Origin of the sequence: Paenibacillus sp. FSL W8-0187 (genome assembly GCF_037969755.1) — a bacterium.
Lineage (GTDB): Bacteria > Bacillota > Bacilli > Paenibacillales > Paenibacillaceae > Paenibacillus_AQ.
In genome coordinates, this window is record NZ_CP150206.1 from 4142315 (window position 1) to 4199985 (window position 57671).

The 57671-nt window shown below is 48.4% G+C and carries 50 protein-coding genes (2 of these 50 running past the window's edge); 2 read left to right on the plus strand and 48 right to left on the minus strand.

Going from position 1 to position 57671, the window contains the following annotated elements:
- The 13 genes from MKY48_RS18480 to MKY48_RS18540 all read right to left on the minus strand — a co-directional run.
- Nucleotides 1-574, minus strand: the beginning of a protein-coding gene (locus MKY48_RS18480) for a DUF4179 domain-containing protein (protein WP_339265307.1). It extends 824 nt beyond the left edge of the window; 574 of the gene's 1398 nt are visible here — the first part of the coding sequence; its start codon is at nt 572-574; the stop codon falls past the left edge of the window.
- The gene (locus MKY48_RS18485; RefSeq protein WP_339265308.1) at nt 534-1067 is read right to left on the minus strand and encodes an RNA polymerase sigma factor; all 534 of its coding nucleotides are present in this window, start codon (nt 1065-1067) and stop codon (nt 534-536) included. Before MKY48_RS18485 ends, MKY48_RS18480 begins: the two co-directional genes overlap by 41 nt.
- 229 nt (nt 1068-1296) lie before the next feature.
- Nucleotides 1297-2754 carry a S8 family serine peptidase gene (locus MKY48_RS18490; RefSeq protein WP_339265310.1) on the minus strand — a complete coding sequence of 486 codons (1458 nt, stop codon included), beginning with the start codon at nt 2752-2754 and terminating at the stop codon, nt 1297-1299.
- A 160-nt stretch (nt 2755-2914) separates the two neighbouring features.
- Nucleotides 2915-5833: a hypothetical protein gene (locus MKY48_RS18495; protein ID WP_339265311.1), complete on the minus strand. Its 2919-nt coding sequence runs from the start codon at nt 5831-5833 to the stop codon at nt 2915-2917.
- A gap of 108 nt (nt 5834-5941) precedes the next feature.
- Entirely contained in the window at nt 5942-7282 is a 1341-nt protein-coding gene (locus tag MKY48_RS18500) for an extracellular solute-binding protein (protein WP_339265313.1), read from the minus strand.
- A 44-nt stretch (nt 7283-7326) separates the two neighbouring features.
- The gene (locus MKY48_RS18505; RefSeq protein WP_339265315.1) at nt 7327-8481 is read right to left on the minus strand and encodes a biotin/lipoyl-binding protein; all 1155 of its coding nucleotides are present in this window, start codon (nt 8479-8481) and stop codon (nt 7327-7329) included.
- A gap of 36 nt (nt 8482-8517) precedes the next feature.
- Nucleotides 8518-9396 carry a carbohydrate ABC transporter permease gene (locus MKY48_RS18510; protein WP_339265317.1) on the minus strand — a complete coding sequence of 293 codons (879 nt, stop codon included), beginning with the start codon at nt 9394-9396 and terminating at the stop codon, nt 8518-8520.
- A gap of 17 nt (nt 9397-9413) precedes the next feature.
- Nucleotides 9414-10280, minus strand: coding sequence for a sugar ABC transporter permease (locus MKY48_RS18515; RefSeq protein ID WP_339290276.1), 867 nt, complete (start codon nt 10278-10280; stop codon nt 9414-9416).
- A gap of 175 nt (nt 10281-10455) precedes the next feature.
- Nucleotides 10456-11160, minus strand: coding sequence for a DUF421 domain-containing protein (locus MKY48_RS18520; protein WP_339290278.1), 705 nt, complete (start codon nt 11158-11160; stop codon nt 10456-10458).
- Between the two features lie 88 nt (nt 11161-11248).
- Nucleotides 11249-11725 (minus strand): YqeG family HAD IIIA-type phosphatase, encoded by a 477-nt coding sequence (locus tag MKY48_RS18525; RefSeq protein WP_339265322.1) that lies wholly within the window; start codon nt 11723-11725, stop codon nt 11249-11251.
- A gap of 197 nt (nt 11726-11922) precedes the next feature.
- Nucleotides 11923-12879, minus strand: a complete 957-nt coding sequence (locus MKY48_RS18530; RefSeq protein WP_339265324.1) for a hypothetical protein — start codon at nt 12877-12879, stop codon at nt 11923-11925.
- A gap of 303 nt (nt 12880-13182) precedes the next feature.
- Nucleotides 13183-14544 (minus strand): HAMP domain-containing sensor histidine kinase, encoded by a 1362-nt coding sequence (locus tag MKY48_RS18535; RefSeq protein WP_339265326.1) that lies wholly within the window; start codon nt 14542-14544, stop codon nt 13183-13185.
- Nucleotides 14541-15218, minus strand: coding sequence for a response regulator transcription factor (locus tag MKY48_RS18540; RefSeq protein ID WP_339265327.1), 678 nt, complete (start codon nt 15216-15218; stop codon nt 14541-14543). The genes MKY48_RS18535 and MKY48_RS18540 overlap by 4 nt, the downstream gene beginning before the upstream one ends.
- A 258-nt stretch (nt 15219-15476) precedes the next feature.
- Here MKY48_RS18540 and MKY48_RS18545 point away from each other — a divergent pair, with 258 nt between their 5' ends.
- Nucleotides 15477-15869: a hypothetical protein gene (locus tag MKY48_RS18545; protein WP_339265328.1), complete on the plus strand. Its 393-nt coding sequence runs from the start codon at nt 15477-15479 to the stop codon at nt 15867-15869.
- 243 nt (nt 15870-16112) lie between these two features.
- Here MKY48_RS18545 and ptsP read toward each other — a convergent pair whose 3' ends face one another.
- From ptsP to MKY48_RS18650, 21 genes are all read right to left on the minus strand, one after another.
- On the minus strand, nt 16113-17876 hold the full coding sequence (gene ptsP / locus MKY48_RS18550; RefSeq protein ID WP_339290279.1) for a phosphoenolpyruvate--protein phosphotransferase: 1764 nt from the start codon (nt 17874-17876) through the stop codon (nt 16113-16115).
- A complete protein-coding gene (locus tag MKY48_RS18555; protein WP_339265331.1) occupies nt 17876-18145 on the minus strand; it encodes an HPr family phosphocarrier protein in 270 nt (89 codons plus the stop codon). The genes ptsP and MKY48_RS18555 overlap by 1 nt, the downstream gene beginning before the upstream one ends.
- A gap of 58 nt (nt 18146-18203) precedes the next feature.
- Nucleotides 18204-18938 carry an SIS domain-containing protein gene (locus MKY48_RS18560; RefSeq protein WP_076321606.1) on the minus strand — a complete coding sequence of 245 codons (735 nt, stop codon included), beginning with the start codon at nt 18936-18938 and terminating at the stop codon, nt 18204-18206.
- A gap of 36 nt (nt 18939-18974) precedes the next feature.
- Nucleotides 18975-19733, minus strand: coding sequence for a creatininase family protein (locus MKY48_RS18565; RefSeq protein ID WP_076321607.1), 759 nt, complete (start codon nt 19731-19733; stop codon nt 18975-18977).
- A 14-nt stretch (nt 19734-19747) separates the two neighbouring features.
- On the minus strand, nt 19748-20740 hold the full coding sequence (locus MKY48_RS18570) for a phosphotriesterase (RefSeq protein ID WP_076321608.1): 993 nt from the start codon (nt 20738-20740) through the stop codon (nt 19748-19750).
- 74 nt (nt 20741-20814) lie between these two features.
- Nucleotides 20815-22110 (minus strand): PTS ascorbate transporter subunit IIC, encoded by a 1296-nt coding sequence (locus MKY48_RS18575; protein WP_076321609.1) that lies wholly within the window; start codon nt 22108-22110, stop codon nt 20815-20817.
- A 23-nt stretch (nt 22111-22133) separates the two neighbouring features.
- Entirely contained in the window at nt 22134-22397 is a 264-nt protein-coding gene (locus MKY48_RS18580) for a PTS sugar transporter subunit IIB (RefSeq protein WP_076321610.1), read from the minus strand.
- Nucleotides 22394-22837, minus strand: a complete 444-nt coding sequence (locus tag MKY48_RS18585; protein ID WP_339290283.1) for a PTS sugar transporter subunit IIA — start codon at nt 22835-22837, stop codon at nt 22394-22396. Before MKY48_RS18585 ends, MKY48_RS18580 begins: the two co-directional genes overlap by 4 nt.
- Before the next feature lie 35 nt (nt 22838-22872).
- Nucleotides 22873-24960 carry a BglG family transcription antiterminator gene (locus tag MKY48_RS18590; RefSeq protein ID WP_339290285.1) on the minus strand — a complete coding sequence of 696 codons (2088 nt, stop codon included), beginning with the start codon at nt 24958-24960 and terminating at the stop codon, nt 22873-22875.
- A gap of 380 nt (nt 24961-25340) precedes the next feature.
- The gene (locus MKY48_RS18595; RefSeq protein WP_339290286.1) at nt 25341-29282 is read right to left on the minus strand and encodes a polysaccharide lyase family 8 super-sandwich domain-containing protein; all 3942 of its coding nucleotides are present in this window, start codon (nt 29280-29282) and stop codon (nt 25341-25343) included.
- Between the two features lie 321 nt (nt 29283-29603).
- Entirely contained in the window at nt 29604-30575 is a 972-nt protein-coding gene (locus tag MKY48_RS18600; RefSeq protein ID WP_339290287.1) for a metallophosphoesterase family protein, read from the minus strand.
- Nucleotides 30550-31797, minus strand: a complete 1248-nt coding sequence (locus tag MKY48_RS18605) for an MFS transporter (protein WP_339290289.1) — start codon at nt 31795-31797, stop codon at nt 30550-30552. Before MKY48_RS18605 ends, MKY48_RS18600 begins: the two co-directional genes overlap by 26 nt.
- Complete coding sequence (locus MKY48_RS18610) at nt 31794-32612, minus strand: MBL fold metallo-hydrolase (protein ID WP_339290291.1); 819 nt, start codon at nt 32610-32612, stop codon at nt 31794-31796. Before MKY48_RS18610 ends, MKY48_RS18605 begins: the two co-directional genes overlap by 4 nt.
- 265 nt (nt 32613-32877) lie before the next feature.
- The gene (locus tag MKY48_RS18615) at nt 32878-33645 is read right to left on the minus strand and encodes a DeoR/GlpR family DNA-binding transcription regulator (RefSeq protein WP_339265348.1); all 768 of its coding nucleotides are present in this window, start codon (nt 33643-33645) and stop codon (nt 32878-32880) included.
- 481 nt (nt 33646-34126) lie between these two features.
- Entirely contained in the window at nt 34127-35335 is a 1209-nt protein-coding gene (locus tag MKY48_RS18620) for an MFS transporter (protein ID WP_339290293.1), read from the minus strand.
- Between the two features lie 78 nt (nt 35336-35413).
- Nucleotides 35414-35998 carry a helix-turn-helix domain-containing protein gene (locus MKY48_RS18625; RefSeq protein ID WP_339290295.1) on the minus strand — a complete coding sequence of 195 codons (585 nt, stop codon included), beginning with the start codon at nt 35996-35998 and terminating at the stop codon, nt 35414-35416.
- Between the two features lie 187 nt (nt 35999-36185).
- On the minus strand, nt 36186-36494 hold the full coding sequence (locus MKY48_RS18630; protein WP_256720450.1) for a hypothetical protein: 309 nt from the start codon (nt 36492-36494) through the stop codon (nt 36186-36188).
- Between the two features lie 234 nt (nt 36495-36728).
- Nucleotides 36729-37313, minus strand: coding sequence for a histidine phosphatase family protein (locus MKY48_RS18635; protein ID WP_339290298.1), 585 nt, complete (start codon nt 37311-37313; stop codon nt 36729-36731).
- 245 nt (nt 37314-37558) lie between these two features.
- Nucleotides 37559-38386 (minus strand): phosphotransferase, encoded by an 828-nt coding sequence (locus tag MKY48_RS18640; RefSeq protein ID WP_339290300.1) that lies wholly within the window; start codon nt 38384-38386, stop codon nt 37559-37561.
- A gap of 108 nt (nt 38387-38494) precedes the next feature.
- The gene (locus MKY48_RS18645) at nt 38495-38896 is read right to left on the minus strand and encodes a hypothetical protein (protein WP_339290302.1); all 402 of its coding nucleotides are present in this window, start codon (nt 38894-38896) and stop codon (nt 38495-38497) included.
- Nucleotides 38897-39067: 171 nt separating this feature from the next.
- Complete coding sequence (locus MKY48_RS18650) at nt 39068-40273, minus strand: MFS transporter (RefSeq protein WP_339290304.1); 1206 nt, start codon at nt 40271-40273, stop codon at nt 39068-39070.
- A gap of 125 nt (nt 40274-40398) precedes the next feature.
- Here MKY48_RS18650 and MKY48_RS18655 point away from each other — a divergent pair, with 125 nt between their 5' ends.
- Nucleotides 40399-41013: a TetR/AcrR family transcriptional regulator gene (locus MKY48_RS18655; RefSeq protein ID WP_339265362.1), complete on the plus strand. Its 615-nt coding sequence runs from the start codon at nt 40399-40401 to the stop codon at nt 41011-41013.
- 110 nt (nt 41014-41123) lie between these two features.
- On the opposite strand, the gene MKY48_RS18660 is transcribed toward MKY48_RS18655, so the two are convergent.
- The 14 genes from MKY48_RS18660 to MKY48_RS18725 all read right to left on the minus strand — a co-directional run.
- Complete coding sequence (locus MKY48_RS18660) at nt 41124-42215, minus strand: hypothetical protein (RefSeq protein WP_339265364.1); 1092 nt, start codon at nt 42213-42215, stop codon at nt 41124-41126.
- 138 nt (nt 42216-42353) lie between these two features.
- On the minus strand, nt 42354-43157 hold the full coding sequence (locus MKY48_RS18665; protein WP_339273561.1) for an ABC-2 family transporter protein: 804 nt from the start codon (nt 43155-43157) through the stop codon (nt 42354-42356).
- 12 nt (nt 43158-43169) lie between these two features.
- On the minus strand, nt 43170-43979 hold the full coding sequence (locus MKY48_RS18670; protein WP_339265366.1) for an ABC-2 family transporter protein: 810 nt from the start codon (nt 43977-43979) through the stop codon (nt 43170-43172).
- Nucleotides 43976-44959 (minus strand): ABC transporter ATP-binding protein, encoded by a 984-nt coding sequence (locus tag MKY48_RS18675; protein WP_076321627.1) that lies wholly within the window; start codon nt 44957-44959, stop codon nt 43976-43978. The genes MKY48_RS18670 and MKY48_RS18675 overlap by 4 nt, the downstream gene beginning before the upstream one ends.
- A gap of 60 nt (nt 44960-45019) precedes the next feature.
- Nucleotides 45020-46195: a radical SAM protein gene (locus tag MKY48_RS18680; RefSeq protein WP_339290308.1), complete on the minus strand. Its 1176-nt coding sequence runs from the start codon at nt 46193-46195 to the stop codon at nt 45020-45022.
- Nucleotides 46167-47273 carry a hypothetical protein gene (locus MKY48_RS18685; protein WP_339290310.1) on the minus strand — a complete coding sequence of 369 codons (1107 nt, stop codon included), beginning with the start codon at nt 47271-47273 and terminating at the stop codon, nt 46167-46169. Before MKY48_RS18685 ends, MKY48_RS18680 begins: the two co-directional genes overlap by 29 nt.
- Nucleotides 47274-47295: 22 nt before the next feature.
- Nucleotides 47296-48810: a hypothetical protein gene (locus MKY48_RS18690; RefSeq protein WP_339290312.1), complete on the minus strand. Its 1515-nt coding sequence runs from the start codon at nt 48808-48810 to the stop codon at nt 47296-47298.
- Nucleotides 48797-49072, minus strand: coding sequence for an acyl carrier protein (locus MKY48_RS18695; RefSeq protein WP_339290314.1), 276 nt, complete (start codon nt 49070-49072; stop codon nt 48797-48799). The genes MKY48_RS18690 and MKY48_RS18695 overlap by 14 nt, the downstream gene beginning before the upstream one ends.
- A 553-nt stretch (nt 49073-49625) precedes the next feature.
- Nucleotides 49626-50885 carry an MFS transporter gene (locus MKY48_RS18700; protein WP_339290316.1) on the minus strand — a complete coding sequence of 420 codons (1260 nt, stop codon included), beginning with the start codon at nt 50883-50885 and terminating at the stop codon, nt 49626-49628.
- Between the two features lie 199 nt (nt 50886-51084).
- Nucleotides 51085-51495: a DUF6157 family protein gene (locus MKY48_RS18705; protein ID WP_339265375.1), complete on the minus strand. Its 411-nt coding sequence runs from the start codon at nt 51493-51495 to the stop codon at nt 51085-51087.
- 986 nt (nt 51496-52481) lie between these two features.
- Complete coding sequence (locus tag MKY48_RS18710) at nt 52482-54248, minus strand: sugar-binding domain-containing protein (RefSeq protein ID WP_339265377.1); 1767 nt, start codon at nt 54246-54248, stop codon at nt 52482-52484.
- 37 nt (nt 54249-54285) lie between these two features.
- Complete coding sequence (locus MKY48_RS18715) at nt 54286-56760, minus strand: family 43 glycosylhydrolase (protein ID WP_339265379.1); 2475 nt, start codon at nt 56758-56760, stop codon at nt 54286-54288.
- Between the two features lie 5 nt (nt 56761-56765).
- Nucleotides 56766-57602: a carbohydrate ABC transporter permease gene (locus MKY48_RS18720; RefSeq protein ID WP_215159481.1), complete on the minus strand. Its 837-nt coding sequence runs from the start codon at nt 57600-57602 to the stop codon at nt 56766-56768.
- Nucleotides 57603-57613: 11 nt separating this feature from the next.
- A protein-coding gene (locus tag MKY48_RS18725; protein WP_076321643.1) for a sugar ABC transporter permease crosses the window boundary here: on the minus strand, nt 57614-57671 show its final stretch. The gene runs 836 nt beyond the window's last position; 58 of the gene's 894 nt are visible here — the last part of the coding sequence; the start codon falls outside the window, past its right edge; the stop codon is at nt 57614-57616.

Here is a 57671-nt window from a genome sequence, read left to right on the forward strand (position 1 = left end):
GCAAGCTGATTTGTCCTACTCCTGTTTTGCTATCAATGGCTTGAGGACCACTCGCACCTACGGAGTCTGCGTAGGGCTTGCCGTCAATTTTGAATTTGATTCCGTTTGTGGGACCACCCATATCGAAAAAGCCATCCTCAACCTGTTGTATATAACCAATGGAGAGACGATCACCGTCATACATCACCTCTTGAATTTGCAGCGTGATCCCGTTATCGTTCACACTTTGCTCGAGTTGCGCAGTCATTCCTTTTTCAGAAGCTGTCTTCAAGCCGATATCGCGAACGTACTGAAACACAGAACCTACGAACGGAATTTCTTGTAGTACAGACGCCATAACTGGGAAGACAAAGCCGCTGCCGAGAATCACCGCGCAGGCCGTAAGAGTTCCGACTGCGGTTAGCAACAAGCGGCGGACAATCCGCTGTGAGCGGTTTTTATGAAGCATGCCGGTTGTACGTTCTGAACGATCCTCGCTGGCAACACTATGCCGGACTCTCTCCATCAAACGGTCAACATCTGTCTCCATTGATTCATAGGATCGTTTCGCATTCTGAATCTGTTGTTCGATCATGAACTCCTGCCTCCTTTAGCGATCGGTTAAGTTTTGCTCTTCCTCGTGCCAGTCTTGATTTCACGGTTCCTGTCGGGACGCCGGTAATGTCTGCGATTTGTTGGACGCTCAGCTCTTCTAAATAGTGAAGGACGATAGGGATACGCATAACCACTGGCAGTTGTAAAATCACTTCATACATCTCGTCGCGTGTTGCCGAACGCAGAACAGTATCCTCCGTACTAAGCGACGACCTTTCCGGAAGAAGGTTAGTTACGATTTCACGGAAACTTCGTCGCTTTGCCATTTTGCACTCGTTGATAACGATCTTCGCCAGCCATGGAAAAGGATCTCGCAGCTGATCAAACGTTCCCATCGCATAATACGCTTTGATGAATCCGTCCTGGACACGGTCATCAGCTTCAGCCTTGCTGTGAGTCAAGGTATACGCAAGTCTGTACAGACGGTTCGTATACTTCTCCATCCAGTCTCTTAATCTTTCTTCCTGCTCCACGAATCTCACGCTCCTTTCACAGGTAATATGCAGATCAATCGCTTCTGGTTCCCACAGTCCACAAAAAAGACAGAAATAGCGCTAGTCTAATCTTTAAGCTCAAGCTATAAGGCACTACAATGTAGCTAAGTCTATTACAAAAATGCTACCTCGGAATAACCCATGTACTCTATTCAAAACTGGCAACCCAGCTAACAGGCAAAGATCTTGTGAAACAATTGCTTCCCGCTTATCCATTTCTATCATTAAGCCATTGTATTAGCGGAGAGGCTTTTGAGAGAATAGAATCTGGATCATGCGTTGTTTCAAGTTGCGGAAAGAAGTCAGGAAACATGGCAAGATATTCGCTTACACACCATCGAACTGTCCAATTGATATCCGTTGATAATGGAATCCATTGGGAACCTTCATTTTTCCTTGCGTCTTGTAATAATGCATAGGCGTACCAACCACGAACGCCGCCTTCCGATTCCTGAGCTAATCGATCCCAGAAATCCTGTCGCTCCGCTTCGTTTATGGGCTTTTCCAAAGCCGAAACAGCGATTTTTTTTACGATGGGTGAATGATCGTATGTATATTGCCATAAAAGATCCCGTGAGCAAAGATGCTTTTCCACGAGCGTAGATAGAGCAACCGCCCTTTTCGTATCATCTTGTGAATGTAGTTCTTTAAGGGTGTGCCTGATCTGCAGGGATGGTAAAGTTTCTTGAGGTTGATTCGTTATCAAACCCAATTCAATCGCTGTTTTTGCTTTGGTGACGTTAATCCTAGGAGCTAGATTATCATAGCCATCTATACGATCGCCGTATGCAGTCAACGCAGAGCGTAGAGTTGTTGCATCTAAACCTTGGAAAACAGACATTAGGTATGCTGCGACTCCGGTTACGAGTGTTGCTGCGCCTGATGTTCCCCAATAATAGGAAACGATATCTGCTTTTTTATTGAATTCACAAAAAGGAACGGTTAAGTATACTCTTGGTGCTAGAACATCGGGTCTGAAGTGCCCCTCGGCATTTCGTCCATACGGTTCATCGGGAAATGGTAAATGGTTATGGTGCTCAGCGAGGCCACGGTCATTGTATCCCCCTACTGCTAGATAATCGCGAGGTGGCAAAATATTAGCTGTACGCGTATTCCCATTTGAACATACCACGAGAACCCCGCTTCTAACTGCTGAAGCTAGTGCCTGAACCGTGCTGTTTTTTCTTGTGCTTTTCAGATATACCTGATGATCTAGCGCATGCCATCCTGTACTTAATATGATTCGTATATTCCATTCTTTCTGTTTATTCATAATCCACTCGATGCCCGCTTTTAATCGTTCTCCTTCCCCGGTCCTGAACGCCCCGTGATTAAGTACGATATAATGAGCCGCCGGTGCAATTCCTATATGCGTTTTTCCTTGTACAACAAAAGATTTATGGGATAGTGCCAGTAGTGTCATTAATCCATGCTCACCACTAGCGTCATCATGGTCTACGGGCTTTTCTAAAGCTATATTTTGGCATGTAATGGAGAAGTCGTCATGAACGGTGACGTATTTTAATCGATCGCCTAAATGCTGAATTGCAGGATGAGGGGTAATTTTATCAATAATAACAATACCGATGTTTTTCCCGGATTCCGTAAAATCTGGAGCTTCTGGAAAGCCTAGGCGTGCCCATGTAGGATCGGGTAATTTACTCATGTATTTGTGCTCCTTATAAAATAGTATACGTATCTTTAACATAATGCTTGTTCAATCTGTTGGTTCTCTTAAAGGAATTAACAAAAAACAACCCCGAACATCATATATCTTCAGGGTTGTTGTCTTTAATAGCATGTTTGCATGTCGCTCGCTGATACGACTAATCGCTTTCTGTTTTTTTAGCCTGATCCTCTTCATAAGTATATGGATAGCTTTGACTTCCTAGCATTATTCTCCGCCCTTGGAACTCATCATACAAATTGATTCGAACCGCCCCTCCACTTACGATTTTGCTGAAGTTGCTATTCAAGTTAATGGAGTATGATTTGTTGTTGCCGATGGTCAAATCGGTACCGAGTGTTAATATCTTCTCTGTCGACTGTCCGGTTGGGTCAATCAGCTCCATAATGAGTTTATGGTCATAAGAACCGATCTCGTAATCCCCATTCCTGGAGAGATTATAATGAATAACGGTGTTGAGCATATCTTTCCCTGCGCTAAGCGTACCTTCTCCTCTCGTAATGGTGAGATGGTACGGAAACAATTCTACATTTTGCAGATTCGTTGCTGGTTGTGTAACTCTAGGGCTAAGCGCTAAACCCACCGTATTGATAGATCCCGTTGATTCTTCCCCTAATTCTGTCATCTTTCCGTTTGCTACACCTTCCCCGACATACAATACAAGCTCCGAAGTAACTACATTCTGCGGAAGCTTGCTCCAAACGGTCACCAGATTCTTCCCATTCGGACTTGTCTTATCGGATGATTGACTGATTTTCGCCTCAAAAAACTCGTTTTCCGGTGTTTTATAATAGGCAACAAGCTGTGCCTGTTTGGATTGACGTGTTTCCTGACTCACCATCTCCAATTCCGTATAAATTAAATTGGAACTGCTGTCTTGGTAAACGGTCGTCAATCGTTCACGGACTTCCGCTTTCTTGCCTGGCGTATGGATAAAATAAGATTCGCCGGCAGCGACCTGTTTCATAACATTGTTGAGCGAATTGGTATTCAGCGACAGAAATTTGTGAACGTCCTCTCCTGAAGTTTCCTGCAGATCGACTCTGAATTGATTGAATTGATAGGAATACGGTACATTGGCAAGTACATACAACTCCATGGTTTCATCCGGGGCCAGAGTTGTTTGATCGTTCGGTACTACAATTTGGGCCGTACTGCTTAGATCGCGCATTCCTGCCTTAACTGCAGCTTTGAACTCGGGCAGCGATACGGTCGACGATTTGGTATTACGAATACTGATTTGGGCTACAATTTGATCCACATCTCCCTGTGGCACCCGCTGATATGAGCTCAGCTTGACGCCGAATGTTCCATGAGCATTCTCGATGATATTTTCTACACCCAGATGACTTTTACCTTCCTGAGCATAAGGGATTTTATAGTGGGCTGCCGGGAAGCTGATCCTCCCCTCCACAGCAGGCTCTGTCAATTGCAGCTGCAGTTTATTCTGTTTCATATGCAATGGCACATCTGCACTGAGATCGATGAGCTTCTCCTCCAGCGGCTTCAGAGCAATCTTGTCAAACGCCTTCGCATTCACGGGGATGCTGTAACCTTCATCCGTGAGGATGGACAGCTCATAAGCTGGCAGCTTCAATGATTTTTCACTGAGATTTTTCACGCGGAATTGAAGGTTCCATTTGCCGGTATCGTTCTCTGCAAATACCGAAGCATGTTTCAGCTGCGTCTCCATCGTTTGATGGTTTATCGATATGTTTCGGATGGCATAATCCGCCGCAGGCACATCAGCGGTAATGGTCGGAAGTTTAAAGGTTTTTACCGGAAGCGTCATTTTCAAAGCTTCGTCTTCCTGTGTGAATTGCATCGTCATATGGTCTGTTTTCAGTTGGGACGGAACCTCTGCCAGATAATAAATCGTGCGTTTTTGTCCTGGCTGGATCCTGAAGCTGCCCCCGGTGTCATCCTCAGGCGAAAGATCGAATACCGAGCCGCCGGCCGACTTCAGTTGTACTTTATATCCGGGATCGCTCAGCACCTTCTTGCCTCCGTTTGCAAAATGAATCCCCACTCTCATATACACTTTTCCATTATGCTTCATTCGCTTCACACTTTCCGCCTTGACCGTAACAGGCTGTTGTTTCATAATCAGCTTTGCGCTTTTGCCCTTGGCCACGGCGATATCCGTCGCTGCCGCCGGAAGCTTGAACGTTTGCACAGGAAGATTGATTTTCAATGCTTCGTCTTCATGCGCCAGCTGCAGTGTCATGCCGTTCGTCTTTATCGTGGAAGGGATCTCCGCCCAATAGAAGATGATGCTGCTCTCCTGAGGCTGCAGCTTGTATCCGGTGCTGGCTGAATCGGAAATGAGCTCAAATACCGAGCCCCCGGCCGACTTCAAATTTGCCTTATACCCGGGATCGCTTAATGCCTTTGTCCCTCCATTCGTGAGCCTGAGTCCTAATTTTATATATACTTTTCCATTGATGGTATACCTCTGCAAGGTATCCGCCTTCGCCGTAACCGGAAGATGGTTCATCGTGATCTTCTTGCTCTTGCCTACCGGAACTACCGAAGAGTAATCGGCCGGAACTGTGATTTGCCCCAGTTTTTTCTGATAACTCGCGCTGTCAAAATCCCATCCGAACAGGGAAACCTTGGCTCCGTTTACCTTAGTTGATTTCCCAACGTTCACATAATACGTCACGGAGAGGCTGCTGTTCGCAGGCACCGTTCGTTTAACAGCGTCACTCGTAACTTTCTTGCCTGTTCCCGTTGCCCCACTTGGCGTAGAAACTTGGGAAAAATAATCAATAAGATCTACTCTACTGCCACTGCTGTTACTATAACGAAGCGTATAGACGAGAATATTCCCGTCTGGCTGAGTGAAAATTTCCATTCCCGTAAGCCTCACACTGACGTTCTGCTTCAATATAACCGAGCCCAGTTTATCTAGTGCCAGGCTGGACGCGACTGCAGCTGCTGATTTAGAAACAGAGTAGCCTGTTGAGGATGCCCCATACGCATCAAGGGCAAACCCATGACTTAACATCGCTGCACTAAGCATGATGACCGCGCATGTCTTTTTTGGTCCGTGCATAATGTACCTCCTGTATAAAAAGAAAATCAAAAAGCCTATTCTCCGTTGTCCCTCTTCTGTGCAATAGGAAGCAGCGCACAAATGTGGGCTGCTTCCTGGATGATCTTCCTATTCGTTTAAATAGGTGGTGACCCGGTTCTGGATCAGCTTCGCCACTTCTTCTGCCGTTTTCTGTCCGCTGAAGTACGCCAGAGACTCTTCACCGGCAATTGATATCACTTTACTGTCTAGATCCACGTATTGATCCGCGGACTGAACAATTTGTTTAAACACGTTGAATTGTTCGTCAGATACTTTGGCCGGCTGCCCATTCGGAAGTTTATAATCGCCGCTACCCACTTTTTCCTGAAGGTCATTGATCAGCTTTTCATTCACGGATTTAAGCATCGAGAACCCTTCTCTTTCCTGCAGTAATTGTGCTTCTTCAGACAATAGGAAGGAAATAAACTTCCAAGCTTCTTCTTGTGCTGGCGATTTGGCATGGATAGCGAACCCGGATGATGTAAAAACCCTCGCGCCTTTTTGACCTGCGGTTTCTCCAGCTCTGGGTAACAGCATGATCTTTGGATGATCAAATAGCATATAAGGGCCTTCGATAAAATTAAGCGGTGACACAATCGGGGTGGAACTGAACAATTGATTGCCCGGCTTTGCTTCATCGGATGTAATGATCTTGTCATCATTCATTTTCATGGCTTGCTGGAGCAAATCCACAAATTCCGGAGAGTCGAACGTTGCCTCTTTGGCTGTAGTATCAACAAATGAAGCGTAGTTTTCATAAAGCATCTCCTGAAAGAGGTATTCCGGCGGGTAGGACGCTAATGCATAAATCTCATCGGTACCGCTCTCCTTTGCCTTTTGGATAACTTCCTTTGAAACCTTCTCGAACTCCTTCCAATCCCAGGTTTTATCATCGAACGCCACATTGGCGTTACCCAGCATGTCCCCATTACCAACCAATACTCTCAAGGAGTATCCCAAAGGGATGGTATACACCCCGTCATTCAGTTTCAGACCGTCCAAAATATTCATTTGCAAATCGTCTTTATGGAGTGTCTGGTCTTGCTCCAGCAAATCATTCATATTGAGTAGGAAACCTTTGCTCACATATTCTTTAACAGGCAAGCCGCTAACTTCAATGATATCCATCCCTTTGCCCGATAACATGGCTGTATTCGTTGCAGTATGATACTTCTCGAATTCCCCAGGTCCCCATTGTTCACCCATGCTTTTATATGCATGGATCTGCAGATCGATATCCGGGTATTTCTCTTCGAACTTTTTTTCCAGCGTTTGATAGAACGGAGTCGACTCTGTCAGTGACAGGGTAAGCACCGTTTTTCCCTCTTTCGTTGCGGGCTTATCCACGTTCCCGCCTTCTCCTGAGCCGCAAGCGGTTAAACTCGCGATTAAAGCGCCCATAGAAATAAGTAAAAGCCATTTTTTCATCGTATGATTTCCTCCTGATATGTTCTGATTACAATGCCGCCTCACTATTCCAAGCGAACCCGGTTGCCATCCTGCAGAGGCTCGCTGCTTTTCAGAATGATCTTATCTTGTTCATAGATGCTATCCGTTTGGATCATCGTTTCTTTGTCATTCCGCTCGCTGAACTTGATGTTGACTTTTCGAGCAACAAAAACATTACCGAGTGCACCCGGCTGCTCTTCGACTACAAAAACGTACATGCCTTCCCGGTCCTGATGAATAGCTTCATTAGAAACAAGCAGCCCTTGATCGAGAGAGCTTTTCTCGATGTTAATCCGAGCCTGCTCACCTCCCTTCAGCTTGGCGTTGATGAGTTTTATACGAATCATCTTTTGAGGGACGGTTACCGTCTCCGCTCCTTCGGTTGCCCCCTCAATCATCGGCTCCGCATTGGTGATTTCTTCAATGATGCCTTCAATGACACTGGCTTGCTGCTCTTTATCTGTGTGTACCTCTACCTCGATCCGCTCACCAACGGATATTCCAATGCTGGACAAGCGTTTTGCATCGGCACCAACGTCAAACCTATAGCCTTGACTGCTATTCGAGACAATGACATCCGGCTCGCCCGCAGATGCCAGTCCTTCTACCGCATTCAGCTTCGTAATAATACCGTCGAAGGGAGCGGTAAGTATCTGATCTTTTGCCAGTCGTTCTTTCATCTCGTTGATCTTGCGTTCCTGCGTTGCAATATCAAGTTTCCCTTTTTCAATTTCGCGTTTTGCGCTGCGCAGCTTAAGTTCATCCTCTTCAATAGAAGATTGAATAAATTGATCCTGAAGATTTTGCTGCTCAATTCTTTGCTTTTCCAGATTCGTTACTTCAAGTTCGATTTCTTGTCTTGCCGTTGGGTTGTCATAAGCGATAAGCTTCTGTCCCTTCTTCACACGTTCACCTTCTTTTACGTGAATCTGCTGAACTTTCCAGTCGTTTGAACTGGATAGCTTAGCTTCGGCGATCGGCTGAAGTATTCCGCTTCCCTCAATCGATAGCACAATGCCTCCCTGTTTCGGCTGTTCCGTGGTCACCTTGGGCAAGGTCAACGACTGTAGCGTGTTACTAAACAAGGTAAACAGCAGCAGCATCCCCATAAAACCCATGAACACGAATTGAAGGATTCGCTTTCGTCTTTGGTCAGCTAACCCTTTTCCAAGCTCCATATCCTTTCTTCTCCTCCTAAAAACTGCCTTGAAAAGTTAACCCTTAACACCTGACAATTGGATTCCCTCGATGAAATACGACTCGGCGTACAGAAATAACATCACCATCGGGGCCATATAGAGCATGGATGCAGCAAAGGCAATCCCCCGCTCGCTATCATTAATCCTGGATAAAAAAACGGATAACGGCTGCTTAAACGGGTCGTCCAAAAAGATAAGCGGCTGTTCCACCATGTTCCAATAATCAACGAACAGCAAGATCACAAGTGCGGCCAATCCTGGCTTGATCATCGGAACAATCATCGTCATAAAGATCCGCAAGTGTCCGGCACCGTCTATTTTGGCAGCTTCGATGTAGGCATAGGGAATGTCCAGCATGAACTGTCTGAGCATAAACACGCCAAAAGCAGCGAAAATGCCAGGAGCAATGATGGCGCCTGTACTATTCAGCATGCCAAGCTTATCAACCATAATATAGTTGGGTACCAGAGTAACTTGGAATGGCATAAGCATCGTCATGACATATACCAAAAACATCGAATCCCGGCCGCGGAATTTCAGCTTGGAGAATGCATAAGCAGCCAACGCTGCTACGAGAGTCTGACCCACAATGATCGGCATCACCATAAACACGGAATTCCAGAACATCGTCAAATACTTCGGGTTATCAATGAACACCTTCCCATACTGTGCAAAAGATACCTTATCCGGAATCAGTTTCAGGTTTGCGAAAGAGCTGTCTCTACCTGGGATCACTTCATTCATTTGACCGATGAGACCATAATTGATCTGGATTTCCAGCTCTGTCATCAATGAATTTGTGAATGTAATCACAATTGGTGATATTAGGATTAACGCAATAACACCCATGACGAATGTTAATATACTTTTTTTCAATATGTAGACTACTCGCACAGACTTCGCTCCACCTCCTATTCCATGTACTGCCGATGTCGGCGCTCAATCGCAAACAGCATCAGGACGATCAACAGAATACAGACAAACATCAAGGATGCAGCAGCGGTCAGCTTCTGAATGTCGAGTGATACGAACATATTATTCATATAGTGCTGCATCATGTAAATGCTGTCATGGGGGTAATCGCCTGCGATCAGATACGTTTCCCGGAACACTTTGAATGAGTTAATAATGGACATAATCACGACAAAGAACATGGAAGAAGTCAGATAGACCAGCGTAACACTTCGGAATTGCCGCAGACGACCAGCCCCTTCAATCCGGGCCGTTTCGTAGTAGTCCTTCGGAATTTGCTGCAGCCCGGCCAAGAATAAAATGACGTTGTAACCGATGTTCTTCCATAGATACACCATGATCACGACCAATCGTGCCGATTCCGTCTTCATCCAGTCCACGCGTCCATATCCAAAGCTGTTCAGCCATGCGTTCAGGGAGCCGTTCCAATCAAATAGCATCTGCCAGATCATGATAATGGAGGCGACGGGCACAACAAGCGGCATGACGTAAGCAGTCCGAAGCCATTTTTGAAAATATGTATTTTTATGGAGCAGCATCGCTAACCCGAGTGACAGCATGACCATAAGCGGAACACTGACCGCGCTGAAGAAAAACGTGTTGGATGCCGCCTTGCGGAAGGAAGCACTCCCAAACAGATCCACGTAATTATCGAGACCCGCAAAATGGCCGTCTACCGATTGGCTCATAAAGGAATAGTACACGCCCATGGCAAATGGAATAAGATAAAAGAGTGCAAATCCAATACCGCTGGGCACGAGAAAGAATATGGCCTCCGAAGCATCCTTACGGAGCCATTTTTTCATAATATTCTTGATCCATCCTTTCACTGTTTAGTTTGTCCTTCAATTCTGATCCATGTTACTCTCCCCCGACACCTTTAGTTTAGGGAAGAAAACTTAAGAAAAAATATGGTAAATATTAAAAATATCTAAAGTGGTGAACGCAATCATAAGAATTGGGAACGTAGCGGAAGCGCCCCTACTTCTTGGGTTCAGAAAAAACTCGCACGTTCTCGTTCTCAACGGTTGCAAGCATTACATCGTGGATATTCGTATTAGCGGGTGCTATTTTTGAATGAAGCCAAGCCAAATCCTTACCCATTTCCTGAAGAAGCGACATATCGACTTTTCCATCTATGATGATCGGCCTTGAGATCGTAAACGGCCCCGTCTCTAATCTCATATCTGCCGGAGTAACCGGTTGGTATGGGGTGTCCATAAAAACCGATATGGTTCCATCCGGTTCCCATACGGCAAGGGCTACCTTTTGTATATCCTCTACTTTTTCCTTTCTTAGCTCAGAAAATAAAAAATCAATAGAGATTCTGGCCTTAGATAAGTTATGAAACTGGATGAGTCCATTTTTAACGAGTGTGATGGGGGATGGATCAAGATAGTGTTTGAAGAACGGCCACTTCAGGCTCAACCACGTCGCTATAATGTATAAAACGACGAGAACGATCGTCGTGATCATAGATCCCTTTAATCCCAATTCTTCATCTGAAAGCGGATGAGCAATAATATTGCCGAGCGTTAAAGCCAAAATGAAATCGAGGAATCTCAATTGAGAAATGGAACGCTGCCCCATTAATTTGGCTGCAAGAAGTAAAAAAACGAAGCTAACAACCCCTCTTAAGATCCATTCCACGGTTGTCAGCGATTCTTGACTTTGGTAAAAATCCAATCCATTCACCCCGCCGATTCACATCAATTATTGTTCAATATATTCATATATTCGCTTGAACGATTTCTTCATTCTGTAGCACGTCCGTTTATACTCGAAGTACCTTTACGAATAGTCGTTTTACAGCCCCTAAAATCCGAGGTTTCGCCCATGAAGTAGATATAAAAATCGTGTACATCCCCAGACGGTTTCCGCCCCATAAATCTGTAATGATGCCGTTTCCGATAACGGCTGTCTCGTTACTACGGGTTCCAAGCATATTCAATGCGGCTAAAAACGCTTTTTTCTTCGGTTTACCGGCTTCGAACAAAGCTGGAATTTCATGGACTTGTCCGTGGTCACCCATTGGAGGTTTGCTGTTAGAAACGATGATCACCTTAATTCCATATCTCGACTGCATGTTAGTCAGCCAAGATTTCATCGAATCAGTTATGGAGTCAGCTTTCTTGGTCGTTAATGTATTGGTCCAGTCAAGGATTATCCCTTTAATACCTGCCTGCTGGAGTCTTTCTCCGTTAATCTCATAAATCGAGCGCGCAATTTGCGATGGTTTAAAAATAGGCATAGTCTTCCTCCACTACTTTCATATAAGTGAGTCAATCGTGTATAGAATGCCTTCATGTTGTTAAAATCATACTTTTGAACAATCATTTCACCTGGTTGGTCTGTATGTAGTCTGTATGTATGGATTCGGCTAAACAAAAAAAGCCGCGATTACCGCGACTTCATAAGATGTTACAACGGATCGTCCGGTAAGCAAACCTACAAGGCGCGTCGTCGATCGTGCAGAACGAACAGAATGATTATGAACATCATGACGCCGAAGACGACACCGGCCTCCGTGGTTAGCATCCGCAGCAGCTGGTACTCTGGCGAGAACTGCGAATCGGTACGAATTGCGGAAAAGAGATTATAAGAGAACAGCATGCCCGACGAAATCCATGCCGATGCCATCGGGTACAGAAACCGCTGCGGCCCGCGACGGGAAGTTAGCACCAGCAATCCCCACGCCCCCGCAATGGACCACGCTCCGGTACTAAACGTTAGCAGATGCCACCACACATCACGATCGTCCAGTCTGGCCGGGTCAATACCGAGAGTGCCTCCGGTAGCCCAGTACACCTTAATGATACCTAACAGGACACAGCCGGCTCCAACCAGCCTGGACAATGTATGCTGCAATCTCCAAGTATTACCTGGTAACCTGCTATAGTCGATCGAATCACCGAACGCCTCCGGCCACCGTGTCCTCGCATAACCTGCGAAGGCGAGAGGCAGACAAATGCCGATGCCAACCAGCGAGACCATCACGAAGAACTGTTCGTACACCCAAACGTCGGCGGCCCCCGCCTCCTTATCCCGAGTCATAGCTGCCGGTCCTAGCACCGGTGCCAAGACCAGCATGGGAACGAGCAGACCGGTACCAACCCATACGGGAAAGGCAATCAGCCATGCAGGGAGACGTTCGCCCCACGGCCTGGTGAACGCCATGGCCAGCAGGATTCCGATAGCCGCTAGCACTGCGGTAGCTGCGTTGATCGCACGCCAGCTAGCGTCGCCCATTTGCTCGGTTGGTATGAAGTAACCGAAAGTCCATGCCATTTTAATCAATAGATACGGCGCCACCGCTATGGCAGCGCCATAACCAGAAATTCTACGTATCTTCATCCATTGCGGTGACTGCAGATCAGCTGAAACTTGCTCATGCTCAATCTTCATGTTGGTAAACTTACCTCCTTAAATAACTCTGTCTTCACCTTACACCTCATTCTATCCCCCTAATCGAAAAACAAAGTGACCTCAAGTTTAAGTTTGGGTTAAATTCGTTGACGAGAAGCCGTAGAGCTCTCTTTCCGGATTTAGGTATGTCAATACTCAAAAAAGAAGCTGCGTATAAGTCACTCTGAGCGACTTGAACGCAGCTTCTTCCTTGGTCTTCGAAAGGAAACGTATATTAAATTCGAATAACATGCGGGCGATTTCTATGTGACACTAGTTCCCTTTACCATACCCTATAAATGCTTAATCTGTCACGTTAGTTATAACACCGCAACTGCTATCCTTCCAAATATAAAAAGCACTTCCGTTTGCGTCGGATTTCAATTCCCATTGCATATCCATCTCCCTGGCCATCATCGATACAATGGACAACCCGATTCCTGCGCCTTTTTCAGGTGACTCGCTGCAGGATCCAGGCCCCTTATCGCTGATGACCAGCATCTGCTGCTTCTGACGCTCAATCATTTGAATGCCAATGTAGCGACCGGCTCCCGCATGACGTACCACGTTCTGAAACACATTATCCAGGATCCGGTTAAACCACAATGGGTCCGCATCCCAAATTAATGTCTGGTCAGGAAGCTCGACAAGGACATCAAATTCCTTAGCCTCGAATACCGGATACCACTGAGCCACTCGATTCCGAACCTCTTCTATAATATCAAATGGCTGCTTGTGCAGCGGATACTTCCCCGCCGATAATAGCGTGTATGACAGCAGATTATCCATTAGATTACTGATGTCATCGAGCTTATGCTCGATGACAGAAAGTGAAACCTGTCCCTGGGAGGAAGCAGGGTCTTTTCGAACGGTATGGACATGCTGTCGGATGACAGTCAGCGGGGTTCGAAGATCGTGGGAAATCGTTGAAATGAATTGCTTACGCAGTTCCTCCTCCTCCCGCTCCCGTTTTTGACTTTCTTTGAGCTCCTTCACCATCCGGTTAAACGAGCCTTCAAGTTCTCCGATCTCGTCGTCCTTCATGATCGTGACTTCATTCGGAATTTCTTTCAATCCGTTTACGGTCATTGCCGATTGAAGCCTGATCAGTCTTTTGCGAAGCTTAATGAAGAACAGCCATGACAGCATAAAGAAGCATCCACAGATCATTAAAAACAGAAAGATTAGGGGCAAGTTTCCCGAAAGCGACATTTCTGCATTAAGGATATGGGATTCCGGGACCCGCATCACCATAAAACCTTGCTTCGGATCGTTTCCGATGAGAGAGGTTAAGACCAGCGTTTCTTGATTACGGTCTTGCGCTCGAATCGAAAGAATATCCAGATAAGTCCATTGCTCAGGTATATCCTCTGAGAGGTCCCCGACTCCGTTCGTCCTCCCTGATGGGTCCACCCAGAATATCTCAGCATGCGGATAGTCCTCGTTCAACTCCCGCAGTCTAGTATTAATCCTATCCCTTCCTGCACCATCCAGGTTGGCTGCCTCCTGTTGCCACATGCGGGTTATCTCTTCCGGCCGATATACTGGATGATCGCTGAGCATATAACCTGGTAAATAAAACAGGGCTGGAATAATCGGCCATAGCAGTAAGGCGGTCAAAATAAAGATCAGGTATTTGCTCATTAACGAGCCGCGGATCCTCATGATCGCACCCGGTATCCTACACCGCGGATCGTCTCGATAATTTGGGGGGAGCCGGAATCCAACTCGATCTTCTCGCGCAGATGACGGATATGTACGTTCAACGTTTTATCTCCGTTCAGATGCGGTTCACCCCAAACGGCTTCATAAATCTGCTTCTGGGTCAATATGTGATTCAGGTGGTCCAGGAAATACATGAATATATGGAACTGCTTACCTGTAAGCACAATCTCTTCCCCGGTTTCGGAATTCCATACACGGTTTCCTTTTCGGTCGATGCTTAAATGCCGGATCAGAAGCTGTTCCGGCTCCGCGGTGACAGAACGCCTGAGGAGGACTTGAATCCGGGCAGCCAACTCATCCGGATGAAACGGCTTGGTCATATAATCATCAGCAAAAGACAAGCCAGTAAGCTTATCCTCGATTGCGGTTCTGGCCGTAAGCATCAGGATGGGTACGGCGGGATTGATTCGTTTTAGCCGCTGACCGACCGTGAATCCGTCCAGACCCGGAAGCATAATGTCCAAAATGACGAGATCGCAATGTTCCATTGCTGCTTCCGCATCATGGCCTGAGCTCTTCCATATCACTTCATAGCCTTGACCGATTAAAAAATCCTTGGACCAGGAACCGATTTCCTGATCGTCTTCAATGTACAAGATGGTAAATGTCTTCATCGTATGATGGACTCCTAAAAGTAATATATAGGTAGTCTAGCATATTATCGCTGTCAGGAGATCGGGAAATCCATCGAAAAAAAATTCACGTAAATCGCAAAGTATCGTCATAAGTTCACAACATGGATTTGTTAATGTTAATAACAGCCGAGAACTTGAAGCACAGGGGCATCGGCAATCATCATACTTGTTGGGGAATGAATTGGACTATGGCTTATCGACTTCATCATCCACAACATAGAGAGGAACGGATTGGATATGAGAACAATAGATATTGTGAAAGAAAATCTGCTTTTAATTCTTGGACTGGGCGCTTTAGCGCTTATCAGACCCATCATGAAGATGACCGGGATCATGGATCTGATCGGTCAAGCATTCGGCAGCATTCTGATGACGGTCCTTATCTCCTTGGCCTGGCTCATGATCGTTCTATTCAAAAGAACGGCTTATCCCGTTGTCATTCTTGTTTTTGCCGGTTTGAGTTATGCCTTATTTGCTATCATTATAAGCGGGATTGCCTCTCCCCTTATCGATGGAAAATTGCAAGGTCCTTTAACTAATCCACTGGCAATGGTAAGTGTCTTTGCGATAAATGCCGTTTGGGGCTTCATCGTGGGCCTAATTGCCAATGCATGGCGTCGTAAAGGGTAAGCATGCAGTTAAGTTACCATTCTAGGTTAACTCCCGTTCAATACTATCAAGCGAGTGTAACTACGCTCAGATCATTCGATATTCGAAAACAAAGAAATGGCGGTACCGGAGTAACCCCCTGTACCGCCATTTCTTTATTTGTAGCATCTATTTGACCCAAACTGGCGATCTCTCATACGGGCATGCCATTTCTTGGAACACCCTCAACACCTGCTAATAGTCCACGCCATGTGGATACGGAATCTATACCACTGCCTTTTGGGCGTGATGAAATTTCTCCAGCGCCTGACGAACCGCTTGGGGCGTATCAAGGCCAAGAATGCGCTTTGCCAGCTCGCGACATTCCTGACGATCCAGGCTAGCGAGCCTTTCCTTCATCCGGCTGAGACCACCGGCCTCCATGCTCCATTCGTCAAGACCTAGTCCGAGTAACAGCGGTGCCGCCAGCGGATCACCCGCCATACTGCCGCACATGCCGGTCCATTTACCGGCCGAGTGGGAAGCCTCAATGACCGTGCGGATTAACTGAAGCACAGCTGGATGGAAATAATCGTACAGGTGCGCGACGTGTTCATTCATGCGGTCCGCTGCGACCGTATACTGCACGAGGTCGTTCGTACCGATGCTGAAGAAATCGACCTCGCTCGCGAATCGTTCCGCCAACACGGCCGTTGAGGGAATCTCAACCATGATGCCAACTTCCATCTTCTCGTCAAACTGGATCCCGTCTTGCCTCAATTCCACCTGCACTTCCGTCAGGATGGCTCTTGCCTGCCTCCATTCCTGAAGACCGGAGATCATGGGGAACATCACCTTCACCGTACCGAAGGCACTGGCCCGCAGCACCGCCCTCAGCTGCGTGCGAAGCAGCTCTTGGCGGACAAGGCCTACCCGTATCGCACGGTAGCCCAGGAACGGGTTTGTTTCCTTCGGCAGCTGCAGATACGGAAGTTCCTTATCTCCGCCGATGTCCATCGTGCGGATGATTACGGGGCGGCCCTCCATCATCCGGGCTGCTTCCTGATACGCACGGAACTGCTCCTCCTCGCCCGGCATGGCCGGGGCGTTCATGAACAGGAACTCCGTGCGGAACAGCCCTACGCCGTCCGCGCCCTGCCGGACGGCGGTCTCGGCTTCCGCGGCGCTGCCGATGTTCGCCGCGAGCTCTACGCGCGTGCCGTCGGCGGTCACTGCCGGACGCGCCGCGTATACCTCGAGCGACTGTCTGCGCTCGAGATCTTCCTGCATGCGGAGCCGATACTGCTCCGCTTCCGCCTCATGCGGCCGGGCAATGCACAGCCCGGCTGAGCCGTCAAGGACGAGTGTATCGCCGTCCTTGATGCCGTCGACGCCGTCACCAGCGCCGACGATAGCTGCAATTCCGAGCGACCGTGCGAGAATAGCGGTATGTGAGGTCGCTCCTCCAGTACGGGTAATAAAGCCGATAACCAAGGCAGGGTCCAGCTGTACCGTATCCGACGGCGCCAAATCATCAGCGACCAAGATAACCGGTTCGGTGATTCCCGTAAAGTCACGCGATTGTCCTGGCAACAAGCAGGCGAGAAGACGATTACCGATATCGCGAATGTCCGCGGCGCGTTCCTTCATATAATCATTGTTCATGCCTTCCAACATGGAAGCGACCTGGCTCACAATTTCGGCAACGGCACTTGGCGCTGGCTCCAGCTTCTCTCGGACTCTTGCCTCCATCTTCGGATAGAAGGCAGGATCGTCCAGAAGCTTCCGCTGTCCCGCAAGAATGCCGGCTTGCTCTTCGCCCACGGCTTCCTTCGCTCTCTCCGTTAGCTTCTCCAATTGTTCCGCACAGCCTGCTTTGGCTTCACGGAGCTTAATAAGCTCTGCATCGATTGCGGCCGGGGTATCCGGAATAAGCTTCTCTTCGAGGCTGCTGTCACTGCTGGTCCCTAGCGAAGGCTTGTAAATGAATGCCTTAGCGATCCGGATTCCCTCCGATACGCCGATTCCTTCTATATGCAGCCTCTTCATCAGGCTTCACCAAACTTGCTTTCGACTAACTGTATCAGCGCTTCGACTACCTCTTGTTCTCCATCTCCGTTAGCTTCGATGGTCACGACAGCTCCTTGCTCAACGCCGAGCGTCATCAGCTCCAGCATGCTTTTGCAATCCGCGGTGCGTCCTTCGTTAGTCTTCAGATGAACCTCTGCTCCAAACTGTCCTGCTTTTTCCGAGAAAAGCTGAGCTGGACGGACATGAAAGCCTTGCTCATTCTGTATGGTTACGGTTTGTGCGAACATGTCTTTCCTCCTCTATGTCAGACCTCGTATATTTTCTTTACTGCTCGGTACATCCTGATCATGCCAATAAAGCGATCCGTCCTTTATAAGCCTCAACCAACGCGTTGTTGTGTTCGTCGGAACCATCGATATTTCCGCTGAGAAATACAGGGGGCTTGAAGCCTTGTTCAATCATAATCTCAATAGATTCTGCGAACAGGGAGTTCAATATGAGCGCCCCGACGACCGTCGAGCTCGGCGTGAAAGGCACCTGGAGGCCCGGATGGCTCAATACGGCATCTCCCTTAACCGAGAAATTATCGATTACCAGATCAACGGCATCGGCCAGATGCTTGCCGCTGCTGTGCCGGGACGGCATGCTTTTGGAATATTCCAGTGAGGTAATGCCTACAGTAAAGGCCCCCTTCTCCTTCGCCATCAAAGCGACATCCACGGGAACGGGATTTCGGCCCGAAGTGGACAGTACGAAGACAACCTCGCCCTCGCGGATATCCTGCTCCTTCATAAATTCGACAGCAAGGTCGTTTTGTCTTTCCAGCTCTGACGAACGGACCGCGCCTTCGTGAAGCATCAGCTTCTCGACCAGGATCGGGCGAATCGGTACGAGTCCGCCTGCTCGGTAAAAGACTTCTTCGGTCAATATATGCGAATGTCCACAGCCAAATAAGTGTATAATACCACCTTGCTGAATACAGGCAGCCACTTTCTCTGCCGCTTCACGGATCGACTTTGCCTGCTCGGTACGGACTTTGTCTAACAACCCGCCAATCACATCAAAATAGGTGTTCATCATCGTCTCTTTCACCTCGTTGTTCTTGTAGTTACAATGCTATCTGTTCTCTTCCGGTTGATGATCCGTTGACAATGCTCTTTTAGCCCGGAGCACCATCTCGGCCATCACTTCCAGGCTGCGCTCGATAATCTTCTCCCCCTTCTCCCTCGTTGCCAGCGTTGCATCCCCGAGTACGGCAGAGGAAGTCATTTCCTCCCACGGTGTTGGCGTGCAATCCGCTTCGATCGGGATATGCGGGGCGCCATCGATCGCTTTGCTCATGTCCACGTACTCGCCCGCAAGATAGAGCATGTAGGATGTTTCGATTTCATCGGCATGCATATAGCTCGCGTGTGCAGCCGAAGCTTCCCGTACCGAAGCCGTTACTTCCTTCGTGCCAGGATAAAAGAAATAGAACACCTTAAGTTCGGGCACCCGTTCGTATAACATTCTCGCAGCTTCCTTCAACGCAACCGCATTGCCGAGATGGCCGTTGACCATGACGAAAATGCCGAATCCTTGCTGGTACAAACTTTCGCCGATATCTGCAAGCAGTCGGATGAGCGCTTCGTTTGAGACGTTGATACTCCCCGGGAAATTGCGCAGACTCCACACCTGTCCATAGGGGAGGGTCGGCAAAACGAAGCTTTCCGTCCGCTCTGCCAATCTGTCCGCGAGTCTGGTCGCGAGCAGGTTATCGGTACCCAGCGGCAGATGGGGACCATGCGCTTCAACGGCACCAATAGGAAGTATGGCAGCGCGGAAATGGCGAATTTTATCCTTCACCTCAACCGAATTTTCGAATTCGAATTTCATAGCGAGTCCCCCCCTTACTTTTTAAATGAAAAGCAGTTGGCCGGGTTGCTTACGAAAAATTTCTCCACCAGTTTTAGTCCATCAAAACCGTTTCGGTTCGCCTCGTCTACAAAGCGCGGGACCCATTTGGAAATAATGTACTCCAGACCGAGACCCTGGTCGTAATGCTTGTAGTAGGTTTTCCGGGCGGTATCACCGCTGATGAGAATCTGATTTTCGAAGCCTTTGCGGACAAGCTCAAGAATAAGCGAGATTCGGGTGCTTTCCGGTGCATACTTGATTTTGCCGATACCGTCAAAGCTCATGTAAGCTCCCGTTGAGGCGATCTGCTCATGGTAGTAGGGGTCGGGATTGCGGTCCATATGTCCCAGGCTCAAAAAAGACAGATCCACACCTTCGCTCTTCAAGAGCTCGATTTGCTCCAACGCCATGGTGCCAACTTCGGTATGGGAATGGATGGGGGCCTTCGTCTCATGATGAGCGCGCGCTACAGCGCGCAGCGTCTTCTCCTCCAGAGGCGTAATGCGGTTATAGCCTGTCCCGAATTTAACCTGGCCTGCTTTGAAAGGTGTGCCTTCCAGCCCTTCTTCCACCTCCCGGATGACGAAATCCGCCAGCTCGTTGATGCTTTTTGCTTCAATCCACTGGGCGTAGGTTTCATAATGACCGATCAGCGGTTTAAGCTCCTCTTTGATTTTGGCATCCCATAAAAAGCTCTTGTTGAATCCCGCCGTTCCTACAACATGAATGCCGGTTTCGATCGCGATTTCCTGTACCGCCTGAACATCCCGCCCATAATCGATGGCTGTAGCGTCCACGATCGAGCGTCCGCCGTGTTGTTTGAAATCAAGAACGTCGCGCTTGGACTTCTCCTTATCGTCCAGCAGCAAATCGTCCTCTCCCCGTTCTTGCCAGTAGGCCGGGCGGCATACGATATGTTCGTGGGAATACGTAAAGCCCAGCTCCTCTTTGCTGATATCTCCATGTAAAGTACGGATAAAACCCATATCGTTTCTCCTCCACTCTGTTATCTTTTAGACGGCTGAGTCGAGGGGACTCAGCCGTCTTTGTTATCGGATGGTTAAAAGAACAGTTTCGCCAGGAAGTGCAGAATCGGTCCAATGATGAACATATCGGAATCAGCTGCCCACATGGCTGTATCCGGCACCGTCGAGGCGATGAAGAAGCGAACCATCAGAAACTGTCCCCAAGCTACAACGGTGGAAGTGATGAAGCCGCCGATAACGGCCCCGCGAACACCGCCTGTCGAGTTCCCGAACACCCCAGCCGTAGCACCGTGGAAAAATAAGACGATCATCGTTGGCACGAAAATGTAAGCAACGGTGTTGCCAAGTACAAGCAGCCAGATAATCGCTCCCGCGAAAGCTCCCAGGAATCCAAGAACCACCGCATTCGGCGCGTAAGGGTACACAACTGGCGCATCGAGTGCCGGTTTGGCGCCTGGTACGAGTTTGGTCGCGATCCCGTTGAAGGCCGGAACCAGCTCGCCGACGAACATCCGGACCCCCATCAGAACGATGGCGATTCCGCCTGCGAATGTGAACGATTGGATTATAGAGTAAATAATAAAGTTCTGGTCACCCGATTGTTTCATCAGTTCCGCAGCCGCCGGTGTGCCTTTCGTCGATAGAATAATGGCCCCGATCAGGAACAAAACTCCCATGCTGAGCGCAGTGATGACGTTGGAATCGCGGAGGAACTCAAAGCCTTTGGGTACTTTGATTTTCTCGGAATCGTTGTTTTTGTTGCCGAACAATTTACCGGACAAGGCAGCAAGCAAAGCAACCGAAGCCGATGTGTGACCAAGCGCAATGTTATCGTTGCCCGTGATTTTACGCAGGAACGGCTGAACCAGCGCCGGCTGGAATGTCCAGTACACACCAAGGACGACAGCGAGCATCAGTACCAGCTTCCAGATGGAGATGCCGCTGGCCGCATGAACGATCACGCCAGCGAAAACAGTCGACGTCCAGAACATCATGTGCCCGGTCAGGTAAATAAATTTAAACCGGGTGAAGCGTGCCAGCAGAACGTTGATCAGAAAACCGATAAGCATAGCAAGCGTAACGGCGCTTCCGAATTTGGAGTTGAATGCCTCCTGACCCATGAAGGTACCAAGGGATCCGCTCTCCAATCCGAAGACTTCCTTCCACATCGGCTCGAATACATTCAAGGCTTTTACGATGACATCAGAGCCTGCGCCGATGACGAGGAAGCCGATGATCGCTTTAAAGGTGCCGCTTACAAGCTGGCTCGTTGATTTCTTCTGAAGCAGAAGGCCGACCAGAACGATAAATCCGAGCAGAATGGCGGGCGTTCCAAAAATGTTGGTGGCAATCCAAAAAAGTACGTCCATATGCCCTCTCCCTTTCTAATGGTTTACAGCACTTCTTCCAGCTTCTGTTTGATTTCGTTATTGTCAAAATAGTTGTTGACGATAACAATTTTGGCCGCATGACCTTGAAGGCTTTGTGCCAGTTCATTGCTTGTAATGATATAGTCGGCAGCGGTTCCGGATGCCGTGGAAACGTCCGTATGCTCCACGTCGGCATTTACTCCCATACCGCTCAGCACGTTCTCCACATTCATTCTCAAAATCAGACTCGTTCCTTGTCCAAGACCGCATACGCATAAAATTTTCATTGTTCGTTCCCCCTAATAAGTTGTTGGATTGTCTCTACATCAGTTGCATTCATGAATTGTTCAATACTGCCCGGGCTGCTTAGCAAGGTGGTCAGCTTTCGCAGCATGGCGATATGCTCCGAACTTGAAGAGCCGCCGAGCGCAAATACAAGCTGTACCGGGTCGTTGGCCGCATGGCCGAATACGACCGGCTTCTTCAATTTAATCAGCGAGACGGACGCTTCATTCACCCCATCCTCTGCACGAGCATGCGGAAGTGCGATATGAGGTGCAAGAACAAAGTACGGACCTCTTTCACGGTAAGATTTCACCATGGCGTCGGCATAACGTTCTTCGGCCGCACCCGCTTTTACCAGCAGATCTCCTGCTAAGCGGATCGCTTCTTCAGCCGTCTCGGCCTCCACATCCAGCGCAATTAGTGACGGTTCCAAAAATTTCATTCTCATCTCTCCCAAGTCCGATATTCTAATCGATGCTAAAGACCGGTGTTTAATTGCTGCAGTATCTCTTCTTTCGTCTTGGCCTCTTTCAGACGGATCAGGTTTTCCTTCTCCCTAAGCAGGATGGTCAGCTCCGACAGCGCTTTGAGGTGGGATTCACCGTCAATCGCCGCCAGTACCAGAATGATCTGAACTTGATGCCTTGCTTCTTCTGAGAAGGCCACGGGTTGCTCCAGTCGCAGCAGACTGATTCCCAGCCGCCGGACACCATCCTGCGGCTTGCCATGCGCAATCGCGATGCCTGGTGCAACGACGATGTAAGGGCCTAGCGCCTCCACTTTGGAAATCATCGCATCGATATAGACTTCATCGATGCGCCCATCCTTCAGCAGGGGTTCGGAGGCTTCGCGTATGGCGCTCCGCCAGTCGGCCGCTTCTCTTTTGATTTGGATCATCTGTCCAGTGAGCAGATCCGATAATGATGGCTTGCGTGCTTCACTCAGCCATGTTTTCCCAACAGACAAGTAGTGGTTAAGCTCCTCCGTAAGTCCTGCTTCATCCCTAACCGCGGCATATTTATGGACGATGTCCAGCAGCGCTTGAACCGAGTACGCCGGGGTCTTTGATTTACGGCCGGCAACCATGTTGACTTGGTTCAGCAGGTGTTCCTTATCCTTATCGCTGAGAATCGGATTCACTAGGAGAACGGGCACTTTACTATCCGGCAGCGGTACCGTTGAGAAAATAAAATCAACATTCTCTTCATCAAACGACTCGTAATTCCGCAGCGAGAGTACCGCTGTAATATCCACTGCCGAGAAGAGGTTCTCCAGCTGCGATTTCAACATTCGCGAAGCGGAAATGCCGTTGACGCAGACGATGGCGGCCTGTCTACGTACAGCCGGCTTCGTGTTCTCTCTACGCAGCCAGCCGCCGAAATGCATGGCAAGGTATCCGATTTCGTTGTCGTCAAGTGGACGTCCAACCAGTTGTTCGAACGGTGTCGCGGAGCGACGGGTCAGCTCGAATACTTCCCTGTACTTGGACAGGATATTTTCGAGCAGCGGATTTTCAAGCCCGAGTCCGTATATGATCCGGTAATAAGCCGGCTTCAAATGGACAAGCAGATTCTCCTCCATCGCTTCCCGGTTCGGCAGGAATACGCAGGCGTAACGCTGAAAATCATCTGTCATCTGTCTGGTCACTTGCCGAAGCTGCTTGAGCACTTCTTCGGATCCGGTCATCTGTTCCATCCGATTGACTCTCGCTCCCAGCAGATGCATCGTAAAGTAGCAGATTTCTTCATCCGGGATAGAGACACCGAACATTTGGCCGAGACCTTCAGCAACCCCAGCGGCAACTTCATACTCTGGCATCCGCCGTAGCACGTTTCGTTCATCTTCGTCTATTGAGATAAACTGCTCTTCCTGAATACGTCGTACATACAACAGGAAGCGTGCCGTCAAATGAAATAACATCTCGTCCGTCAAATCTACGCCCAGCGTTACTTCGCTATCCGAGATAAGGCGATACACCATCTTCAGGTGCCCCGACTTCATAGGGGGAAATAAGTTTCGGGCAAGATCCGGTCCCTCCGATTCCGGTTTCCGGTTAAATACCTGCTCCCAGCCTGCATCGCCGAAAACCTGACCGAAATAATAGCTCAGGGCCTTCCGCTTGTCACGTTCCTCCCCATTTACGCCATAGCCCCACTTGCGATCGTAGGTTACCTTGAGCTTCGAGGTCTTCATGTCCGACCGGACCATATTCAAATCCTTGAGCACAGTCCCTCGGCTAACCTGCAAAAGGTCCGTCAGATGATGAACAAAGAGCGGACCCTCTGCCGACAACAGATAGAGCGACATCCACGCCATTCTTTCCCGTGGGGACAAATAATACGGCTGTGCATGAGGCTTCCCGGTTGACTGCGGAAGACCGGCCCTGCTTTCATCAGGTAAATAATAGCCAACTGTCCTGACATATTTGACCGGCGGAAGATGAATCGCTTTCAAGTAATCGTTTATTTTTTCCATATCATAATAAACGGTTCGTCTGGAGATACCGACCTTCTGCATCAGTTCTTCCAGCGATACATAATCGGCCGCCTCATAAAGCAGCGTCAAAATCCGGGTACTTCTTTCGTCCAGAATACGGCATCAACTCCTTTGCCGTTAGTGTAGTGCCTTTTGCAATTTGATTATACCCACAGGCAATTGATGAAAGACAGTTCAATTCATGGAGACCCTTTTGTGCAAAAATGAACTCAAGTGTTTTAAGTTAATCCCTCCCATAGCAATCAAAAAAAGCCGCATACAATGCGGCTTTCAAAGTCTTTCATAACTTCTATCGTAGACCAGCAAAACTCTTTTCATTAAATAACTCGGCATACCGCTATCCCATCTCACTCGTTGAAAAAGAAGTATTGAGCTCATTTTCTAAAGTTGCTTTTTCAATACGCGTAACAAGAAATCAACATTAGGCATTCCATGTTCTTCCTGTCCAACTAAATCAATGCCTGTGCATGCTGAAGTAAGTAGCGTGCGGTATCGCTATGAACATGTTTGCCGCTCTGTGCTTGAATTTCATGGATGAAACTGTTCAATTCACCCTTGTCGAGCTTTTGTCTCAAGCTGTTTGCGATACCGTTGTTGTCAATCCAGCCGTCCTTCTCAAATCTTGTGACCATTCCTTTGAGCGATTCGCTAGTCGCAGTCGTTTGAAAGTCCACACTGGCTCTTCCTATATTTCCTGCTGAATCGTAACCTGTAATTTCTAATGAATGACTGCCCAGTGAAAGTGTATAAAGCGGAATCGTTGCGCCTTGCTCCATAGGCTGTCCGTCAAGCAACAACGTTGTCTTCGTCTGATCGACTCCGGACAGATCATCGTGCACAACAAATTGCGGCAACAAGTCTTGATCTATACTGTAGCTTTCTGCTGCCGGATCGCCAACAATGATAAGTGGAGCCCCTGTATCCAGACTAAATGTAATCGTCTTTGCAGGCTCTGTGTTACCCGCATCACCCCTTGATTGATAGCTTATCGTATATTTACCGTCTTGACTGAATGTAACGGGTTCAGTGTATTCCTGCCATGAGCTGCCTCCGTCCAAGCTGTAAACCGATTCGGTTACCCCCGATAATTGATCCTTAGAGGCCAATGATAACGTTACAGGATGGACATACCAACCGTTGTGGCCGTCCGGCTGTTCCGGGGATAACGTGGCTATCGTGTCAGGCGGAACCGTATCCTGTCGTTCGAACAGAAGCACAGGCCGGTAAGCTGCATCCGTATGTTCCTTAGAGCCGTAAATAATCCAGCCGTTCGAGCCGTAGTTGGTCGTTTGAGCGAGTTGAACGGCGATCGTCCGTTCACCAACCAAGGCGGCATTCACTTGTGCGGTTACATCAATGCTTACGGGTGTTCCGGCTGCCGGGACGGTCCAGTTTCCGATCAGGCTGCCGGCAGCAGGCTTATTGTTCCAAGTAATGCCGTTTTCTGTCCATGTATGATTGCTTACTTCATAAGCGACGCCTTTTGTGTTGGCGAGTCCGGCACTTGTCGGAACCAGACGGATCTGCGCACTTTTAACTTGTTCCGGCAGCTGCGATAAATCAAATTTCAAATAAGAGTATCGGTGGTAGCCGGAGTTGGGATCGTTTTTAACGACCAATTGATCGGAAGAGCCAAAGTTGCTGTTTGCATAAGACCCGCTGCGAACGTAGGCATCATCGGAAGGTAAGATTGCATAACCAAGCGTTACGGATAATTCATTGGATGCGGCGCTTTCCATACCCGTGCTGTTAAGGGCTTTTATCGCAAAATAATACGTTGTCCCGCTGGAAAGGTCCGTGACCGTATACTGGTTGTTACCGCTGACTGCCGATATATCCACGGTTTTCGTATAACTGCCGGGCGCTGTACCATAATAAATGCGGTAGCCGGTAGCTCCGGCGCTGGCGTTCCATTTCAGCGTAGCTGAACCGGGTCCTGGCAAGGCTGCGATCAATTGAGGCGCCGCTGGCGGCGTCGTTGACCCTGTACTCAGCTTAGCCAGGAACGTTTTTCCAATCGCTCCTGCCGTATTCACTTCCAATATCGTAGTCGGAGAAAACTGTTTCACTGTAACGCCTGGATCAAGCAGCAGCGCGCCGGTTGTTGCACGGTGAAGTTCGACTTCAATGGTGCCACCGTTTGCTTTTGTCGGGTCTGAAACCCCGATTTGCAGCTCATTTCCGTTCTCGGCAATGGTGACGGATGCTTTCTTATTACTTGTCAAGTAATCTGCTCCGTTCACTTGAACGGTTTCAATCGAATCCGTCCAAAAGTTTGCTCCGACCGCCATTTGATCCGTGGTATCCATGACCGCCTGTACGTTTCCTGTGTTTTTCAATACGGTGAAGCCAGGGTCTGCCGCATAGTCTTCTGCCTCAGTCGTCGACGCTCCCGGATAAACGGCATAAGCATAGGAGGCTTGCACCGGATCGACGCCGTGATTCAGCGCGAGGCTTGCGTATTGTGCGGATACCATCTTATCGCTTCCATCGGTGTTTATATCCTTCCAGGATCCGGAACGCGTTTCACGTAGACCACGAACTGTCGCTCCTCCAGGGAATACGTATGCGATATCCGATCCCGGTACGCTGCCAGACAGATGCGCCCACTGTACGCCTGTCATCGTTTCCGTCCACCCGGTCGTTGAAGGCTTAGCCGTTCCATCCACCGTCAACGTATTTGACCCGCTCTCATTCAGCTTCCGATTTTCAACGATCGTCTCTACAGCGCGACCTCCAGTACTCGAAATGTCGGATCCGAGCGCTATATATTTATCGCCGAATAGAAACCATGACTTTTTGCCTGATAACGGAGTACCCGTATTTTTCGACATCGAAAATTCCATACCTACCGTTCCGTAAGGGCCATCAATCGATGAGCCTCCTACCCAATTCGACGTATTGAATTTAAAGCTGAAAGAGCCCACGCTGCTTGTAGAGCCGTCCGTAGTCGTTCCCGGCAATCTCACCGGATTGATCGTTGGCCAATAGGCTCCTGAAAACTGCGTCTGATCCGTGTTGTACAAATATGCGGCACCTGCGCCTTGCCACCATGGCTTGGAATTTTCGCCGTTACCATATTCAAAAGCAGAAATGCGCGTTGAGAACAAACCAAGCGCCAGTCCGAATTCAGGCCTTAAGTGTACGGCGCGATCCATACCAGCGAATATATGCGTATCGATCATATCGCCAGCGGGTTCAACGGATGGATCGCCCATCAATGCTTTTATTTTGCCGATACTGAAGATGGACAGCCCCTCCGTATAACTCGGAAACGTTGTATCCGACATCATTTGGCCTTTAGCAATTTGGCGTACCGTCGCAGCATCCCGAGCGTTCAGGCCGTCGGCCAGCATGACGAGTGAAGCCAAGATTTTCCGTCCCGCCTGATGATCCTGTGATGCTTCGCGCGATATCGCACGTCCTCGTACCGTATCCATCATGGCGCCTTTATACAGAAAAGGGCGATACGCCTCTGTTACCCAACGAATGACATTAGCGATATTCGGGTCCGTAACGTCCCAACTCGAACCGCCAAGGAGGTACAGCAGCTTCGCAATGTCTTCGAGCAGAACGGCACCGTAGCTTCCTGTATACGCGACATAGTCATGTTGGATAAACGACCCATCCTCGTAAAACCCGTCCCTGCTCTGCACATACAACAACACCTGGCTGATCGCATCACGGCCTTGAGCCATCTTGGCATCCGTCTTATTCAGCACGCCGCGCAAAGAGACAATCAGCGCTTTATCAAGCCGATTTGCACCCGTTTCTTGGAGTGAAGGGGAATTTGTACGATAGGTTGGATCCGGAACGAATTTGTCCAATGCCTTCGTGTAGTTTGTTTTTTGCGTTGCGGACATTTGATCATAAATTAAAATCATCGCATCCGTCAGGTTCATCGGCACGCCGATCTCCCAATCCCACCAATTGCCCGTTTCACCCTTCGTTTCGTTATATTTGTTAGCATACATCCAGTCCAGTCCACTCAGAATGTCAGCAGCTAGCTGCTCATTTCCTTTCAGGGATGATCCTGTTGTAGCATAGGCCAGTGCCATTTCCTTCAGCCTTACATAGTTGGATGAAATCGTACTGGAAACGCTCCAGTTCGCCAAATCACTCCACAAATAAGTTCGCCCGGTGTTTTTGTTCATCGATGCCCAGTACTTGTTCGCGTTTGTTTCGATTAGACTGATTTTCGCTGCAATTTCCGGGTCGGACGTATCAATTGCCGTCCCCCCAGTCAAATATACATGCCACCTCTCCCTCAGCAAATCGTACTCGTCTGCAGCGGTTGATGCTTGTACTGGTCCGGCAAACAACAAAATGGGATACAGCACTAAACTGGTAAGAAGAGAAACCACAGTGAATTTCCGCCAACGCAAGCTCATCACAATATCTCCTTCCAACTCTCAATTTAAACTACTGATTGATAACACCAGCATCCTTTGGTATGAATTCCGTCTGTTGCATCACCCCTTTCATGCGGCCATCCGCTATTCACAAGATCGAGAAAAAAGCCACGTTCAATCCCTCAGATAGCATGGTGGCGTCAAGACAACATTCTAAAAGAAAGAGGCAGATTGAATATGGCTCAGTATGAAAGGAAGAAAATTCGCAGCTTATTGTTAACTCTTTAGGAACTCTATTTTCAGGATGAAGAGAAATTGCGTGGAGGAGGTAGTGAATCAGAACTCTACCCTATTGATATACTATCGATGAAGCTGAGCGACCGGCTTATGTATCGGTAATTCCGCGATAAGTCCGTCGCTCTGGCGGATCCATGTCTCGAACTGTCGTTCGCCCGCCTTTAATCGAATGACTCTTGCTCCCGTCGGAAACTTATCTTTACGTATACCGTCTACATAACTAACGTAACGAGTAGACCTCCCGTAGCAAAGACGTATGCCGTGCAGTGTCCCGCAATAATCGTTTGAGTGGTCATGTCCGACGAACGTGCCCATCACATCGCCCATCTCTACCATGGCGGCAAACAAGCCTGAATTTACCTTCGGCGAGCTGATCCATTCGCTGCAATGGCCCTCACACACTTTCGTCTTCCATACCTCATCGTATTCGGGCAGCGGAATATGGAAAAAAGCCAGTGCGGGCAAAGGCGCCCCGCCATTTTGCTCGGCCAATTGCCGTGATTCGGATACATACCATTCGATTTGATCTCGGCGTATCCAGTCGTATCCGCCCACCGCTTCAATCGGTGAGTAATCGCCGCTATCGAGGAAAAACAACGAGACCGCTGGCTTCTCCGCCCGATCGTTAATCGTCAGCACGTAGTTTCCCGCTCCGCTAACCCCCGGAGGATCCGGTTGGGCTACGCAATATTCATGCAGGAGCTGCTCCTCATGCATTCTCTTTCGTGGCAAGCTCCCTTCCGAGTCATGATTGCCAAACACAGCCGCCCATGCTACGCGGTTTTCTTCAGCGACAGCGACCGCGCTTCGGAACGATTGAAGTGGATCTTTGCTTCTAGCACTTGCCGTTAAGTCGCCTGCAAACACAACAAGATCCGGCTGCTCAATCGCGATGATTCTCTCCATCGTCGCCTTCGTCATCGAGTCGAGAAGCGGCGTCTCCGGATCCAGGTCCTCAGCGTCAATAAACTCTACATCAGAAAATTGTACGATGACAAACGTTCCATCCTCACGAAACTTTAGCTTTTTCACCAAGGTATACCCGCCCCTTTGTCGCATATTCCTTCCAATACCATAACCCGATCAAAATGAATACAGCAGCGCACGCCAAATACATCGATGTCACGCCATACTGCAAACCGACCACCCAATAAATCAATGTCGGACCGATCGCCGCCCCTAAATCGGTAGATACGGAATAAGCGGTCATGACTGTAATAACGGATGTGCTCTTCGCAGCGTCAGAAGCCATAGCGTCCATGATCGTACCCAGCGCAGTGCTTGTAATCATGACGAAAATGACAATAACAATCCAAATACCGATCGGCAGCTGCCACGGAAGTAATGCGTAACCGGCTGCCGCACCCGCCAACGAAAGCATAAATAAAGGCAGCCTTCCTCCCGGTCCATCCGTACGCTGTCCGAACCATCGAGCCAAGAACGGCTCCCAAGTACAGCGCAGCGCTGTCAATACGCCGCCTAACGCCGTACTGCCAATGATCAATCCGAACCATGGTATCCCCGTTGGATAACTCGTATCGATAAGATACGTGAGTGTCGCGCCGAACACGGCGTGCAGTAATGATATAATTAATCCGCTTAGAACGATTTTCTTCACCTGCAGCGACCACACCGTATTTATGTTACTACGTGTTAGTTCCATTTGATGTGTCCCGGAAGCTTTCCCTTGGTTTATGGATCCCGCGATCAACGGAAGTCCGACCAAGGCCATCATGCCAAACCATATCGAGACAGACCGTAACCCGAAGAAGGGCACAAGCAACCCTCCGAACAGTACGCCTACCAAGCTGCCAAGGCGCCACAACCCGTTATACGTTCCCATTAAGCGCCCTCGATTCGTATCGTCGGAGTAGCGAATGACGGTCAAATACCCGCCCATTCGCATCAAGGACCATGCAATCCCCCACACCGCTCGCAAAGCTATCCAAAGAACGAATCCTTTGAAGATGCCGTATCCTACTGTGGTAAGCGCCGCTAACAAAACGGAGATGAACAGACCGGTTCGAAGCGACATCCGATGATACAGCCAGCCAATTACAGGATTCAGGGGCAGCCTTACCAGTCGATTTACAGACAACAGTACGCCTACCTGCCAAAGCGCGTCCAGTCCCGCTTCCTTCCAATACACTGGGAGGACAATGTACAGCATGGAATCGCCGAAGAGGGTTAGCGCGGTTACGATGCCGACAATCCTAATCTGGCGCTGTTCAATTGCGTTGCTGCTGTCACTCGTCATAGGTCGACGATCAGACCATCGTATGCCACCTTAATACCCGCGGGTTCGAAAGCGCGTTCAAAATCATCATGCAGAAATCCGGAGTTATGTGTAAAATGAGTTACATATACAAGACCGTTACTCCCAAGCGTACCTTCTTCCCGCCACACGCGCTGAACCTCAAGCACAGTTTCAATCCCCATATGGTTTGGATTTCGATCATTGTTCGTAAAGCTATGCGTGCAATCGATTATCGCCATATCGATCACTTTGCCCTGAAGCCATTTCCAAGTATCCTCATGCAGCCATCCGGTGTCATTGCCGTAAAACAGCGTTTTGCCCCCTTTTTCTATGTAAAACAGCAAACAAGTTTCCATTGGGTCATGATTCGCAAGCAAAGGGGTGACTTGTGTGTCGCTGAGTGAAATCGTCTCGAACGGGCGCAATAAGTGGAACGCGAACCTGCCTCCAGCGTCCGGCCCAAGTGCGGCTATAGTCTGGTTAATGGCCGAATCGTTGCCGTAAATATGTAAGGGGTGATCGATACCGTGCGCAAATCCTTCAATACGGTTGTATAGATCCGATGGCTGAAAATGATCGTAATGCGTATGCGTGAACAATAGATGCTCAACCCCGCCCAAGTCGATCCGATCACGGAGCGCCTGCATATGCGAATCTGCGGAATAGTCAACCTTGATAACGCCATCAATCAATACAGAGCTTCTCGTTCGAATGTTTTTTCCTGCGAGCGACCTCGCGTTGCAGCAGGCGTCACAGCGGCAGAACGGGTTTGGAAATCCTTCCGCTGCAGCCGTTCCAAGAAAGTGGATTTTCATTGGTTTCTCCTCCTTTTTAGAAGCGATCGTTTATTTTCTTGACCCTTGATTAATACAGATAATACCACATATATACAATCAATCACATACAATTATTTATGATTTATAATCTATTTTCTTACGAAATCTGTTGACCGATCATACCTGTCCCATTAACACATAAACACACACAAACACAACCTCTTATAACCAAAAAACCGAGTATAAACATAAAATAAACGATCCCTGGTTCGTAAAAAACCAAAAATCGTTCATATGGATTCTATTATTTATAGACGATTTCGATGCCGCTTTTGCTAAATGTATCAACGATATCCCGGTCGATTTTGGAATCCGTCACAAATCGTTCGACCTCGGTGACTCCGCATACTTTGATAAATGAATTTTGTCCGAACTTGCTGCTGTCTGCGAGGGCGATGCAGCGCTTCGCGTTCGCGTGCATTATTTTTTTCACTTGGACTTCGCCGATTGCGTTATCGGTAATTCCTGCTTCCAACGTAACCCCGCTCATACTCATAAAGAACAAATCCGCATGAAAGCGGGAAGTAAACTCTTCTGCCAGATCGCCGATGATGCTTTGCTCTTGATGACGAATGACGCCCCCGGTCATAATCACCGTATAACCTGGCATCGAAACGAGTTCGTTCACGATCGAAAGCGAATTCGTAATAACGGTTAATCGGTCGAACTTGGCCTTCAACGCCTTAGCAATCTGAGTGTTCGTCGTACTTGGGTCAAGCGCGATGGACATCCCTTCGGTCACATAACGAACCGCGATTTGAGAAAGCTCGGTCTTCTCTTCCATATATATAGATTCGCGGATCGGCAGCGGGATTTCCCGGCTATAGTCGGGCTCCTTCAGAATCGCCCCGCCGTGCACCCGCCGCAGGTAACCTTCACTTTCTAAGTATTCGAGGTCACGTCTGATCGTCTCGAACGAAACCCCGAAATGCTCGATGAGCTCTGACGCTCGGATCGATTTGTCCTGATTCAGTTTCTGAATAATAATTTGATGCCGCTGCTCAGCAAACAACCACTCCACTCCTTACTTGCCTAGACTTCTTAATTAGAAGTTTACCATAAAAGCATTCAATCCTCCTGTTCAACCGTTTCGGGAGTTATTGTGGTGTTACCGCGTTATTTTACAAATAGCTTCATCAACTGTATGTAAATCGGATGTATCATGTAGCCAGTCGGGTTAACGGAATATCGTGTAGCCGTGTCTAGCTGCCGGATTCTGCCGTATATCTTCGCTGTATCGAAATGACGATATCCCGTTTGAATTGCCGCTGCGATGGTTTTTTCAAAGACAGCTGAAGATCCATATTTTCCCTTGTAGATGAAATGCCTACTATTTCGATTCATGTTTAAATTATAGCTGCGAAAAAATTAAAAAAGCCGCGATATTCCGCATGCTATGTCAAACATAAACTCCGATATATTCACACGTGCTCAACTAGAGCCTGTTAAAAAAATCGATGTCACATTCCTGTAAGAATCAACAGTCATTCAGCTTATATCGCCGTGTGCCCCTTTTTTTCCGTAAAAAAGTACAGTAATGCCAAGATCGGAAAAAGAACGCCAACCCACATCGCCGCTTTCCAGCCGCCCATGGCGTAAGCCCAACCTCCGACTGCAGAGCCTATGGCTCCACCCGCAAAAAAGATCGCCATATACATGCCGTTCAGCCGGCTGCGCACCTCATCTCCCAAAGCGAAGATCGCTCGCTGTCCCAACACCATATTGGCTGAAACGCCCATGTCTAGAAGGATGGCAGCAATGACCAGGATAACGATAGAGAATATAGAACCTCCAGGAAACATAATCGGCAAAAGCCCCGACAGTATCACCAGCACGATGGACAATCCGGTTGCCGAACGTATCAGACCTTTATCTGCAAAGCGGCCAGCTATAGGCGCTACCGCCGCGCCGGAAACCCCTGCCAAAGCGAACAGCGCTACGCCTGTTGATGAAAAATGAAACACCGGACTCGTTAAAACGAGCGGAACCGTTGTCCAGAACAGACTAAACATGCCGAACAAAAACGCGTGATACAGTGCGCGGCGCCGCAGAATCGGCGTTGTCTTGAGCAAATGCAGCATGGATGAGATGATTACCGGATATTTATCCTTAGTTTGCGGCTGCCTTGCCGGAAGGACTTTTGCCAATACAAAAGCCAGTACCAAGAGCATAGCGGAGGAAATAATAAAAATGGCGTGCCAGCCAAAATATTTATCCACCATACTTGATACCGGACGGGCCAACATGATTCCCAAAAACAGACCGCTCATTACGTTGCCTACATTACGTCCGCGCGTCTCCTCAGGAGAAAGATGCGCCGCATAGGGAATCAGGATCTGGGCCGCGACGGCCCCCACGCCTATAAACAAGGAGGCGGCAAGAAACAGCGCCGCGTTCTGTGCCTCAGCGGCGATGATTAATACAATGGACGTCAGAATCAACAGCGTAACCACCAGTTTGCGGTTTTCGAGCAAGTCTCCCAAAGGGACGATAAATAACAAGCCGATCCCGTAGCCGATTTGAGTCAGCGTGACGATCAAACCTGAGGCTTCCGAAGATAACCCTATTGCCGAGCTGATCGATTCAATTAAAGGTTGTGTATAATAAAGATTTGCAACGATCAACCCACAGGCAACAGCAAGAATCAATGTGATCCATGTAGAAACGGATTTCTCCAATCTTTCCTTTGCGTTTTCATTCATGTTAAGACTCCTTTTTTTATGAACTATTGCATTACAATACAGGAATGATCATTCCGGTTTGATGAAAAAAAAATAGATTTACAGCATCTCGAAGACCGCATTCATCATACCGTGGACTTTATTAATATCCCTCTGGACCCTGGCCATTACGTTGATGCTATGGTTGAGATTCAGCAGAAGGTACGAGAACATTTTAATATCTTTCTCCGGGGCTATCTCTCCCGTTTCTTGCCCTTTCTTTAACGTCTCATAAAACAGCTGCTCCAATTCCGTAAACCTTTGGCGAATCATATTCTGCAAGGGCTCATCCACCGTATCCAAACCAACAGAAGCATTCGTAATCAGACATCCATTGGGGAGAGCTTCGCCGTGCGTGGCAAAAGCGTTCATGATATGCAGCTCGAAATACTGGCGGATCCCCGCGATCGCAGAAGTTGCATGTATCATCTGATCGCGTTTTTTTTGCGACATTTTTTTATAATATTGGATGGCCTCGTAATACAGCGTCTGTTTATCCTGAAACGTTTCGTACATACTGGATCTGCTCAACTCCATGGATTCCAGTAAATCCGGTATGCTTGTAGCTTCATATCCTTTTTCCCAAAATACGATCATGGCCTTGCGCAGTACTTGCTCCCGGTCAAATTCCTTGGTCCGTCCCATTGATACCCCCTCCTTTTCTACATGAGTATAAACAAACTGGAACGAGTAGTCCAGTATTTTTTCAAGCAGCAGAAGACGATTCAAAAATGATACGGACGAGTATATTAAATGACCCTCACATCGGCCTGGGGTTCCAAAAATAATGAAGAGAAACGTCAACCTTCCCATGACCTTCCTCCTCATTCGTTCATTTAAATAGATTTTCGATAACCCCAAAATCGAAGTCGTTCACGATTTTATACTCCCTGTTGTACCTTTTATGATTGCTCGAACCGTTATAGATTCGCACGTGGTCTGAACTAAAGAAGTATACGGCAAAGGTTGGGCCGTTACGGCCCTGGAACCAAACTTCATATTCATCGTCACCGTGATCCACTCTGCTGGTTTTACGCAGTTTGACTTCGGAAAAGGTGTTCATGATGCGCTCGATCTCTGCGGGATCTGTAATTTCTATCACTTGCTCGTTCGGACGGAACCGATTTTTCCCGACGCTCATATGGCTAATAGTCCCAGGTTCATTCAACTGATCGAGGACTATCTCCTTAAACGATGTTCTGTTTTGAAACGCCGAATATATCATCGCGCTGATTAGAATCAAAACGCAAATTGCCAGAAAGACATACCATGTGCGTTTATTCAGCCGCCATCTCCTCCCTCGTGTCGAAATAAAGCGTCCACTTTGATTATAACATCAATCACAGCCCAGAATTATCCAATATCCAAAGTGTGGCTATATTTTCACCTTGTACCAGCCAGCTTCTCCTAAGAAATCAGACCTTGTCAATCCACCTTCACCTAACAAGCATCGGTAGTTCGTTACCGTTCCATCATGAGTTATGATAAAGACCCTCTTTACACGCAGCGCTTTAATCCACCTTATCAATCTCAATCCAAGTGGTGCGAATGCGGATTCAGACAACGTATTAATTCCCGTTTTCCATAACTCCGGATGATCCTTTTCCAATACAATATAGTCTGAATGGTCGGTTACGATCATACCAAGTGGATAGTGGATATCACATTTCAACATAAAGGCTTCGGGGTTTGAGGGCATCGGAAACATTCGTGGTCCAACGAGTGGGGTCACGTATTTCTTCGCCGAGTTCAATCCACATGTAACTATATTGGTGGTCTCAATTGTTCTTAATGTTGGGCTGGAGATAAACACATCCTCTTGATGAAATGAGAATTCTGACCTCAGTTTAGCTACCTGCTCGCGCCCCTTTTCGGTCAACCGGGGATTCACTGTATTCAGTCTGTCAGGGATGTCTGTATTATGTAAGCCTTGCCCATGACGAATAAAAATGATGTCCAATATTCCACACCCCTTTCAGTTATGAAGTGTTTATCAAACATCTAACCATACTTGTCCCGTCTTTTCCTCGCTTTTATAAATTACTGGAATTTGTCGATCAACGAAATTCCTTTTAGAATCCGCATCCTACTATCACTTAAAAAATCACGGGTCCAACCATCTGCTTGACTTAGATCCCAACTCCGGTGCATACCGACAACCACGATAATTTCACGCAGTCTCAGGAAGAGCTTCAGCTGATCCTTTCAGCCGTCAGGCATTTGACGGCCATCCTCTGTATAGCCCCGCTCGAAATGTTTCATGAAAAGTTCGTACTGCCGCTTACGCTCTGCCTTCGAATCTTCCCCGAATACGTAGAGCAAATAATAAAGCTGGATGGCAATGTCTTCGACATACCAACTGTACTGGCATTCATCGAAGTCAAAGAGCGTTATTTCCCCTGATTCATCAACCATGAAATTTCCTACATTGATATCTCCGTGTATCAAACCGAAATTATCAGTAGTAACACGGAGACTGGACAAATGTCTTTTAAGTTCATCAAGTGCATGAAGAATTGGTAGATGCTCTGCAGGTATATAATGTTTGGCCCGTAATAGGTATTCATTGCATTCCCATGTGTGTCTATTTGCCTTTTGTTTGTAACGCTTCGACAGTTCATGGAGACGGCCAGTCAGGCGTCCGCATTGCTCGTAGAGTACTGGATTATCCAGGCATTCTGGGTATCCGATTTTACGACCAGGCGCATATCTGAATGAGGTCACGTAGAAATCAATATGATTTCCTTGGATTCGTTCAAAGTCCTTTCCTTTAATCGAAGATACCGAGTCTGAAACTGCTAGACCATTCTCTGATAGATAACGAATCCATTCTATTTCAGCTGCAAGTCCTTCATCTGTGCGATGAGTGCTCGGTGTGAAACGGAGGATATATTTCATATGATTGCGATTGTAGGAATATACAAAATTTTGAAATCCTCCAATAAAAGTCAGCTCCTTGGGGCTAACTCCGAACCGTGCTGCACCTTCAATGGCATGTTCATCCAAGAACATTAATTTTATGTTTTGGTCCATGCGCACTCCTTTCATACGAACCCCATTTCGAATCGCTTGGGTGAAACTTAACTCAACATTAGGAATGCAGGATATCCCATATAACGGGTCCTAGTAAGATTATACATTTTAAAGGACCTCCCCCTTTTCCTCATACCAGCGGATCATTCTCCATTTGTCGTCTACTCTTTTCCACACTTCGAGTGAAATGGCTCGTACGATTTTAGTATCGTTTAGGTGCGTGACTTCATATGAAACTGCGGCCTGATCCTCAGATTGGGGAAGGATTTTCAGTCCCGAAAAAATAAACTTAATGTTTTTGCCTTTGTAATAACGTGCAGCATCTTCATTTCCTTTTTTAATTTGCTCGGCATTGTACATCTCCATTGTTCCCGTTGAAGGCATGTACAGGATGCCTTGAAATTCATCTGAATATAGCGTGTTCATTTCCTCGAATTCACCGTTTCTAAAATCATTGTGTAATTCCCCAAGCCGGTATATTTGAGAAGAGAGTTCTGATTCTATACTCATTATATGTTTCTCCTTTATGAATTTTAAAGATCCTTACTGGCATACTTACTTCAGGTGAGTATATACCGTTACTACCGATTTCATCACTAAATTAACGTTAATATATTACAAGCATAGCATAACATGGATTATACAAGTTTTATCCAGCATGAAAAACAAACCTATAAAGTCTTATGTTTTGCTGGGAAAACCATGTTTCTTCGAACTCCACGCAATAGTCAATGCAATGATCAGCAGAATCAACAGCACTCCCGGAAACGACTTGACTCCAATAAACTCCAACAAAGCACCCCCGACAATCCCGCCACCGGCGATGGCCAGATTCCAGACTGTAGTATTGATTGGCATTACGATGTCCACGCCTTCTTCACCACTTGCATCGGCAAGCGCTGTTTGCAGTATGGTTGCGGCACCGCCGAAGGTAAATCCCCATAATGCCACGACCGCATAAACGACGAACGCCGATGTGACGCCCATCCCTAGTGCTGCGGCTGCCAGCAGGAAGCCCAACAGACTAAGTAGTACAAGCAGGCGCAGGTGTCGATCTATCAACAGACCCACAATCCAGATCGAGATCAGTGCGAACGCTCCAAATACAAGCAAGACCAGATCAACACGCTCAACCAGTCCCAAAGGCTCAAGAAACGGCGCGATATACGTATATAAAATATTGTGTGCCAGCATCCACGTCAGTACCACCATAAGAATCGGACGGATGCCGGGCATAACAAACACTTGACGGATCGTCATACGTTGATTTCCAGGCTGTCCGGGATAGTCCGGCACCTGCCACAGAACCCATCCAATTAATGCGAGAGTCAGAAGTGACATGAGTCCGAATACAAGTCGCCAACCGATCAGATCACCGAGCAAGGTGCCAACCGGCACGCCTAGCGTAAGAGCAATCGGAGTACCAACCATCGCAACTGCCAAGGCACGACCTCTTAAAGCATCCGGAACCATACGACGTGCGTATCCGGGAATCATCCCCCATGCGGCACCGGCAGATACACCTGCGAAAAATCGCGCGACCAGCGTTAATGCATAGCTGCTTGACAGTGCGGTAATCGAGTTGAAGATGAAAAAACCTACAATAATAGCTAACAGAAGCGGACGTCGCCTCATCCCACCGGTAAACATAGCAAACGGAATTGCCGCCACAATGGAACCCAAAGCATAGGAAGTTACGAGCTGTCCGGCCATTCCTGTTGTAATATTCAAACCTCCCGAGATATGCGGTAGTAAACCGGCTGGAATGGTTTCTGTAAAGATACAAATAAAACCTGTCATCGCAAGCGCGAGCAGTGCTAACCAAGGAAGTCTGGCAGGCGTAATTACCGTTTGTGCCGTACTCGTGGAAGATGATAATTGAGACAAAATATTTTCCCCCTCATGATAAATTCAATTATGGATCGATCATTCCATATATTAAATTCACCCTTCTCCCTTGTCAAGGACTTCTGGATCGATTAGTATAAAAGTAATAAAGGAGGGGCATTTATATGGCACGAACGGGACGACCACGAGCTTTTAATCGTGACGAGGCAGTTGCTGCCGCCATGCTTCTGTTCTGGGAACACGGCTATGAATCCACTTCGCTTGCTCAGTTACGTGCTGCCATGGGCGATATATCTGCAGCGAGTTTCTATGCCGCTTTCGAATCAAAAGAATCTCTATTCCGAGAAGTAATGGATGAATATATCTCGAGGTATGGACAAGTTTCTGAAAGTTTCAGGGATACAAGTGTGACATCAAGAACGGCCATCGAACAAGGACTACGACGATCGGCTCAAATGCAGACAGAAGGCTCCCACCCTCTAGGTTGTCTGTTGATTTTGTCCGCTGTGAATTGTTCACCCGAGCAACAACACATCCGAGAGATGCTTGCCAAGGAACGAGCTAGGGTCCACAGTTGGCTAAAAGGCTGTATAGAGCGGGCCGTAGCCAATAAAGAGTTGCCGGATTCAACGGATATCCCCATGCTGGTAACCTTATTCGAAACATTTCTGCAAGGAATGTCGACGCAAGCACGAGACGGTGTTTCATACGAAGCCCTGGATGCCGCCATTACTCAACTGATGAGCATATGGGATTCATTATCGACGAAGTTAGGCTAACGCGACCATCATTAAGCCATAAAGTAAAATAAACAAAAAACCTGCTAGCCATGGCTAGCAGGTTTTGCTCTAACAATACTTCCCCTATTACTGAATACCCGGTCTGCTTTCTAGTATGTATCGCATCGGGTTCCGCAGGTACTTACCAGTGACTCCTTCGAGCCTTCGAGCAGCGTAATCAGTTTTTGCAGGAGAACAGGCTCTTCCTTTTGGAACTCATCGAACCGGAGCCTCAGCCGTTCAAACATTTCTTTATCTTCGCGAATTTCATGACGAATATACTGATCTCTCAGCTTCATCGCCCTTTTGGTGATATCCTTGTAGCCAGCCACAAGCTCTTCATCATACGGGATGATCCCCTCATCAACCAAGTATCCAATCCGTTCGCTCATCATCTTTTTGTGCTCCCAGAGCACATGAAGGTGTCTTACATCGTTACGGTCACCGAGCCGGGAATCGTTACCCTCTACGGCATCAAAGTACAGTTGCAAATAGTCGTAGACCTTAATTCCAAAAGCTTCCTCGTTGTCCGAATTGTAATTGATCCGGTTGAGATGAGTTTCTCCGTTTAAATAATCGCGCAGCTGATCAATCGCGGCCGTTTTATCAAAAGGATATGGAGAATGCGGCTCATATTTATAAAAGTACGTATGATGGTCGGCCGTGAGCCTCTCCTTTAGAAGATGCCTCATGGACTGAACGGCGTCCTGGAACTCCCGGAACGGGATCTGCAAATTGCGGTAAACTCCCGTATGATCGAACATCGACGCATAGAAGACACTTTCGTCCCAATCGAAACCATATAGAAAAAGATGATGTGGGAACGGCTCCTTCTGATAGGAGGCCGCCGGCGATAGCCTGGCTTCGTCCAAAAACACAACGCAATAATAGCCGTTTTGGATCTGATCCGCGAAAAATTTCGGCCAGGCGTCCAATGCCAAACTCTCCAGAATCGTATAATTGACCGAGCAGGTGAGAAGAAACGGGTTGTTGAAATTCAGTTCGTTGGGCTTGCCCCGAAAAAAATCGACATAATACTGCCTGCCGTCCTCCAGAAAGTTTTTTTTGCAAAACATCTGGATAAAATTGCTGTAATACCAAGGCATCGTTTCTTCGTGGATGCTGGTGATCGAGAGTGTGTAAGCCCACCGCAAAAATCCTTTAAGCGGCGGATTCACCACCGGAAGCTGAAACGCGTTCATCTGATTCTCCCCTTTCTGACAAGTGATCCGGAATCCTGACCAGCAGTGTTCGGTGCGATTGAGCCCGGGCGCATCTACTCTCATTCCTCATGCAAGGATGCAAGCTTGGCATTCATTCAGACCCACCAAACTGCTGGCTTAACTGCTCGCGCTGCTGTATCCTTTTACGGCTTGTTTCCAGAGCAGCCGTACAGCTGCGAAGAGCAGAAGTGAAGCGGCCAGCGCCAGTCCCACATGCAGCCAGTTGAGCTGCTCAAGCAGAAACATCGGTCCGAAATTGGTAATGAGGAATAGAGGAATAACAAAGGTTCCGATCCGCCGGACCCAGGTCGGGTAAATAGCCATAGGGAAATTGTTGGCGTCCCAAATGGAATGGGCGATCTCGGATACGGAGCCCGTCTGGACGAACCAGAATGACAGCAGCGCCGGGATAATCATCAGGCAGTATGTGATGATAACAGAGGCGAGCAGCAGCAGGGCAAACCCCGCGAGCTGCAGGAACGTCAGCGGAATATCCATGGCATGCCAGCCGATACCGACCATGACGAACCCAACCAGAATATCGGGGATCGGCAGCGCCAAATCGACGTAACGCAAGGAAGCCATGAACTGAAGAGATACCGGCTTCGTCAGCATTAAATCAAGCGAACCGTCCTTAATATATTCGGGAATTTTCATGAAATTTGTAAAAAACAGGCCTACATAAATTCCGGTCACCACCGTATGCATGCCTATAAATAGAAGCAGCCCTTCGGGCGGTATGCCATCTACATGAAGATCGGTGCGGAACACGACGAGCACATATAACAGCTTGGCGAGCAGGTAGACGGATTCGACCAGCAGGCTCATCATAAAATTGCCCCGAAACTCCATTTGAGCGATGAGGCAATTTTTGATGAATAAACCGTACAGCCGCATGTATTTCTTCGCGTTTTTAAACATACGCAACGTCCGTTACCCCCCTACTGCCGAATATTTCTTCATGGAAATGCGCCAAGTCAGACGGGATAACCAGAAGAACAGCAGAATCCACCCACACTGGATTAGCAGCCCTTGGTACATAGCCGCCGCTTCCGCTTTGCCGCTGAGGATATTGACCGGAAAATAAATCGTATATGGGAATGGCGTGTACTGAAGTGCCTTCACAATCGACTCCCCGAAAATCTCGAGCGGAAACATGCCTCCGCTCAAAATATTGACGAGCAGACTTGTAATGACAAAAAAATACGAGATCTCATGCAGATAAAAAGCACTCGCACAGATGCAGTAGGCGATCAGGAAATTGAGCAAAAGCGCCCCCGATAGCGTGACCGCGAACAGGATCAGGCGTATAGCCTGGAGCTCGAGCACGCCACCAGCAGATGCGAAACCAATAATCCCGATGAGCAGTAAAGCTGTAATCCCGTAATAGATCGCCTTCTGGCCGAAAAAAGATACCAGCCGATACCCGAAATAGCTGATCGGTTTGATCAAATACTTGTTAAGACCACCGTTTTTGATATCGTCGGCAATCTGGTGCTCGAACTGGGTAGCGATCAGCTTGGACACCAATCCAGCCAAGATCGTATACAATATAATTTGACCGTACGAATACGAGAACAGCGCATCCTGACCGGAATGCCGGTACACCGCCGTCCAGATGAAATACTGGACAACAATCGGAAACGTGGCCCCCAGAAGACCAAGAAAGAAGTGAAAACGGTATTCCATCGAATGCTGGACGCCCATTGAAAAAACAGCCCTATACAATTTGCCTCTGTTCATCCGACGGATTCCTTGCGGTAGAGCATCGAAATACTCTCCTCGATCGCCACGTCCTCTATTGTCCAGTCCACGATCGGAAACGAATCGAGCACGGCACGCGACACTTCCTTCAAGCGGTACTTAGGCAGCTCCAAAACTGCGTTGTAGTCGTCTGCGCTGACGATTTTTCCGAATTTGGCCAACCGCTGCTCGGCAACGGGTTCGGAGAATTGCAGCCTTATCACTTTGTTCTCGCCAAAAAGATCGTTGATTTTATGAAGATCACCGTCATACAGAATACTGCCTTCATTAATGATGATCGTCCGCTTACACAGATCCTCCACATCCTTCATGTAGTGGCTCGTCAGCAGAATTGTCGCGCCGAATTGTTCATTGTAGTATTTCAGAAACTCCCTGACCTTCTTCTGGGAAGGGAAATCGAGGCCGATCGTCGGCTCATCGAGATAAAGCAGCTTAGGGCGGTGGATTAGAGCGGCGATGAGCTCCATTTTCATCCGCTCCCCCAGGGACAACCGACGCACCTGCACGTCCAAAAGGTCCTGCACATCAAGCATTTCCGATAACTCGGCAAGACTCCGGCGGTAGAGATCATCGTCCACGTCATAAATACATTTGTTCAAATAAATCGACTCGCTGGCGGGAAGGTCCCACCAAAGCTGGTTTTTCTGACCCATCACGATGGAGAAAAGCCGCTTGAACTCATTCTTTCGCTCCCACGGCACATAGCCGAGTACATCGGCCTCTCCGCTCGTGGGATATAGAATGCCCGATAACATCTTGAGCGTCGTAGTCTTACCCGCCCCGTTAGGCCCAAGAAAACCAACACACTCGCCGGGACCGATATCGAAGGAAACGGATTTAACCGCTTCCTTCACCAGTGACTTGCGAGCAAACAAGTTTTTCAATGAATTTTTGAGTCCGGCTTCTTTCCGGTAATACACAAACGATTTGTGCAGCTCCCGTACACGGATATAGTCCATCTCCGCTCCTCCCAAACGTATGCCTGATCTGCCTGAATGAACGGCATAAAGTTTAAACGCTTAAACTCCATTGTTATAAAGCAGCACACATTTCGAGCAAATCGGCATCAAACCGCAGGCCAGAACCTCGCGCTGTTTCCGAAGATCTTCGCCGTGGAAAATATCCGCCACGCTATCTTCATACAAATTGCCGACACTGAATTCCGGGAAAAATTTGCACGGATTCACTTTGCCGTCCGGCATCACGTCCATCCGGTTCGAGATCGAGAAGCACTTCGTCCGGTTCATGGCCGGCTTCTCGCTTCCACGGATAAACCCTTCCACCTCTTCGGGCTCCAGCGCGGGCTGATATCGGATACGTACATTCCATACGCGTGAATTGACGCGTTTCAGCTCTTCGATCAATGTATCGAAATGCTCCGGCGATATGTGAAATGTGAAGGAGTGCCAGCTGTTCTTATGATCGTCCGCAAAGCGGGAAGCAAGGTGAGGGAAATGGGCATCAAAATAGGTATCCATTTTCTCCGCCGTACCGGAAGGGATGTACCAAGGGAAGCAGAAGTACACGGAATCTACGCCCATCTCTTCAAAGTATTCCATAAAGCTGTAAAGCTTGCCGACCATCTGGTCATTTACTGTCAGAGCTACAGATACTTTGCCTTTATACAAGCCCTGCTTTTGCAGATCCAGCAGGAGCTGTATGGCGTGGATCACTTTCTTGAATGTGCCTTTGCCTCTTATTGCGTCATTCTCTTTCTCGAAGCCTTCCAGGCTGACCAGCATGACCAGATTTTCCGACATTTTCAGAATAGAATCCAGCTTCTGTTCAATGAGAATCGCATTCGTACAAATGGTCGTATACCGGTCTTCTTTGGCCAGCAGCTCCGCCAGTTCATCGAACTTGGAGTAGAACAACGGCTCCCCGCCCCACAGGAACACGCGCGATTTGCGTTCTCTCGTTTCGGCAAGTAGCTTCTCCACGACAGGAATCTCGATTTCGTCGTTCTTTACTTCTTTGGCAAAGCCGTGATGGAAGCCTTCCGGATTCCATTCGAAGCAATGCTTGCAGCGCAGATTGCATCCGTTATTGAGTTTGATCCCAATCTCATAAGGTACAGGGGCCGCATAAGTCGGGTCCTCTTTGAGCTTCCTTCCCGTTTCCGCTAGCGGTACCAGGGTTCTTTTCATATTACGGAACGTCAGTTGGTCAAACGTAACTGCTGTTTTCGGCTGCATAGGTGTTCCTCCCAAAATGGTTGATTTTTGATCGCTGCTCCAACAAACGTCTGCAAATCTCCTCTAGCATAGGTTTCGAAAAATCCTGAGCTTTCCATTCCGCAAACCGGATACCGAAACCACAGGATTCCCAATAGGCTGAATTATGAAGCTCATGGTCGCCAAACGGTTCCAGCATGACAAAAGGGATTCCGAACGCCAGCGAGTCGTTCAGGGTCGCTCCCCCCGGCTTGCTGATGATTGCAACGCAATTTCGCATGAGGTCCGTGTAAGCAGAGTAATCCCCGAGTGGAAACTCCTGGAGAACGCCGTCTTCACGGACATAACGCACCATCGGCGGAAATGTGTGCCGCCCCTGCACATCCCTGCTCCACGGATCCCAGAAGGCCTCCGTTCCGAAGTAGCGCGTAACCCCGTCGTCCTCCTCCACCTCAGAGGGATCGTAAACGATCACATCAAGGCTGTATCCGAGCTTACGAAGTTCTGAGATCGTTGCGGCATAGGTCCCGATCCCCCAGCCGCCGCCATGGATCAGAATGCGTCCGGTACGCTGCGCGTAAGGCAGAGGCTCTGCTTCGTCCGAAGCAAGGTAACTGCCCGGCGACAGCTTTGAGTGCTCGTAGAACCAGATGTTGTCGTAGCCTAAATATAATTGCTTGTGTACCTTATAAGACGGCGTATCACTCGCATCCAACCGAATCAGCCGGATGTCCAGCGGGATGCCGGCAGCTGCCTTATAACGCTCCAGGATTGGCAGCCAGAAGCCGGTAAAGACGGCAAAGCGGGAGACACCGGCCTGTCTCCAGTCGTCCAGCATTCTCCGGACCGCTTCCTCATCCAGGGAAGAGTCAACGGGCTTGGCCAGCTTATGGCCCATACGGGCAACGGAGAAATCCGCATGGAATGCTTTTTTGGTAGAGCGTATCTTGTGCCGGACTTCCTCGTGATACAAGTTCTCCAGAACATGAACCTCTGTTCCGATACCTTTGCCTTGCAGGTACGTATGCAGATGCATAGCCGGAATGTATGCGCCAAGCGAATTGCCCGACGCCAGCAAGGTGACCGAAGATGAATACATGCGCAGCCTCCGAGTTCCAGATTTAGTTGTACACTTTAACGGATAAGTCGGCGAGCATCTGACGCAGGTTTTTGACCAATTCGCTGCGATGTTCGTCGTCACGTCCCAGCACGGCTGCATACAGCCGTCCCTTCGGCATACCCCGTTTGTTCTGTGTTCCTTCGGCGATACGGCGCCGTGTTAGAATCTCGTTCACCATGACGGTATTGGATGATAACGGAACGATCCCGTAATCCCCGGGTGCTGTCAACAGAAGACCGGATTCGCGCAGAGAATGCAGGAGTTTCCCGAATGTGAAGCCTTGCGGAAGACCGAGAGAAAAGAACGTAAGCCAGCCGATAAGGCCATATGGTTCCCACCATTTATCGAGATACGCGTTAATCAGTCCCATGGACTTGCGGGCGTTGATCTCCACAATGGATACGACTTCTCCGTCCTCCAGGATCATGGAGTCGAAGCAGACAAAGCCGTGGTAGCCGTCCTCGGCCAGCGCCCGGAGCGCTTTCTCTATCACCGTAAAATAGCCGGCGTTCTCCAGCATGTCGTTAAAATCTTCATCGGCTTGGATAGACCCGCTGTAATTTTGCTGGTGATTCATCATCCGCTGAACGGAGATGAACTCCTTCTCACCGTTCTCCTGGATAAACCAGTGAGAACTGAAGTCGGTCACTTTCGGCAGCAGGGGCTCTAGCAGAAACTGAACGCGCAATCCGCTGCCCTCCTGTTTATACAGGTGCTCCGCTATCCTTCGCTGCATGGCTTCGCTATCAATGAGCAGGTTACCCTTGCCCGAAACACCGAATGGATCTTTCAGCAAATACGATCCCCGCTTCAAAAGCGTAGTTCCAATCGCCTCTATTTCCGCAGCGCTGTTTGCCTCCATCCCGTAGCACTTCTCGCCGATGCTAGCCAGGAGTCTGCTCGAGTATATCTTGGAGTTAACACGTACAACCGTCTCCATGTCCGGTAAAGGATCAAACGGTCCTGCGGCACGGAGGTAAGTTTCCGTTTCTGCCGTAATAGCGTACGGTGATAGAATGTTGGTAGCGTTGGTGAACAACGCTTCATCCGGTGATTGTGTTTGGCGCAAACCGTTTGCGGCATATAAGGAAGAGATCGATCCCGGCAAGAGTGCACCCTCAGAATAACCGGCACCTGCCGTCTGCAGCACCCTGTTTGCCGTTATAGGATCTTGGGCTTGTTCGGCTGCAAGGCTGAACATGCACCGCTTGAAAACGTCTGATCCTGGTAAAGGCTTATGCTCATCGTTCAAATCATAGTGATAATGGGACTGAAAAGAAAAACCCAGCCCGTTCAGGTATTCGTGCAGCGCCGGATCAATTTTGCAACGACTGTAAAGGACATCGTCCGGTCCGCAAAATGGAAATAGCAGCTCGTCCATGCAGAGGACAATCGATTCCCGGTCCTTATCGGGCATAGCGGGCAGCCGGGCCAGATCCGGATCCCTCCAACGTGTTTCGGGATCGAAGGTACCCATCACGATTTTCGGAATCACGCCGGCATCATTGCTTGACATCTTCGTATAGGGGCTGCTCCTGCGATTGGCAGCTTTTCAGAAAAGTGATAAATGAGTCGATCGACTGGAGATGTTCGTAATCGAATTGGTCATAGTCAATGACCACGTTTAACTGTTCTTCGACTTTGAGCATAAACTGGATCATTTGCAGAGAATCCAGGCCTATATCGTTGTTTAGATCCGTATCGAGGGACAGGTTTTGGCGGAGTTCCGGTTGGTCTTCTTTGATAGAGCACAAAATGTCTACGATTTTACCGTACATGACTACACTCCTTTAGTGGGTTAATATACGAGGTACAACCGAATCTTTACATTTAGAAATTCCATTCGAACAAAAACTCCTAAAACATATTCCCTCCTTTTACCATAGTTACAATTATTATCTTCCTGGTGTTAAAATCTGTCAACAATAAATATAACAGGATTCGATAGAACGAAAATTGCCGAAAACTACGTCCAGATGGTATTAGAAAATTATAAGGATGGATCAGAGTCTCGATAACCGCGGCTTCATCTACGTAGATATTCTTGTTCACGACAAAAGGAGCTGTAACCTCTAAAGGTCACTAGCTCCTTGTATTCATGACTTGGTAATATGCTTGATGGTTCCTATGCGCACGATAACCAGCCTGGGACACTTCGTATAAGCTTCCACACTTCATTCGGTATGTCGATTTTCTGTTGATCCTTTTTTCTGCTGATCCTTTAACGAATGGGGCGTTCGGATATTCATCCTCGCTTATTATAACTGGAGAAACATCCCGTGGCAGACGGATGTACTAGATCTGAAGCCGCTGTGGTCCAGGCTTGAAGCATTAATCCGAAGTGGCTTCTTGTTCTTTTGGCAGTGGCAAACCCGCTTCAACCAATCGCTTGTTCCGAGCGAAGAATACCGTAAGTACGAGCATAAACAGTCCGGTACCGATCAGCAGCCATTCGATTTTAACCACATCAGCAAGCGGTCCGAATATCAACATCCCGATGGGCATCATGGAAGTCGAGATCATCCCGAAGACACCGAATATACGTCCCAGATAATTTTCGTCCACCTTCTCCTGCAGCATGACGGTCGTCGGCGTATTAAATATAGGCATCGCTACTCCGAACACAGCCATGATGGCTAAGTAAATCCAGAATACAGGTACAATGCCGAGCGCAAAAGTAGATGCGGCCATGATGAAGCTGGCTATAGCCATCGTGTACACTTTATTTTTGAACCCGCCCCATGACGCGATGATCCCTCCTCCTGCCATCATGCCGACGGAAAACGCGATTTCGATTGCCGTTAAGCGCCATACATCGTCACCGAAGCTGCGGGTAACCTGCAGCGGAGTCAGAAAGGCAGCAGGTGCCATGAGCACAAAGAAAAATGCGAAGAAGATAAAAAAGGATTTTAAAAAGGCATGCTGTTTTATATACGCCAAGCCCTCCTTGAAGTCGTCCAGGTAGCCTGTACTTTGCGTATCAGATGCCTTTTTGTGCAGCGGAATTTTGAGAAAGACAAACAAGGTAAAGATCGCGATCGCAGCCGTAACGACGTCGATAAAAAAAATCATTTCGATCGTTGCCATGGTAAGCAAAGCCGCGCTGACAATAGGCGCTACGAACATGGTGAGTGCTTGCAGGCTGCCGTTAATACCGTTAACTTTCGTTAGCTTCTCTTGCGGCACAATTTGAGGCAATATCGCCCCGACCGCTGGTGTCTGAATGCCTGCCCCGAGTGCACGTACGGCAGAAATGACAAACAGCAGCCAAACCGCTTGGTAGCCAAGCATAAACGTGATGGCCAAAATTAGCGTAACCACCGCGATCATTGCATCCGCAATCATAATGAGCGATTTACGATTGAAGCGGTCCGCCCATACGCCCGCAAACGGCGACAGCAAAAACGTCGGAATGAATCCGCAAATAATATACAGCGTCATCATCATGCCTGACTGCGTAGTCAGCGTGATGTACCACATAATGGCATATTGCACCAAGGCAGAACCAAACAGTGAGAGTGTCTGGCTGCTTAAGAAGAGAATGATATTCCTTTTCCAATGGATTTTCTTATCATCTTCGGTTTCTGACATCATCCCACCCTTTCGTGTATTATCTTACGCGATTTACACTCATTTTAACTTAAAACATCATGTGACATTTCTTCTTAATTGCTCATTTTACGTCCATCAGAACGGCGGCCGATCCAATGATTTATGTTCCGATCCTTTGGTTACAATTCCTATGTGTCTCATTGAACTGTATAGGCGAACATGAAATTTCCGATATCTCCTATGCTCGTTTGGAGCGCATCGCCTTTACTTGAGCAATGCCTTTATCGTTCATGAGTTTTGCGTATTCCTCTGACTCTACGGCATAAATCGCGACTTTCCCTTGAGCGTCATGATGAATACCCCAGCCAAAGCGTTTGCTCAAGGACGAGGTTCGGAGACAAGGCTGCCCTTTGGAGAAGAACTTCTCGCGAGCGAATACTCTATCATTTTCCGAGATATGATTGCGCGCGGCAAACACTTCAAATAACACATCCTCTTGCGTGTATTGGTAGGGATGGTTCGATATCATCTCATACTGAATAACCGGTATGGTCTTAGACTCACCTTTTGCCTTCGGAATTTTAGCCGCGCTAACAGGGCAGTCTTCAGAAACTTGAATAAAGGTATTGTAATAATTCATATCTTTCATATTATAAGAATTACCTCCCGTTCATTTTTAGTTCTCTCTCATCCTGCCCTTTCCATATAAACATAATATCCTCATTTTCTTTGCAGAGATAGTGGTTTTCTCAGGACAACAACTTACGTCGTAACATAAAGTTCTCCCGTCTACATTGCATATTGTTCTCCTTACTAGAGATAACTTTTTGGATTGTAATATAATTTATTGTAGCGCCATTATATAAGACACATAGATGCACGACATGTTTCTTGTATCGCTATATCTCCTTTCCAATTTATCTACTTTTGGAAACATTAATATAATCTGAATATTTATCGCCAGGTGCGAAAAATATTTAAATTATAGAGAAACCCATATGGGAAACCAATGATACTTTGGGGCATTTTACGAGATAGAAGCTGTTAGACTAACTACGTGCGGACCGTGATTCCGCTATTCGTAAGCAAAGGGGCTTAATATAAGGTTAAGCGGACACAGATTCCGCTATTTCCTGATATACCACCCTAAAAACAGGAGAAACCGAGAATAACGGATTCTGTGTCCGCGAAGTCTTGAATTTGGTACATTTATTCGGAAATAGCGGATCTCCTGTCCGCATACATCAGACGCACACCGCATACAGCAGACGCACACCGTATACATCAGTGCACACTGCATACATCAAATGCACACTGCATACTTCAGTGCACACTGCCCATCAATTGTCCCGACGTTTGCATTTATTGAATAGGTATTGCCATTACCAGCTCTTTCGTGGAGTTTTTCGAGCTTATCCATTCTGTTCAGGTTGAGTTTCCGTCAAGCAACTCTTCATTATGGGCCTATATCCGGCACGTTGTATTTTCCCGTTATATGAAAAACAAACTCCAAAACGGCTGGAAGAAGCGGCAGGGACCCGTCGATTGACGAGTCCCTGTTCTTTCCATGCCTATATCTCATGAGAAAACATAACCTATTCCAGAAAAAAGTATGGTTGTACGTTCTCTATTCGCTTACGCCAAGTTTATGCTTCGAATTGAGTCCATGTTCACTTTCGGTTTACGATCGATCGTCAGCAAGCCGTTCACTTCCTGCTGCACGTCCGTAATTTGTGTATAGCAGAATCCGCTCACGTAGGGTAAATTTTTTATGGCTTGCGTAATTCCCTCGTATCGCTTCAAAAATTCCTCCTCGTTGCGAACCTGATTGCCGTAACCCCAACCCTCTTCGCTTGTGAAGGCGATGCCGCCATATTCGCTGATGATCACAGGCTGGCCTCGATAGCCATAACCCTGTGCGAATGGATAACGATGCTTGTTATGCGCAAATTCGTTGCCTAACAGCGCGTCTTTGTCCCGATATCGCTCTTCCAGCATAGCGCCTATCTCTTCATAATCGTGGAGTGTGATGATATCCGAAATCGTATGCTCCCAGCCATCGTTCACGATGACCGGCCGCATCTGGTCGAATGCCTTGGTCAAATGATAGATCGATTCGGTAAATTGTTGCTGCTTGCGGTCGGTGGCTATGTCGGTTATCCCCCAGGACTCGTTGAACGGTACCCATGCGATAATGGAAGGATGATTGTAATGCTGCCGGACAACAGCCATCCACTCATTCGTGAATCGCTCCACCGCATCGTCCCCGAATTCGTAGGTCGACGGCATTTCCGACCATACCAGCAGCCCTTTGCGGTCGCACCAATATAAGTAACGGGGATCTTCCAGCTTCTGATGCTTGCGCACGCCGTTAAAGCCTAGGGCAAGCGTTTTGTCGATGTCTTCCAGCAGCGCTTCCTCCGACGGAGGCGTCAGATGCGTATCGTTCCAATAGCCCTGGTCCAGCAGCAATCTCTGATAGATCGGCGTATGATTCAATATAATTTGATCGCCTACGATCCGGATGCTCCGCATGCCGAAATATGAATAGACCGTATCGATGGGATTACCGTTTTGTTTCAGGATCATCTCGACATCGTATAAATTCGGATGATTCGGATGCCATGGCTTGATCTTCCATTCCCCTACCGCTTCGTTGACGACGCTTACGTCAACCGTTACGGTTCCTCGCTCCACACTCGTTTCCGTCGAGCGGATCAGCTTCCCGTCAAACCGGATGATCGTCTGAAGGGTTAATCCATCATAATCATGCCCGGAATTGCCGAGTTCATAATGGAAGTTCGCTGCCCCGCGCTCAAGCTCAGGAGTTATTTTCACCCGGTTGATATGAATCGGATTCACGTACTCCATCCATACGGTCTGCCATATCCCCGTCGTCTGCACATACCAGCAGCCGAAGTTGTCCTTCATCCATCGCTGCTTGCCGCGCGGTTGGGTACAGCTGTTGCTGTCCACAGCTCGAACAGTAATCCTGTTCTCTCGGCCAAGCTCGACCGCCTCGGTAATATCGAAGGAAAAGGCTGCGTATCCTCCCTCATGCGTACCGATTTTGTTGCCGTTGACCCACAGGGTCGCCGAGTAATCGACCGCTTGAAAATGCAGCAAGACACGTTTGCCTGCTTCCTTAGCAGGTATGGCAACCATCCGCTCATACCATACGCAGGGATGGAACGATTCATCTGCTATACCGCTTGCTTTCGTCTCGAACGCGAAGGGGACCGTAATTTTGCGGTCGGCTTCAAGACGGTCGTACCACTTGCCATCTTCCCCTTCCCATGCATCGTCGAACCGGAAATCCCATTCCCCGTTCAGATTTTCCCAGTTTTCACGTACCAATTGCGGTCTGGGATAGTCTTTAATATATTTGTGCGAGCTAGACATTATGTTCCACTCTCCATCTTCTGTAAGTTTATCGTATCTATTTCGTACCTATGGATTCCACCGTCAAGTCGCCGAGCTCGATCTGCTCCACATGAACCGATCGCAGGCCTACTCTCCCCTGCATGAATGCCTGGGGATCATCGTATGTCAGGACCGGCTCTTCCCCGTCCTGCACATATACGCGAATCGTGCCTCGGACCGCCTCGATGCGCAAGCTTACCGGCTCGTTTGGTTCCAGCGAAACCTTGACGCTATGCAGCAATTCGGAATCGTAATTATGTTTGTACAGCTCGAGTTTCGTCGCGCTGACCGCAAGGAAATATCCCATCAGCGAATCGCTCACTTGATCCCGGAAATCCGACTCGTTAGTCACTCGGAAGAGCACGCCCGCCTGACCGGACGGATCGTCGCCCAGCTTCACGGTCGTCCGGATACGATAGTCGGTCCAAAGGGGGCTTCCTCCATACATCTTTGCATCGGAATTAGCAGCCCCGGCAAAACCGCCGACAGTTTCGATCCACTGGCCGTGGACATCCTCGGAGCTTGTTTGTTCCAAAAGATGCTCCAACTTGAACGTATGCTCGTCGACCAGCTCGAAGTCCATCGTTTTCCATTCCATCGTATGGTCGCTGTCCAATTGAATGGCAAGGCTATGTAATCCCTTTTCAAGCTTTAGGGATCCAACCCGAATTTTAACCCAGGGTTCGTTACCGGAGTAATGGCTGCCGTCGACTTTATAGTTTCCGGCTTTCTTATCGTCCACGAGCAGCTTGAAGGATGCCGGCCCCGCTCCGGCCTTGACCGTTAGGTCCAGCGCATACATGCCGGATTCCGACACGTTCACCGCATAACGCAACCAGTCGCCTTTTTCCGTCAGCGATGCCGAGTAGCTCCCATCCTCTGCCACCTGGATCGCCGTACCGTCAGAACTACGCCATGCGCTTGCTGCCGATGGATGACGGACCGAGAATCCTCTGCCTTCGCCGCTTAAGTAATGCACCGCTTCAATGCTGCCCGGAAGCGGTTTTGCCGTTTCGAAATCACTGCTGCCGGAAGCGTGATTCGAGAATGCCGTATACGAAAAGCTCGGCTCGCCGGTTTCGTATCGATAACCGATTTTGCCTGATCCAAACGGTTCCGCTGATTGATCGAGCTTCAGAGTGCCGTCCAGGTAAACCCGGAGCCGATCTCCTCCGCGCTCGACGCGAATCGTGTGCAGCTTGGACCAATCCGTGTCTTCGGAAATCTTCGCCGTTGCAAGCACATCGCGTGTTCCACCCTCCATCCTGCCCACGGATATCCGGTTTAGCTCGGGCTCGATTTCGGCGAATCCGTATTGATTCGCTTCCTGATACGCAAACAAAGCCGCGACGCGAGCCTTCGATGGGACCACGTTATATTCGGCCGTATACATTTGATCCGTGCTCTCCTTGCTCACGATTTGTGCCATTCCTCCAGAATTCACTGCTTCCCACCGGCTTTGATTGATGGCGGCTGCATCCAGCCTATCGGCAAAGACCGGCCCTCCCGGAACGGGCTGGTCGTAATTCGTAGGCCCCAGAATCTCCATCTTGTCTCCGTTGAAGACCAGCCTGTCGATGTTCATGCGACGGACAGGCGGGCCTTCCTGAGATCTTCCCGTCAAGTTATGATATACGAGATAATAGGAATCCAGATCGGGTCCGAGTACGGTCGAGCTGTGGCCGAGCCCGTAGAACTCCGGCTTGGTACTAATCACAAGCGGGTTGTTGACCGGAACGGTATACGGACCGAGCGGCGAATCATGGGACACGGCATAGTGAATGCGATAACCTTTGCTGAACACGTGATTGCCGGTATACGTCATGTAATAGGTTCCGTTCCGTTTGATAATCATGGACCCTTCCGTCCAATGTCCCAGATAGGGCCCTGGGATCGTCTGACCCACCCCGAATTCGGCGGGGCCGTCCATGGGAACGCCGACAATGCCTGACGAACCTGCATGCGTGAACAGCCATGAGCCGTCATCGTCGATAAACACCGAGCCGTCGATACTCATCCCGACGTTCTCGGAGATCCGTTCGAACGGGCCTGTCGGCGATTCGCTGCGAAACACATAATGCCCCTTTCCTGCCGGAGACGTATAGAGATAGAACCAGCCGTTCCAGTAAATCACTTCTGGTGCGTAGGCGCCGGTCGATACGGGATCCTCCGTCACCAGACCCGCATACTTCCAATCGACCAGATTGTCCGATATCCAAGCCTTGATGCCCGTCCGGTGATCCTTCGTGCTGACATACAAATAATAGCGGCCGTCATGCCGTAATACATACGGGTCCCCATTGCCGTAATCCTCCCATTCTTCCTCTAGGGAAGGAAAAGGATTGGCGTACATCTTTTCGTTGTAAATGTCCAAATCGACCGCCTCCGGTTTCGTTCTTGAATCGCATCCCGACAATGCCAATCCGGCCAGTAATCCTAACGTGCCAAGACAACAAACGATCTTCGTCAGGCGCGGCATACTTATCGGCACATGCCTCACCCCTTGATTCCGCTGATTGCCATCGACTCGATAAAATATCTTTGGCAGAAAAAGAACACGATGATTACCGGCACCATGGCGATGATAGCGGCAGCCATGATCATCGGATAGTCCGACTGGCCGATGTACATGGCCTGCATCGAGGCGATCAGCACTTGAATCGTTTGCTTCTCAGGCGTGTGCAAGTAAATCAGCGGACCAAGAAAATCATTCCAAATGCCCATAAAGCCAAGTGCGGCTTGAGCAGCGAGGGCCGGCTTCATGATAGGCAGCGCGATTTTGAAGAATATGCCCGGAAAGCTGCAGCCGTCGATCTTCGCCGCTTCGATCAATTCCGTCGGCATCGCGCTCTGCATATATTGCCTGATAAAAAAGATAACAACGATGTTGCCGAACAGGCCGGGCACGATGAGCGGCAGCAGTGTGTCCACCCAATCCAGCCTGGAAAATCCGATATACTGCGGTATCATAACGACCGAATACGGAATCATCATCGTTCCGAGCAAACCCATGAACAGCATGCCTTTGTAAGGAAATTCGAATTTACCGAACGCATAGGCAGACATCGCGGATACCAGCATCCCAATCGTTAGGACGATCACCACGATGATCAAGCTGTTCATGAATCCGTGAAGCAAGGGCGACTCCAGCCAGACTTTTGCATAGTTATCGAACGTAATCGGATCGGGAATCCACTGTGGCGGAATTTCAAATACGTTTCGCCGATCCTTTAATGAAGTCGAGATGGTCCATATGAACGGTGCGATCATAAAGATCGAACCGCAAAGCAACAGCAGCAGCGACCAGAGGTCCGTCATTTTTTCCCGTTTCACAGATTTCCCCCCTAGTCTTGGTAAACCCATCGATTGGAAAGCTTAAATTGAATGAGCGTAACGATAAAG

What these genes read in the sequence shown, in the direction of transcription:
- MKY48_RS18490 (WP_339265310.1), bottom strand. Translation starts at nt 2,754, where the DNA reads ATGAGTAAATTACCCGATCCTACATGGGCACGCCTAGGCTTTCCAGAA.
- MKY48_RS18495 (WP_339265311.1), bottom strand. Translation starts at nt 5,833, where the DNA reads ATGCACGGACCAAAAAAGACATGCGCGGTCATCATGCTTAGTGCAGCG.
- MKY48_RS18500 (WP_339265313.1), bottom strand. Translation starts at nt 7,282, where the DNA reads ATGAAAAAATGGCTTTTACTTATTTCTATGGGCGCTTTAATCGCGAGT.
- MKY48_RS18505 (WP_339265315.1), bottom strand. Translation starts at nt 8,481, where the DNA reads ATGGAGCTTGGAAAAGGGTTAGCTGACCAAAGACGAAAGCGAATCCTT.
- MKY48_RS18515 (WP_339290276.1), bottom strand. Translation starts at nt 10,280, where the DNA reads ATGAAAAAATGGCTCCGTAAGGATGCTTCGGAGGCCATATTCTTTCTC.
- MKY48_RS18525 (WP_339265322.1), bottom strand. Translation starts at nt 11,725, where the DNA reads ATGCCTATTTTTAAACCATCGCAAATTGCGCGCTCGATTTATGAGATT.
- MKY48_RS18530 (WP_339265324.1), bottom strand. Translation starts at nt 12,879, where the DNA reads ATGAAGATTGAGCATGAGCAAGTTTCAGCTGATCTGCAGTCACCGCAA.
- MKY48_RS18535 (WP_339265326.1), bottom strand. Translation starts at nt 14,544, where the DNA reads ATGAGGATCCGCGGCTCGTTAATGAGCAAATACCTGATCTTTATTTTG.
- MKY48_RS18540 (WP_339265327.1), bottom strand. Translation starts at nt 15,218, where the DNA reads ATGAAGACATTTACCATCTTGTACATTGAAGACGATCAGGAAATCGGT.
- MKY48_RS18545 (WP_339265328.1), top strand. Translation starts at nt 15,477, where the DNA reads ATGAGAACAATAGATATTGTGAAAGAAAATCTGCTTTTAATTCTTGGA.
- ptsP (WP_339290279.1), bottom strand. Translation starts at nt 17,876, where the DNA reads ATGAAGAGGCTGCATATAGAAGGAATCGGCGTATCGGAGGGAATCCGG.
- MKY48_RS18555 (WP_339265331.1), bottom strand. Translation starts at nt 18,145, where the DNA reads ATGTTCGCACAAACCGTAACCATACAGAATGAGCAAGGCTTTCATGTC.
- MKY48_RS18560 (WP_076321606.1), bottom strand. Translation starts at nt 18,938, where the DNA reads ATGATGAACACCTATTTTGATGTGATTGGCGGGTTGTTAGACAAAGTC.
- MKY48_RS18565 (WP_076321607.1), bottom strand. Translation starts at nt 19,733, where the DNA reads ATGAAATTCGAATTCGAAAATTCGGTTGAGGTGAAGGATAAAATTCGC.
- MKY48_RS18570 (WP_076321608.1), bottom strand. Translation starts at nt 20,740, where the DNA reads ATGGGTTTTATCCGTACTTTACATGGAGATATCAGCAAAGAGGAGCTG.
- MKY48_RS18575 (WP_076321609.1), bottom strand. Translation starts at nt 22,110, where the DNA reads ATGGACGTACTTTTTTGGATTGCCACCAACATTTTTGGAACGCCCGCC.
- MKY48_RS18580 (WP_076321610.1), bottom strand. Translation starts at nt 22,397, where the DNA reads ATGAAAATTTTATGCGTATGCGGTCTTGGACAAGGAACGAGTCTGATT.
- MKY48_RS18585 (WP_339290283.1), bottom strand. Translation starts at nt 22,837, where the DNA reads ATGAAATTTTTGGAACCGTCACTAATTGCGCTGGATGTGGAGGCCGAG.
- MKY48_RS18595 (WP_339290286.1), bottom strand. Translation starts at nt 29,282, where the DNA reads ATGAGCTTGCGTTGGCGGAAATTCACTGTGGTTTCTCTTCTTACCAGT.
- MKY48_RS18605 (WP_339290289.1), bottom strand. Translation starts at nt 31,797, where the DNA reads ATGACGAGTGACAGCAGCAACGCAATTGAACAGCGCCAGATTAGGATT.
- MKY48_RS18610 (WP_339290291.1), bottom strand. Translation starts at nt 32,612, where the DNA reads ATGAAAATCCACTTTCTTGGAACGGCTGCAGCGGAAGGATTTCCAAAC.
- MKY48_RS18620 (WP_339290293.1), bottom strand. Translation starts at nt 35,335, where the DNA reads ATGAATGAAAACGCAAAGGAAAGATTGGAGAAATCCGTTTCTACATGG.
- MKY48_RS18625 (WP_339290295.1), bottom strand. Translation starts at nt 35,998, where the DNA reads ATGGGACGGACCAAGGAATTTGACCGGGAGCAAGTACTGCGCAAGGCC.
- MKY48_RS18630 (WP_256720450.1), bottom strand. Translation starts at nt 36,494, where the DNA reads ATGAGCGTCGGGAAAAATCGGTTCCGTCCGAACGAGCAAGTGATAGAA.
- MKY48_RS18640 (WP_339290300.1), bottom strand. Translation starts at nt 38,386, where the DNA reads ATGGACCAAAACATAAAATTAATGTTCTTGGATGAACATGCCATTGAA.
- MKY48_RS18645 (WP_339290302.1), bottom strand. Translation starts at nt 38,896, where the DNA reads ATGAGTATAGAATCAGAACTCTCTTCTCAAATATACCGGCTTGGGGAA.
- MKY48_RS18655 (WP_339265362.1), top strand. Translation starts at nt 40,399, where the DNA reads ATGGCACGAACGGGACGACCACGAGCTTTTAATCGTGACGAGGCAGTT.
- MKY48_RS18660 (WP_339265364.1), bottom strand. Translation starts at nt 42,215, where the DNA reads ATGAACGCGTTTCAGCTTCCGGTGGTGAATCCGCCGCTTAAAGGATTT.
- MKY48_RS18665 (WP_339273561.1), bottom strand. Translation starts at nt 43,157, where the DNA reads ATGTTTAAAAACGCGAAGAAATACATGCGGCTGTACGGTTTATTCATC.
- MKY48_RS18670 (WP_339265366.1), bottom strand. Translation starts at nt 43,979, where the DNA reads ATGAACAGAGGCAAATTGTATAGGGCTGTTTTTTCAATGGGCGTCCAG.
- MKY48_RS18675 (WP_076321627.1), bottom strand. Translation starts at nt 44,959, where the DNA reads ATGGACTATATCCGTGTACGGGAGCTGCACAAATCGTTTGTGTATTAC.
- MKY48_RS18680 (WP_339290308.1), bottom strand. Translation starts at nt 46,195, where the DNA reads ATGCAGCCGAAAACAGCAGTTACGTTTGACCAACTGACGTTCCGTAAT.
- MKY48_RS18685 (WP_339290310.1), bottom strand. Translation starts at nt 47,273, where the DNA reads ATGTATTCATCTTCGGTCACCTTGCTGGCGTCGGGCAATTCGCTTGGC.
- MKY48_RS18690 (WP_339290312.1), bottom strand. Translation starts at nt 48,810, where the DNA reads ATGTCAAGCAATGATGCCGGCGTGATTCCGAAAATCGTGATGGGTACC.
- MKY48_RS18695 (WP_339290314.1), bottom strand. Translation starts at nt 49,072, where the DNA reads ATGTACGGTAAAATCGTAGACATTTTGTGCTCTATCAAAGAAGACCAA.
- MKY48_RS18700 (WP_339290316.1), bottom strand. Translation starts at nt 50,885, where the DNA reads ATGTCAGAAACCGAAGATGATAAGAAAATCCATTGGAAAAGGAATATC.
- MKY48_RS18705 (WP_339265375.1), bottom strand. Translation starts at nt 51,495, where the DNA reads ATGAAAGATATGAATTATTACAATACCTTTATTCAAGTTTCTGAAGAC.
- MKY48_RS18710 (WP_339265377.1), bottom strand. Translation starts at nt 54,248, where the DNA reads ATGTCTAGCTCGCACAAATATATTAAAGACTATCCCAGACCGCAATTG.